55 protein-coding genes and 1 riboswitch (2 of these 56 cut by a window edge) are annotated in these 56,340 nt (G+C 67.0%); of the genes, 30 read left to right on the top strand and 25 right to left on the bottom strand.

Going from position 1 to position 56,340, the window contains the following annotated elements; genetic code table 11:
- The 3 genes in view from modA to modC are tightly spaced (at most 9 nt apart) and all read left to right on the top strand, a layout consistent with a single transcriptional unit that may run on beyond the window.
- Positions 1-4 carry the 3' end of a molybdate ABC transporter substrate-binding protein gene (modA, locus tag KF871_RS15755; protein WP_291144587.1) on the top strand. 752 nt of this gene lie to the left of the window's left edge, so 4 of the gene's 756 nt are visible here — the last part of the coding sequence; its start codon lies beyond the left edge, outside the window; the stop codon is at positions 2-4.
- Positions 5-13: 9 nt separating this feature from the next.
- On the top strand, positions 14-691 hold the full coding sequence (modB, locus tag KF871_RS15750) for a molybdate ABC transporter permease subunit (RefSeq protein ID WP_291144585.1): 678 nt from the start codon (positions 14-16) through the stop codon (positions 689-691).
- A complete protein-coding gene (modC, locus tag KF871_RS15745; RefSeq protein ID WP_291144583.1) occupies positions 688-1,788 on the top strand; it encodes a molybdenum ABC transporter ATP-binding protein in 1,101 nt (366 codons plus the stop codon). The genes modB and modC overlap by 4 nt, the downstream gene beginning before the upstream one ends.
- Here the strand turns inward: modC and KF871_RS15740 are convergent.
- From KF871_RS15740 to KF871_RS15710, 7 genes are all read right to left on the bottom strand, one after another.
- The gene (locus KF871_RS15740) at positions 1,763-2,578 is read right to left on the bottom strand and encodes an ABC transporter ATP-binding protein (protein ID WP_291144580.1); all 816 of its coding nucleotides are present in this window, start codon (positions 2,576-2,578) and stop codon (positions 1,763-1,765) included. The two genes, modC and KF871_RS15740, sit on opposite strands and share 26 nt — an antisense overlap.
- The gene (locus KF871_RS15735; protein WP_291144577.1) at positions 2,575-3,549 is read right to left on the bottom strand and encodes an iron ABC transporter permease; all 975 of its coding nucleotides are present in this window, start codon (positions 3,547-3,549) and stop codon (positions 2,575-2,577) included. Before KF871_RS15735 ends, KF871_RS15740 begins: the two co-directional genes overlap by 4 nt.
- Position 3,550: 1 nt before the next feature.
- The gene (locus tag KF871_RS15730; protein ID WP_291144575.1) at positions 3,551-4,600 is read right to left on the bottom strand and encodes an iron ABC transporter substrate-binding protein; all 1,050 of its coding nucleotides are present in this window, start codon (positions 4,598-4,600) and stop codon (positions 3,551-3,553) included.
- A complete protein-coding gene (locus KF871_RS15725; protein ID WP_291144572.1) occupies positions 4,581-5,330 on the bottom strand; it encodes a substrate-binding domain-containing protein in 750 nt (249 codons plus the stop codon). Before KF871_RS15725 ends, KF871_RS15730 begins: the two co-directional genes overlap by 20 nt.
- 389 nt (positions 5,331-5,719) lie before the next feature.
- A complete protein-coding gene (locus KF871_RS15720; protein WP_291144570.1) occupies positions 5,720-6,520 on the bottom strand; it encodes a substrate-binding domain-containing protein in 801 nt (266 codons plus the stop codon).
- Positions 6,517-7,236, bottom strand: a complete 720-nt coding sequence (locus KF871_RS15715; protein ID WP_291144616.1) for a phosphate ABC transporter ATP-binding protein — start codon at positions 7,234-7,236, stop codon at positions 6,517-6,519. The genes KF871_RS15720 and KF871_RS15715 overlap by 4 nt, the downstream gene beginning before the upstream one ends.
- Before the next feature lie 38 nt (positions 7,237-7,274).
- The gene (locus KF871_RS15710; protein WP_291144568.1) at positions 7,275-8,003 is read right to left on the bottom strand and encodes an ABC transporter permease; all 729 of its coding nucleotides are present in this window, start codon (positions 8,001-8,003) and stop codon (positions 7,275-7,277) included.
- Positions 8,004-8,100: 97 nt separating this feature from the next.
- On the opposite strand from KF871_RS15710, the gene KF871_RS15705 reads away from it, so the two are divergent.
- Positions 8,101-9,216 (top strand): substrate-binding domain-containing protein, encoded by a 1,116-nt coding sequence (locus KF871_RS15705; protein WP_291144565.1) that lies wholly within the window; start codon positions 8,101-8,103, stop codon positions 9,214-9,216.
- A gap of 12 nt (positions 9,217-9,228) precedes the next feature.
- Here KF871_RS15705 and KF871_RS15700 read toward each other — a convergent pair whose 3' ends face one another.
- From KF871_RS15700 to coaBC, 4 genes are all read right to left on the bottom strand, one after another.
- Positions 9,229-9,801: a nitroreductase gene (locus KF871_RS15700; protein ID WP_291144562.1), complete on the bottom strand. Its 573-nt coding sequence runs from the start codon at positions 9,799-9,801 to the stop codon at positions 9,229-9,231.
- Between the two features lie 38 nt (positions 9,802-9,839).
- Entirely contained in the window at positions 9,840-10,940 is a 1,101-nt protein-coding gene (locus KF871_RS15695; protein WP_291144559.1) for a transglutaminase family protein, read from the bottom strand.
- Between the two features lie 25 nt (positions 10,941-10,965).
- On the bottom strand, positions 10,966-11,478 hold the full coding sequence (locus KF871_RS15690) for a TlpA disulfide reductase family protein (RefSeq protein WP_291144556.1): 513 nt from the start codon (positions 11,476-11,478) through the stop codon (positions 10,966-10,968).
- A 113-nt stretch (positions 11,479-11,591) separates the two neighbouring features.
- Positions 11,592-12,806 (bottom strand): bifunctional phosphopantothenoylcysteine decarboxylase/phosphopantothenate--cysteine ligase CoaBC, encoded by a 1,215-nt coding sequence (coaBC, locus tag KF871_RS15685; RefSeq protein WP_291144554.1) that lies wholly within the window; start codon positions 12,804-12,806, stop codon positions 11,592-11,594.
- Between the two features lie 178 nt (positions 12,807-12,984).
- On the opposite strand from coaBC, the gene KF871_RS15680 reads away from it, so the two are divergent.
- The 6 genes from KF871_RS15680 (at position 12,985) to KF871_RS15655 (ending at position 18,484) form a co-directional block, all read left to right on the top strand.
- On the top strand, positions 12,985-14,655 hold the full coding sequence (locus KF871_RS15680) for a CTP synthase (RefSeq protein WP_291144551.1): 1,671 nt from the start codon (positions 12,985-12,987) through the stop codon (positions 14,653-14,655).
- 21 nt (positions 14,656-14,676) lie between these two features.
- Complete coding sequence (gene kdsA, locus KF871_RS15675; protein ID WP_291144548.1) at positions 14,677-15,534, top strand: 3-deoxy-8-phosphooctulonate synthase; 858 nt, start codon at positions 14,677-14,679, stop codon at positions 15,532-15,534.
- Between the two features lie 54 nt (positions 15,535-15,588).
- Entirely contained in the window at positions 15,589-16,872 is a 1,284-nt protein-coding gene (eno, locus tag KF871_RS15670) for a phosphopyruvate hydratase (protein WP_291144546.1), read from the top strand.
- Positions 16,873-16,993: 121 nt separating this feature from the next.
- A complete protein-coding gene (locus KF871_RS15665) occupies positions 16,994-17,269 on the top strand; it encodes a septum formation initiator family protein (RefSeq protein ID WP_291144543.1) in 276 nt (91 codons plus the stop codon).
- 33 nt (positions 17,270-17,302) lie between these two features.
- Positions 17,303-17,965, top strand: a complete 663-nt coding sequence (locus KF871_RS15660; protein ID WP_291144540.1) for an ATP-binding protein — start codon at positions 17,303-17,305, stop codon at positions 17,963-17,965.
- 168 nt (positions 17,966-18,133) lie between these two features.
- Positions 18,134-18,484 (top strand): hypothetical protein, encoded by a 351-nt coding sequence (locus KF871_RS15655; protein ID WP_291144537.1) that lies wholly within the window; start codon positions 18,134-18,136, stop codon positions 18,482-18,484.
- On the opposite strand, the gene KF871_RS15650 is transcribed toward KF871_RS15655, so the two are convergent.
- From KF871_RS15650 to KF871_RS15640, 3 genes are all read right to left on the bottom strand, one after another.
- Positions 18,478-19,416, bottom strand: coding sequence for a LysR family transcriptional regulator (locus KF871_RS15650; RefSeq protein WP_291144534.1), 939 nt, complete (start codon positions 19,414-19,416; stop codon positions 18,478-18,480). The genes KF871_RS15655 and KF871_RS15650 overlap by 7 nt on opposite strands.
- 124 nt (positions 19,417-19,540) lie before the next feature.
- Entirely contained in the window at positions 19,541-20,518 is a 978-nt protein-coding gene (locus tag KF871_RS15645; protein WP_291144532.1) for an Hsp33 family molecular chaperone HslO, read from the bottom strand.
- A 34-nt stretch (positions 20,519-20,552) separates the two neighbouring features.
- The gene (locus tag KF871_RS15640) at positions 20,553-21,077 is read right to left on the bottom strand and encodes a gamma carbonic anhydrase family protein (protein WP_291144529.1); all 525 of its coding nucleotides are present in this window, start codon (positions 21,075-21,077) and stop codon (positions 20,553-20,555) included.
- 41 nt (positions 21,078-21,118) lie between these two features.
- On the opposite strand from KF871_RS15640, the gene KF871_RS15635 reads away from it, so the two are divergent.
- From KF871_RS15635 to KF871_RS15625, 3 genes are all read left to right on the top strand, one after another.
- Positions 21,119-21,982 (top strand): ferritin-like domain-containing protein, encoded by an 864-nt coding sequence (locus KF871_RS15635; RefSeq protein WP_291144526.1) that lies wholly within the window; start codon positions 21,119-21,121, stop codon positions 21,980-21,982.
- 113 nt (positions 21,983-22,095) lie between these two features.
- On the top strand, positions 22,096-23,124 hold the full coding sequence (locus KF871_RS15630; protein WP_291144523.1) for a histidine kinase dimerization/phosphoacceptor domain -containing protein: 1,029 nt from the start codon (positions 22,096-22,098) through the stop codon (positions 23,122-23,124).
- A complete protein-coding gene (locus KF871_RS15625; RefSeq protein ID WP_291144520.1) occupies positions 23,121-24,596 on the top strand; it encodes a response regulator in 1,476 nt (491 codons plus the stop codon). The genes KF871_RS15630 and KF871_RS15625 overlap by 4 nt, the downstream gene beginning before the upstream one ends.
- 12 nt (positions 24,597-24,608) lie before the next feature.
- Here KF871_RS15625 and xerD read toward each other — a convergent pair whose 3' ends face one another.
- Positions 24,609-25,526, bottom strand: a complete 918-nt coding sequence (gene xerD / locus KF871_RS15620) for a site-specific tyrosine recombinase XerD (RefSeq protein ID WP_291144517.1) — start codon at positions 25,524-25,526, stop codon at positions 24,609-24,611.
- Positions 25,526-26,500 (bottom strand): tripartite tricarboxylate transporter substrate binding protein BugE, encoded by a 975-nt coding sequence (locus KF871_RS15615; RefSeq protein WP_291144613.1) that lies wholly within the window; start codon positions 26,498-26,500, stop codon positions 25,526-25,528. Before KF871_RS15615 ends, xerD begins: the two co-directional genes overlap by 1 nt.
- 217 nt (positions 26,501-26,717) lie before the next feature.
- Between KF871_RS15615 and KF871_RS15610 the strand changes: the two genes are divergently transcribed.
- From KF871_RS15610 to uca, 10 genes are all read left to right on the top strand, one after another.
- Positions 26,718-27,677, top strand: a complete 960-nt coding sequence (locus tag KF871_RS15610; protein ID WP_291144514.1) for a TAXI family TRAP transporter solute-binding subunit — start codon at positions 26,718-26,720, stop codon at positions 27,675-27,677.
- 75 nt (positions 27,678-27,752) lie between these two features.
- A complete protein-coding gene (locus KF871_RS15605; protein WP_291144511.1) occupies positions 27,753-29,822 on the top strand; it encodes a TRAP transporter permease in 2,070 nt (689 codons plus the stop codon).
- Positions 29,819-30,223 carry a DUF1850 domain-containing protein gene (locus KF871_RS15600; RefSeq protein ID WP_291144508.1) on the top strand — a complete coding sequence of 135 codons (405 nt, stop codon included), beginning with the start codon at positions 29,819-29,821 and terminating at the stop codon, positions 30,221-30,223. The genes KF871_RS15605 and KF871_RS15600 overlap by 4 nt, the downstream gene beginning before the upstream one ends.
- Positions 30,224-30,266: 43 nt before the next feature.
- Positions 30,267-31,181, top strand: a complete 915-nt coding sequence (locus tag KF871_RS15595) for an AEC family transporter (RefSeq protein WP_291144506.1) — start codon at positions 30,267-30,269, stop codon at positions 31,179-31,181.
- A 174-nt stretch (positions 31,182-31,355) separates the two neighbouring features.
- Positions 31,356-31,456, top strand: a riboswitch (guanidine-I (ykkC/yxkD leader).
- 65 nt (positions 31,457-31,521) lie between these two features.
- On the top strand, positions 31,522-32,580 hold the full coding sequence (locus tag KF871_RS15590; RefSeq protein WP_291144504.1) for a putative urea ABC transporter substrate-binding protein: 1,059 nt from the start codon (positions 31,522-31,524) through the stop codon (positions 32,578-32,580).
- Positions 32,581-32,596: 16 nt separating this feature from the next.
- Positions 32,597-33,400, top strand: coding sequence for an ABC transporter permease (locus tag KF871_RS15585; RefSeq protein ID WP_291144501.1), 804 nt, complete (start codon positions 32,597-32,599; stop codon positions 33,398-33,400).
- A 1-nt stretch (position 33,401) separates the two neighbouring features.
- Positions 33,402-34,127 (top strand): ABC transporter ATP-binding protein, encoded by a 726-nt coding sequence (locus tag KF871_RS15580; RefSeq protein ID WP_291144498.1) that lies wholly within the window; start codon positions 33,402-33,404, stop codon positions 34,125-34,127.
- Positions 34,117-34,851: an urea amidolyase associated protein UAAP1 gene (locus KF871_RS15575; RefSeq protein WP_291144495.1), complete on the top strand. Its 735-nt coding sequence runs from the start codon at positions 34,117-34,119 to the stop codon at positions 34,849-34,851. Before KF871_RS15580 ends, KF871_RS15575 begins: the two co-directional genes overlap by 11 nt.
- Before the next feature lie 20 nt (positions 34,852-34,871).
- Positions 34,872-35,507 carry an urea amidolyase associated protein UAAP2 gene (locus KF871_RS15570; RefSeq protein ID WP_291144492.1) on the top strand — a complete coding sequence of 212 codons (636 nt, stop codon included), beginning with the start codon at positions 34,872-34,874 and terminating at the stop codon, positions 35,505-35,507.
- Positions 35,508-35,605: 98 nt separating this feature from the next.
- A complete protein-coding gene (gene uca / locus KF871_RS15565; RefSeq protein ID WP_291144490.1) occupies positions 35,606-39,223 on the top strand; it encodes an urea carboxylase in 3,618 nt (1,205 codons plus the stop codon).
- A 37-nt stretch (positions 39,224-39,260) separates the two neighbouring features.
- Here uca and KF871_RS15560 read toward each other — a convergent pair whose 3' ends face one another.
- Positions 39,261-39,932 carry a FadR/GntR family transcriptional regulator gene (locus KF871_RS15560; RefSeq protein ID WP_291144486.1) on the bottom strand — a complete coding sequence of 224 codons (672 nt, stop codon included), beginning with the start codon at positions 39,930-39,932 and terminating at the stop codon, positions 39,261-39,263.
- Between the two features lie 144 nt (positions 39,933-40,076).
- Here KF871_RS15560 and KF871_RS15555 point away from each other — a divergent pair, with 144 nt between their 5' ends.
- Together KF871_RS15555 and KF871_RS15550 are read left to right on the top strand one after the other, a co-directional pair.
- The gene (locus tag KF871_RS15555; protein WP_291144482.1) at positions 40,077-40,949 is read left to right on the top strand and encodes a fumarylacetoacetate hydrolase family protein; all 873 of its coding nucleotides are present in this window, start codon (positions 40,077-40,079) and stop codon (positions 40,947-40,949) included.
- 158 nt (positions 40,950-41,107) lie between these two features.
- A complete protein-coding gene (locus KF871_RS15550) occupies positions 41,108-42,088 on the top strand; it encodes a tripartite tricarboxylate transporter substrate binding protein (protein WP_291144479.1) in 981 nt (326 codons plus the stop codon).
- An 85-nt stretch (positions 42,089-42,173) separates the two neighbouring features.
- On the opposite strand, the gene KF871_RS15545 is transcribed toward KF871_RS15550, so the two are convergent.
- The 4 genes from KF871_RS15545 to KF871_RS15530 form a co-directional block, all read right to left on the bottom strand.
- A complete protein-coding gene (locus tag KF871_RS15545) occupies positions 42,174-43,763 on the bottom strand; it encodes an RNA-directed DNA polymerase (RefSeq protein ID WP_291144476.1) in 1,590 nt (529 codons plus the stop codon).
- A 173-nt stretch (positions 43,764-43,936) separates the two neighbouring features.
- Positions 43,937-44,584, bottom strand: a complete 648-nt coding sequence (locus KF871_RS15540; protein WP_291144473.1) for a hypothetical protein — start codon at positions 44,582-44,584, stop codon at positions 43,937-43,939.
- On the bottom strand, positions 44,581-45,594 hold the full coding sequence (locus KF871_RS15535; RefSeq protein WP_291144470.1) for an MlaD family protein: 1,014 nt from the start codon (positions 45,592-45,594) through the stop codon (positions 44,581-44,583). The genes KF871_RS15540 and KF871_RS15535 overlap by 4 nt, the downstream gene beginning before the upstream one ends.
- 8 nt (positions 45,595-45,602) lie before the next feature.
- Positions 45,603-46,406, bottom strand: coding sequence for an ABC transporter permease (locus KF871_RS15530; protein ID WP_291144467.1), 804 nt, complete (start codon positions 46,404-46,406; stop codon positions 45,603-45,605).
- 173 nt (positions 46,407-46,579) lie between these two features.
- Between KF871_RS15530 and KF871_RS15525 the strand changes: the two genes are divergently transcribed.
- Positions 46,580-48,145, top strand: coding sequence for an acyl-CoA synthetase (locus KF871_RS15525; protein WP_291144464.1), 1,566 nt, complete (start codon positions 46,580-46,582; stop codon positions 48,143-48,145).
- 28 nt (positions 48,146-48,173) lie between these two features.
- On the opposite strand, the gene KF871_RS15520 is transcribed toward KF871_RS15525, so the two are convergent.
- On the bottom strand, positions 48,174-48,995 hold the full coding sequence (locus KF871_RS15520) for a siderophore-interacting protein (protein ID WP_291144461.1): 822 nt from the start codon (positions 48,993-48,995) through the stop codon (positions 48,174-48,176).
- Positions 48,996-49,067: 72 nt separating this feature from the next.
- On the opposite strand from KF871_RS15520, the gene KF871_RS15515 reads away from it, so the two are divergent.
- Positions 49,068-49,508, top strand: coding sequence for a MarR family winged helix-turn-helix transcriptional regulator (locus KF871_RS15515; RefSeq protein WP_291144459.1), 441 nt, complete (start codon positions 49,068-49,070; stop codon positions 49,506-49,508).
- 2 nt (positions 49,509-49,510) lie between these two features.
- On the opposite strand, the gene queG is transcribed toward KF871_RS15515, so the two are convergent.
- Entirely contained in the window at positions 49,511-50,584 is a 1,074-nt protein-coding gene (queG, locus tag KF871_RS15510; protein WP_367172063.1) for a tRNA epoxyqueuosine(34) reductase QueG, read from the bottom strand.
- 18 nt (positions 50,585-50,602) lie between these two features.
- On the opposite strand from queG, the gene tsaE reads away from it, so the two are divergent.
- Genes tsaE through KF871_RS15495 form a run of 3 tightly spaced genes read left to right on the top strand, consistent with a single transcriptional unit; the run spans position 50,603 to position 52,871 of the window.
- Positions 50,603-51,130, top strand: a complete 528-nt coding sequence (gene tsaE / locus KF871_RS15505; protein ID WP_291144454.1) for a tRNA (adenosine(37)-N6)-threonylcarbamoyltransferase complex ATPase subunit type 1 TsaE — start codon at positions 50,603-50,605, stop codon at positions 51,128-51,130.
- Positions 51,127-52,626, top strand: a complete 1,500-nt coding sequence (locus tag KF871_RS15500; protein ID WP_291144451.1) for an N-acetylmuramoyl-L-alanine amidase — start codon at positions 51,127-51,129, stop codon at positions 52,624-52,626. Before tsaE ends, KF871_RS15500 begins: the two co-directional genes overlap by 4 nt.
- An 8-nt stretch (positions 52,627-52,634) precedes the next feature.
- A complete protein-coding gene (locus tag KF871_RS15495) occupies positions 52,635-52,871 on the top strand; it encodes a DUF167 domain-containing protein (protein ID WP_291144448.1) in 237 nt (78 codons plus the stop codon).
- A 171-nt stretch (positions 52,872-53,042) separates the two neighbouring features.
- On the opposite strand, the gene KF871_RS15490 is transcribed toward KF871_RS15495, so the two are convergent.
- Both KF871_RS15490 and KF871_RS15485 read right to left on the bottom strand, forming a co-directional pair.
- On the bottom strand, positions 53,043-56,069 hold the full coding sequence (locus KF871_RS15490) for a reverse transcriptase domain-containing protein (protein ID WP_291144445.1): 3,027 nt from the start codon (positions 56,067-56,069) through the stop codon (positions 53,043-53,045).
- A 57-nt stretch (positions 56,070-56,126) separates the two neighbouring features.
- On the bottom strand, positions 56,127-56,340 hold the 3' portion of the coding sequence (locus KF871_RS15485; protein ID WP_291144442.1) for a hypothetical protein. 5 nt of this gene lie beyond the right edge of the window; only the last 214 of its 219 coding nucleotides appear in the window; the start codon falls outside the window, past its right edge — the gene reads right to left on this strand; it ends in the stop codon at positions 56,127-56,129.

The raw sequence follows: 56,340 nt of genomic DNA, 5'->3' as shown, positions 1-56,340 counted from the left end.
CTGACCCCACCCCATGCTGCTGACCCCGTCCGACCTGCAGGCCCTGGCCCTCACGCTGCGCGTGGCGGGCCTCACCACGCTGCTGCTGCTGGTGATCGGCGTGCCGCTGGCCTGGTGGCTCGCCCGCACGCGCTCCGCGTGGCGCCACCCGGTGGGCGCACTGGTCACCATCCCGTTCGTGCTGCCACCGTCGGTGCTGGGCTTTTACCTGCTGGTGGCCATGGGGCCGAACGGCCCGGTGGGTCAGTGGACGCAGGCCATGGGGCTGGGTCTGCTGACCTTCAGCTTCGGCGGGCTGGTGGCGGCATCGCTGCTGTATTCCCTGCCCTTCATGGTGCAGCCGGTGCTCGCGGCCATGCAGCAGCTGGGCGATCGGCCGCTCGAAGCAGCCGCCAGTCTACGGGCGTCGCAGGTCGACCGCTTCTTCACCGTGGTGCTGCCCCTGTGCCGGCCTGCGCTCATCACCGGCACGGTCATGAGCTTCGCGCACACCGTGGGCGAGTTCGGCGTGGTGCTGATGGTGGGTGGCAACATCCCCGGCGTGACGCGCGTGGTGTCGCTGCAGATCTACGACCATGTGGAAGCGCTGGAATACGGCGACGCGCACCGGCTGGCTGCGGTGATGCTGGTGTTTGCGTTTGCGGCGTTGCTGTCGCTGCAGTGGGTAAACCGACGAAACCACCGCGCATGAATCCAGCGACCGAAGCGAGCATCGAGTTGCGTACAACCGTTCGCCGCGCCGGTTTCACGCTGGACGTGGACCTGCGGTTGCCCGGTCAGGGCATCACCGCCCTGTTCGGCCCGTCGGGGTCGGGCAAGACCACCTGCCTGCGCGTGCTGGCGGGCCTGGAGCCCGCGGCCACTGGGCGGGTGGTGGTGGGTGGCGAGGTGTGGCTCGACAGCGCGCTGCGCACCTGCCTGCCGGCCCACCGCCGCGCATTGGGCTACGTGTTCCAGGAGGCCAGCCTGTTCGACCATCTGAGCGTGCGCGACAACCTGCGTTACGGCTGGCGGCGTGTGCCGCCTGCGCAGCGCCACCATGGCTGGGACCACGGGCTGGCGTTGCTGGGCATCGCGCACCTGCTCGATCGCCGGCCGGCCGAGCTCTCGGGCGGCGAGCGCCAGCGCGTGGCCATCGCCCGTGCCCTGGCCACCAGCCCGCGCGTGCTGCTGATGGACGAACCCCTGGCCTCGCTGGACGCCACACGCAAGGCCGAGCTGTTGCCCTGGCTGGAGCAACTGCACGAACAGCTGGACCTGCCCATCGTCTATGTCACGCACGCCATGGACGAGGCGCTGCGCCTGGCCGATCACCTGGTGCTGCTGGAAGGTGGCACGGTGCGCGCGCAAGGCCCGATCGCCGAGCTGATCACCCGCAGCGACCTGCCCCTGGCCCACGGCGACGCGGCCAGCGCGCTGATCGATGGTGTGGTCGAAGGCACCAGCGCCGATGGCCTGACCTGCCTCGCCTTCGACGGTGGCCCGCTGCGCCTGACCGACACCCGCCGCGCACCCCTGCCCGCCGGCAGCCGCCTGCGGGTGCGCGTGCAGGCCCGCGACGTGAGCCTGTCGCTGGTCGAGCCGCAGCAGATCAGCGTCAACAACGTGTTGCCGGCCGAGGTGAGCGACCTGAGCGACGACGGCCCGGGCCAGGTGCTGGTGGGCCTGCGTCTGGGCAGCGGCACGCGTTTGCTCTCGCGCCTGACACAAGGCTCGGTGCAGCGCCTGGGCATCGCGCCGGGCGTGCGGCTGTTCGCGCTCATCAAGGGCGTGGCGGTGCTGCGCTGACCGCAGGCGCCGCAGCGCCCAATGGCGGCAGGAACACCGCACGGCCATTCGCTTCGACCACGCTGGGCACCGGCACGCCGTAAAGCGCCGCCAACCCCGCCGAGGTGACCACCTCGCTCACCGGGCCTTGCGCCAGCAAGCGCCCGTCGCCCAGCAGCAGCGCACGGTCGGCGTGGCGCAGGGCCTGGTTGGGGTCGTGGGTGGTGAACAGCACGCCCAGGCCCTGATCGGCCAGCGCCCGCACGGCGTGCAGCACCCGCCCCTGGTTGCCGAAGTCCAGGCTGGCGGTGGGCTCGTCGAGCAGCACCGCGCGCGGCTGCTGCGCCAGGGCGCGCGCGATCAGCACCAGTTGGCGCTCGCCGCCGCTCATGCGGTGCACCGAGCGATCGGCCAGGTGCGCGACGCCCAGTCGCTCCAGGGCTTCATGGGCAATGGCTTCGTCCCGCGCGCCCGGCCGCGCCAGCAGGCCGAGGTGGGCCGTGCGCCCCATCAGCACCATCTGCAGTGCGCTGTAGCCAAAGGTGCTGGCCTGCCCCTGCGGCACATAGCCCAGCCACTGCGCACGCGCCGGCAGCGACCAGTCGCGCAGCGCGCGGTCATCGAGACGCACTTCGCCCGCCAGTGGCGGCAGCAGCCCGAGCAGCGTCTTGAGCAGCGTGGTCTTGCCGCCGCCGTTGGGGCCGAGCAGCGCCACCACCTCGCCAGCATGCAGTTGCACTGACGGCACCGCGGCCACCACGCGGCTGCCGTACCCCACCTGCAGATCGGTGGCCTCGAGCAAGGCGCTCATTGCCACCCCCGCTGCGCCCGGCCCAGCAGCACGATGAAGAACGGTGAGCCGATCAGCGCAGTGAGGATGCCCAGCGGAATCTCCACCGGCGCGACCGAGCGCGCCACCGTGTCGATGATCAGCAGCAGGCCGGCACCGAGCACGGCCGCCACCGGCACCAGGCGCACAAACGAAGGACCGACCAGAAAGCGCGCCAGGTGCGGCACCACCAGGCCGACCCAGCCCACGATGCCCGCTGCTGCCACGCTGGCTGCGGTCACCAGCGTGGCGGCGGCCACGATGGCCAGGCGCAACCCGGTGGTGCGCGCACCGAGCGCGCGGGCTTCTTCCTCGGGCAGCGACATCACGTCCAGGCGCCAGCGCAGCAGCAGCAACACCACCAGGCCCAGCGCCACCGGCACCAGCAAGGCGGGCAGATCGTCTGCATGCGCGGCCGACAGGCTGCCCAGCAACCAGAAGGTCATGGCCGGCAGCTGGTTGTAGGGGTCGGCCAGCGTCTTGACGAGCCCGATGCCCGCCCCGAGCAGCGAACCGATGACGATGCCCGCCAGCAGCAGCACCAGGATGGGGTCGCCCTGGCGCACCAGCGAGCCGGTGCCGTACACCAGCGCCACCGCCAGCAGGCCGCCAGCAAAGGCCATCAGCTGGATGCCCGCCAGCCCGAAGGAAAAGAAGATGCCCAGCAAGGCGCCCAGCGCCGCACCGGCAGACGCCCCCAGGATGTCGGGCGAAACCAGCGGGTTGCGGAACAAACCCTGAAACGCCGCGCCCGCCGCCGAGAGCGCCGCACCCACGGCCAGCGCGGCGGCGATGCGCGGCGCGCGGATCTGCCACACCACGGTCTGCAAGGACTCGCTGGCCTGGCCGGTGACCACGGCCCACAGGTCGGTGAGCGAGACCGGCGTGCGCCCCGCCAGCAAGGCCAGCAGCAGGCCGAACAGCAACACCGCCCACGCGGCCAGCGTGCGCATCTCAGTCGCGGCCCGCCAGCACGCGCCGCACCTGCCCGGCCGACAGATCGACCTGGTAGAAGCGGCGGTAGAAGTCGCGCGCGATGGCGCCGAGGTCGTCGCGAAACTGCTCTGGCAACACCTTGGCGCCGATCCACCACAGGCCGGGCAGGCGGTTCACGCTGGGCGGGAAGTCCACCCAGCCAAAGGGCAGCTTGGGGCTGAGGTGCACGCGGCCATGGCGCACCGCACTCACGCCGCGCCACAGCGGGCTGCTGCCCACGGTCTGCGCAAAGGTCTGGTCGATGGTGATGATCACCTCCGGGTCCCAGTTCAGCACCTGCTCGACCGACACCCGCGCCAGCCCGCCCGGCATGCGCGTGGACACGAGCTCGATGCCCATGGCCTCGAACATCTCCACGTTGATGGAGCCGTCGAGACCGGTCTCCATGCCGTGCGGGCCCCGCGCGTAGTAGACGCGGGGCCGGCGCTCGCGCGGCACGCGCGCCACGCGCTCGCGCACCTGCGCCAGCGTGTCGCTGGCATAACGCGCCAGCTCGGCCGCGCGCGCCTGCCGGCCCAGCAACTCACCGAGCAGCCGGTAGCCCTCGGGCACCGCCTCCAGCGCGCCGTCGATCAAGGCATAGGGAATGCCGGTCTGCGATTGCACGCGATCGGCCAGCTCGACGAAAGTCTGGCGCACCGAACCGGTGTCGACGATCAGGTCGGGCTTGAGCGCGAGCACCGTCTCGAGGTTGGCGGTGTTGCCGCGGCCGGTGAGACGGCCCACCTCGGGCCGCGCCGCCACGTCGGGCAGCAGGAACTCGCGTTCATCAGGCCGGTTGGCGCGCGGCCAGCCCAGCAGCGTCTCGGGCGCCAGCGTGTAGAGCCAGATGGCCGCGGGCGGCCCGGCCGGAAAGACCCGGGCCACCTGCGACGGCACTTGCACTGCCCTGCCCGCGCTGTCGGTCAGCGTGCGGGGCGTCTGCGCCGCCACCGGCCAGGCCACGCCGGCGGCCAGTGCCTGCAGCGCGGCACGGCGCGACCAGCGATCAGGGCAGTTCGAATCCATGGCTGGCGAGTGTGTCGCGCGCCTGCGCGCCGAGCAACCATTGCGCCAGTTGCTCGGCCCCTTGTCCGGCAGCCAGGCGCCAGCACAGGCCGTAGTCGGCGCGCACCGACAGGGCCTCGGGCAGCGCCACCACGCGCAGTTCGGCCCATTCGCGTTGCGCGCGCTGGGCATTGGTGCGGTAGGTCAGGAACACATCGAGCCGGTGTTCGGCCATCACCCAGGCGTAGGTGTTGCGCCCCTCGGGCGCGCGTGGCGACTGGGGGCCGCCGGTGAGCGCCATCGCCCTGGCACGCAAGGCATCGCGTGCGCCAGCCTTCAGGGCCTCGGCGCGATCGAACACCGCCAGCGCGTAGTCGCCCGACGGATCGGCGAGCGGCGTCGAGGTGCCCAGCCGAAGCGCCGGGTTGAGCAAGGCATCAAGCAGCGCGTGCGGGTCGCTGCGCAGCGAAGGCGCCACCAGCGCGCACATCGGGTTGTGCGCAAACACCTGGGGTTCGCTCCAGCCACCCTGCTGCGCCAAGGCGCGCGGGTGGTCCAGATTGGCCGAGGCAAACACATCGGCCGGCACGCCGGCCTCGATGCGCTGTCGCAGCAGGCCAGCGGCCGCAAAGCGGCTGCACCACGCGGGTCCACCCGCCGCGCGATGCAGCGGCGCCAGCGCCTCGAAGGCCTCGCGCAGACTGCCCGCCGCCATCACGCGCACAGGGCCCGAAGCAAGCGGCGTCGACATCGCGCAAGGTGAAAGCTATGCCACAACGGCCCGCCACGTCGCGGGGCACCGCGGATCCGGCTCCGCCGGTCCGCTGGTGCCGTCCCCCCTCAGGGCCTGCCCATGCCATTTCTTCAAGTGCGAAGGGGGCGCCATCAGTGCCAATCAAGGCGCGCGACGACGGTCAGGCTGGGCGCCTGACCTAGGCGTGCAACGCTGAGTGGTGCTGATGGCGCCCCCTTCCCTCCGGGTTGCAGCCATGAGAACCGTGCGCCGCGTTGCGAAACCTCGTCGGGCCACCGGCCCGTCTGCGTTTCGCGCCTTGCGCACAGTCCTCATGGCTACAACGCATCTTGAAGAAATGGCATGGGCAGGCCCTGGGGAAGCCGCGCAGCGGCGCAGGGGGGAGCCTATTTCTCCGCGTTGGGGAAGAACAGCTGTTCGCCGTTGATCTTGTAGCCGGCGATGGCGGCCTGGCCCTTGTCGCTGGTGACCCAGTCGACAAACTTCTGGCCTTCGGCGGTCTTGACCTGCGGGTGCTTGGCGGCGCTGACCAGCATCACGCCGTACTGGTTGAACAAGCGCTTGTCGCCCTCGACCAGCACGGTGAGGTCACCGCGGTTCTTGAAGTTGAGCCAAGTGCCGCGATCGGACATCACGTAGGCGTTGCTGCCCGAGGCGATGTTGAGCGCCGGGCCCATGCCGCAGCCGCATTCCTTGTAGCCACTGCCCTTGGCGTCGAGCTCGGCTGCCTTCCAGAAGCGCAGTTCGGCGGCGTTGGTGCCGCTGCGGTCGCCGCGTGAGATGAAGGGCGCATTGGCGGTAGCCACTTTCTTGAGGGCGGCCACGATGTCGTTGCCTTTGGTGCCGGCCGGGTCGGCCTTGGGGCCGATCAGCACGAAGTCGTTGTACATGACGTCCTGGCGCTTGGCGCTGTAGCCCTCGGCCACGAACTTCTCTTCGGCGACCTTGTCGTGCACGAACAGCACGTCGGCGTCGCCGCGGCGCGCCATGTCGATGGCCTGGCCGGTGCCCAGCGCGACGACCTTCACGTCGATGCCGGTGGCCTGCTTGAACATGGGCAGCAGGTAGCCGAACAGGCCGGACTGCTCGGTCGACGTGGTCGAGGCCACGACGATGCTTTGCGCGAACGCGCTGGCACCGATCAACAGACCGGCGGTGAGGGTGGCGAGGGTGCGAATGGGTTTCACCAGCTTTCTCCTTGGACAAACAAATGGGCGTGCGGGCACAGGGCCTGCAACAGGTCGGCGTTGAAAAAATCGTTGACGGGCAGGTCGGCCAGCACGTGGCCCTGCTCGAGGTAAATCACCCGGCTGGCCAGGCGCTTGACCTGACCCAGGTTGTGGCTGGCAAACACCAGGGTGGTGGCGCGCGCGCCGGCGCGCGGCGCGGTGAATTCGGCAATCAGCTCTTCGACCTCGCGCTTGGCGTGCGGATCCAGGCTGGCGGTCGGCTCGTCGAGCAACCAGATGTCGGGCTTGAGCGCCCAGGCACGCGCGAGGGCCAGGCGCTGCTGCTGCCCGCCCGACAGTGCACGACCGTTGCGCGCGGCCAGCTCCGTCAGGCCGACGCGCGCCAGCGCCAGGTGCGCCCGCTCGCGGGCCTCGCGCCAGGGCGTGCCGCGCAACCACAGGCCCAGCGCCACGTTGTGCCAGGCGCGCAGACGCAGCATGTGCGGACGTTGAAACAGCATGGCCATGCGCGCGGTCTCGGGGCGCTGGCAAAGGCCGGCCGTCAGCGGCAGCAGGCCGTGCATGGCGCGCAGAAGGGTGCTCTTGCCGCTGCCGTTGGCGCCGATGAAGGCCACGCGCTCGCCTTCGGTGATGCGCAGGTTCACGCCCTCGAGCGCCGGCGGGCGGGGCGACGGCCCCAGCCGCACCTGCACGCCGCGCAGTTCGAAGCACATGGCAGGCACCACGCTGGGGGCCACGGGCGGTGCACCGCTCACGCCATCGCCCCCTCGGGCATCAAACCGTCTTCGCGCTCGCGCCAGCGCCGCACCACCGACACCATGGCATTGAGCACCAGCACCACGGCCAGCAGCACCAGGCCCAGGCCCAGCGCCAGCGGCAGATCGCCCTTGCTGGTCTCCAGCGCAATGGCGGTGGTCATCACGCGGGTGAAGCCGTCGATGTTGCCGCCCACGATCATCACCGTGCCGACTTCGGAGATCGCCCGCCCGAAGGCGGTGATGAAGATGGTGAGCAAGGCGTAGCGCTCGTCCCAGGCCAGCAGCAGGCTGCGTGTCAGGGTGCCTGCACCCATGGAGCGCAGTTGCTCGCCGTGGTCGCGGTCCGCGTCTTCGACGATCTGGCGCACCAGCGCCGTGACCAGCGGCAGCACCAGCACGGCCTGCGCCATCACCATGGCCGGCACGCTGAACAACCAGCCGAGAAAGCCCAGCGGGCCCGAGCGCGACAGCAGCAGGTACACCACCAGCCCGACCACCACCGCTGGCACGGCGAGCGCAGTGTTGAGCAGCGTGAGCACGGCCGCACGGCCCTTGAAGCGCGCACCCGCCAGCCAGGCTCCGAACCACAGCCCCAGGCCATAGGCGATGGCCGTGGCCAGCACGCTCACCACCAGCGAACGCAGCACGATGGACCACAGCCCCGGATCGCCCGAGACGATGAGCCCGATCGCGGTGACCACGCTGTCGGAAAAGGTGTTCATAAGGCGACGAGCTTATCGAAGCATCACGAACGCCGCGCTACGTGTTCACGCGGTATGCACCTGAATGCATAAGGCCGTTGCGGCACACTTGCGCCCCATGCGACGCATCGAGCTGGCCTACCAATTCACCGCCCGCGAAGCTGTGGCCCCGCAAGGTGCGTCATTGCTGCGCAACCCCATGATGGACGTGCTGCACGCGGTCAAGAGCAGCGGCTCGATATCGGGCGCCGCGCGTGAGCTGGGCCTGTCCTACCGCCACGTCTGGGGCCAGCTCAAGGACTGGGAGGCCGATCTCGGGCAGGGCTTGATCCTCTGGGAGCGCGGCCAGGCGGCCCGCCTCACGCCTTTTGGCGAGAAGCTGCTGGGTGCCGAGCGCCTCGCCCAGGCACGCCTGGGCCCGCAACTGGAGAGTCTGCGGGTCGAACTCGAGCGCGCCTTCACCCAGGTGCTGAGCAGCGACGAGGACGCACCGGGCGTGCCCACACTGCGCCTGTACGCCAGCCACGACCACGCGCTGACCGAACTGGTGGACTTTGCTGCTCAGCGCGATGGCCGCGAATCGCTGCACCTGGACGTGCATTTCTGCGGCAGTGTGGACGCCATTCGCGCGCTCAACGAAGGGCGTTGCAACATCGCGGGCTTTCATGCGCAGCCGTTCTCGGGTGCCCAGACCGTGACGGCCCGCACTTACCGCCCCATGCTCAAGCCCGGGCTGCACAAGATCATCGGTTTTGCCCGTCGCACGCAAGGGCTGATCGTGGCGCCCGGCAACCCTCTGCGCCTGCACGACATCCAGGACGTGGCGCGGCTGCAGGCGCGCTTTGTCAACCGCGCGCTGGGCACCGGCACCCGGCTGCTGCTGGACGAACTGCTGGGCCAGGCCGGCCTGATGCCGCTGGATATCGACGGCTACGACCACATCGAGCGTTCGCACGCTGCCGTGGCGCTGGCGGTGGCCGGTGGTACCGCCGACGTGGGGTTGGGCACCGAATACGCGGCGCGCAGCGCCCGGCTCGACTTTGTGCCACTCACCGATGAGCGCTATCTGCTGGTGGGCCTGAAATCCTCGCTGGACGACCCACCCATGCAGCGCCTGCTGGCCTGCCTGCGCAGCCGCGACTGGCAACAACGCATGGCCACGCTGCCCGGTTACCAGCCCGACCACTGCGGCGAGGTGGCGGCCATGAAGCGGCTGCTGCCCTGGTGGGACTGAGCCAGGTGCGGGCTACCAGCGCTCGATGAGGGCACCGGGCGCAGGTTTGTCGAACTTCGGCTTGCCCTGCCCTTGCGGCGTGCCCAGCACCACCCAGCCCACCAGCGTCTCACCGGGGCGGCAGAACGCCGCCACCACCTCGGGCACGCGCACCTTGCCGCCCGAGAGCATCTTGCCCCCATAGCCGAGCGCATGGGCAGCGGTCAGGAAGTTGGCCAGCGCCCCGCCGATGGCGATCCATTGCTCGTGCACGGTGGCCAACGGGTGTCCGGCATCGATGTGCGCAATCACCGCCACCAGCATGGGCACGCCGGTGGCCCGCTCGCGATCGCGTTCGGCCTGTTCGGGTGACTTGCCGGCGGCCAGCGCGACACGTTGAAACAGCTCGCCCAGGCGCTCGCGCGCGTCGCCCTGCACCAGCGCGAAGCGGTAGGGCACCAGCCCGGCGTGGTCGGGGGCGCGCAGCGCCGCAGCCACCATGCGCGTCAGTTCGTCCTCCGAAGGCGCGGGCGCCCGCAGGTGCCGCGCCCCCACCGAGTAGCGCTCCAGCAGCACGGTCAGTGCCTTCGGGTCGTCGCTCTGCATGGCGTTGATCAGGCGGGCACCTGGGAGCGCGCGGCGACTCAGGTCGTGATCTCGCGCGCCGAGATCGCGTACTTGAAGGTGTCGGGTGACAGTTCGTCGAAGCGACCGCTCTGGTTCTCGCCGTTCGGGTACATCAGGAACGGCAGGGTCTGCGCCGACACCGAGCCGGGCAGCGTCACGTCGCTGGCGCTGTTCCAGCCCACCCAGTTGCCTTCCCAGCTGCCAAACAGGGCCGCGTCGACCGGCGCGGCCACCGCGTTCTTGCGGTCCTTGATCCAGTCGGGCGTTTCCTGGCGCATCACTTTGAGCACATCGGCCGGGTCCATCGCCACCCAGCCATAGCCGGCCAGGTAGGCCTCGGCGCGGCAGTGCTGCGCGCCCTTGAGGTTGGCCGGATTGCCACCCAGTTCCTTGTAGCCAAAGGCCGATGGCACCAGCCGCAGGCCGTACACATCGCGCGCGGGCACACCGGCCGCACGGCACAGGCCCACGAACAGGGCGTTGAGGTCGGCGCACTTGCCACCCAAGTTGCCGGTTTCGAGCATGGTCTTGATGTCGCCGGTGCCACAACCGCGGGTTTTGGGTTCGCGGTAAGCGTTGGTGACCACCCAGTCGTAGAGCGCGCGCGCCTTCTGCACGTCGGTCTTGGCGCCCTTGGTGGCCGCCAGCGCGGTCTGGCGCACGATGCCGTCGAGCGGCTTGAACTCGCTGGGCTGCAGGTTGGCGCGCAGAACGGCCGGGTCTTCGGCGGCCAGGTTGCGCTGCGACCAGTCGACAGCGCGGTTGCGGGTCTGCAGCTTCGTGGTGAATTGCAGCGTCGGCGCCTTCACGCTAGGCGCGAATTCGGCCATGAGCATGCGCACGCCCGCCTTGGGATCGGCCACCAGGCCGGCCTGGCTGGCGTTGCCGCTCCAGCTGTTGTCGATCGAGCGCTGCCAGTTGTTGTCGAGGTCTGGCACCGGCAGCCACAGGCGCGTGGTGCCTTGAGGGTCGGCCACGTTGACGGTCACTGTGACCTCAAAGGTGCGCCATGGGCCGACCTGCGGGGCAAAGCGGCGCTCTTGCGCCAGAGCGGGCAATGGCAATGAGGCCGCAATGCCGGCTTGCAGCAGTTGGCGGCGCGAAAAGGTGGTGGTCATGGTGAGTCCCTTCAAGAAAAAGTTGTCATCGGGTGGCCAGCAAGGGGTCGAGCCAGCGGCGCGCCTCGGCGCCCAGCCAGTCGACCTCGCCGGTCACGGTGAATTGCGCCCGGCCATCGCGGCCAATGGCGATGGTGCTGGGAAAGATGCGCACCCCGAAGGCCTTGGCGGTGGCGCCGTCGCGGTCGCGCAGCACCGGCAGCGTGAGGCCGGTCTGCGCGATGAAGCGGCGCACGGTGGCGTCGGTCTCGCGGAAGTTGACGGCCAGCACCTCCAGGCCGTCGGCCTGGTGGCGGGTGGCCAGCAGTTCGAGGGTGGGCATTTCTTCAACGCAAGGTGGGCACCAGCTGGCCCAGAAGTTGAGCAGCACCGGTCGCCCGCGAAGACTGGCCACATCCTGCACCGAGCCGCCCCAGACCGGCAACTTGAGTGCGGGCGTCGCCCGCCCCGCCGGCCAGGGCGTGGGCACGACCGCGTCCGCAGCGCACACACCCATGGGCAGCAACAGGGCAGCCGCGAGGGCTTCACGTCGGCGCAAGCCGGCTGATGCGGGATGGATGGGAGTTGGCTCAACGGCCATGGCTCGAAGGCAAGGGTTCAGAAGGCAAAAGGGGCGACGCGTCGAGCGGGCGGGCGTCGCTTGTTGAGCGATCAGCGGGGCAATCGACGGGCGATTTCGGTCACCAGCGCGCGCGCCAGGCTGAGCTTGTCGGCACGTGGCAGCTCGGTACTGCCGCTGGCATCCACCAGCAGCAGCGCGTTGTGATCCTGCCCGAAGGTGTCGGGGCCGATGTTACCCACCAGCAGCGGCACACCCTTGCGCTCGCGCTTGGCCTGGGCGTGGGCCAGCAGGTCGTGGCTCTCGGCGGCAAAGCCGACGCAGAACAGCGCACCCTGTTGCGCCCGGGGGCTGGCCGCCACGCCCGCCAGGATGTCCGGGTTCTCGACAAAAGCCAGTGCCGGCACGTCGCCGCTGCCGTCCTTCTTGATCTTGCGCTCGGCAGCGCTGGCCGGGCGCCAGTCAGCCACCGCCGCGGCGGCGATGAACACATCGACCGCGTCGGCACTGGCCTGCACCGCGCGCTGCATGTCCAGCGCCGAGGCCACGTCCACACGCTGCACGCCGCGCGGCGTGGGCAAGGCCACCGGGCCGGCCACCAGGGTGACCTGCGCACCGGCCTCGCGCGCGGCGCGGGCCAGTGCAAAGCCCATCTTGCCGCTGCTGCGGTTGGTGATGCCGCGCACCGGGTCGATCGCCTCGTAAGTGGGGCCGGCGGTGATCAGCACGTGCCGACCGGCCAGCCGCTTGGGCTGGAAGTGGGCGATCAACTCCTGCAGGAGTTCGTCGGGCTCGAGCATGCGGCCGTCGCCGGTCTCGCCACAGGCTTGCTCACCCGCGCCCACGCCCAGCACCACGGCGCCGTCGGCACGCAGCTGCGCCAGGTTGCGCTGCGTGGCCGGGTGGGCGTACATCTCGCGGTTCATGGCCGGCGACAGGATCAGCGGCACGCGCTCGATGGGGCGCGCCAGGCACAGCAGCGACAACAGGTCGTCGGCACGGCCATGCAGCAGCTTGGCCATGAAGTCGGCGCTGGCCGGGGCAATGACGATGGCGTCGGCCTCGCGGCTGAGGTTGATGTGGGGCATGTTGTTGCCCTCGCGCGCATCCCACTGCGAGCTGTAGACCGGCCGGCCCGACAAGGCCTGCATGGTCACGGGGGTGATGAAGTGCTCGGCCGCCTCGGTCATCACCACCTGCACCGTGGCGCCGGCCTTGATCAGGCCGCGGCAGAACTCGGCCGCCTTGTAGCAGGCCACGCCGCCGCTGAGGCCGAGGACGATGTGTTTTCCGGCGAGATCGCTCATGGGGGCGCAATGTAGCAGCGCGTGCGCGCGGCGCGGGGGCGATGACGGATGACCCACGACGGATGACGCGGGTATCCCTGGCCGCCAACGGGCGTTGGTGTTGGCGGGTCGGCGTCGGGAGGGGGCCACCTATAATCGGCCTTTCCCACCTGAGCGTGCCCCCGGGCACGCCCGAGTCATGACCAAATACGTGTTCGTCACCGGCGGTGTGGTGTCCTCCCTGGGCAAGGGCATTGCTTCTGCGTCGCTTGCCGCGCTCCTCGAATCGCGCGGCCTCAAAGTCACCCTCATCAAGCTCGATCCGTACATCAACGTCGATCCGGGCACCATGTCGCCGTTCCAGCACGGCGAGGTGTTCGTCACCGACGACGGCGCCGAGACCGATCTCGACCTGGGCCACTACGAGCGTTTCATCGAAACGCGCATGAAGAAGGCCAACAACTTCACCACCGGCAAGATCTACCAGTCGGTGCTCGAGAAGGAACGCCGCGGCGACTACCTCGGCAAGACGGTGCAGGTCATTCCGCACATCACCAACGAGATCCAGGAGTTCATCCGCAAGGGCTCGGGCGAAGGCACGGCCGATGCGGTCGACGTGGCCATCGTCGAGATCGGCGGCACGGTGGGCGACATCGAGTCCCTGCCCTTCCTGGAGGCGGTGCGCCAGATGAGCCTGCGCATGGGGCCCAACCATTCGGCTTTTGTGCACCTGAGCTACGTGCCCTGGATCGCCGCCGCCGGCGAACTCAAGACCAAGCCCACCCAGCACACCGCGCAAAAGCTGCGCGAAATCGGCATTCAGGCCGACGTGCTGCTGTGCCGCGCCGACCGCCGCATCCCCGACGAAGAGCGCGCCAAGATCAGCCTGTTCAGCAACGTGCCCGAATGGGGCGTGATCAGCATGTGGGACGTCGACACCATCTACAAGGTGCCGCGCATCCTGCACGAGCAGGGCCTGGACGGCCTGATTTGCGACAAGCTGCGCCTGAACACGCCGCCGGCCAACCTCAAGCGCTGGGACGACCTGGTGTATGGGGTCGAACACCCCCAGGCCACGGTGCACATCGCCATGGTCGGCAAGTACGTCGACCTGTCCGACAGCTACAAGTCGCTGAACGAAGCCCTGCGCCACGCCGGCCTGAAGAACCAGGCCAAGGTGGCCATCGAGTACGTCGACTCCGAGAGCATCACCGCGGCCAATGTGGGCCAGGTGCTGGGCCGGTTCGACGCCGTGCTGGTGCCCGGCGGCTTTGGCAAGCGCGGCATCGAAGGCAAGGTGTGCGCTGCCCGCTACGCACGCGAGCACAAGGTGCCCTACCTCGGCATCTGCCTGGGCATGCAGGTGGCCACCATCGAGTACGCGCGCCACGTGGCCGGCCTCAAGGACGCCAACAGCACCGAGTTCGAACCCGACACCCCGAATCCGGTGATTGCCCTCATCACCGAGTGGAAGGACAAGGACGGCAGCATCCAGCAGCGCGACGCCAACTCCGACCTCGGCGGCACCATGCGCCTGGGCGCGCAGAGTTCCGACGTGAGCAAGGGCACGCTGGCGCACAGCATCTATGGCGACGTGGTGACCGAGCGTCACCGCCATCGCTACGAGGCCAACGTGAACTACCTCGACAAGCTGCGCGAGGCCGGGCTGGTGATCTCCGCGCTGACACAACGCGAACAGCTCACCGAGATCGTCGAACTGCCGCAGACCGTGCATCCCTGGTACATGGGCGTGCAGTTCCACCCCGAGTTCAAGTCCACCCCCTGGGCCGGCCACCCGCTGTTCAACGCCTACGTGAAGGCCGCGCTGACACACCAGGTGCAGCGCGTGCCCGCCAAGGCCGTCGCCTGAACACACACCGTCGCACACACCATGAAACTCTGCGGATTCGACGTCGGTCTCGACAAGCCCTTCTTCCTCATCGCCGGCCCCTGCGTCATTGAATCCGAACAGTTGCAGATGGATGTGGCCGGGCGGCTGAAGGAGATCACCGCCTCGCTGGGCATCCCCTTCATCTTCAAGAGCAGCTTCGACAAGGCCAACCGCAGCAGCGGCAAGAGCTTTCGCGGGCCGGGCCGTGAGGCCGGTCTGGCGGTGCTGGCCAAGGTGCGGGCCCAGCTGGGCGTTCCCGTCATCACCGACGTGCACACCGAAGACGACATCGCCCCCGCCGCCGCCGTGTGCGACGTGCTGCAGACGCCGGCCTTCCTGTGCCGCCAGACCGATTTCATCCGCGCCGTGGCGCAAAGCGGCAAGCCGGTGAACATCAAGAAGGGCCAGTTCCTCGCGCCGCACGACATGAAGAACGTCATCGACAAGGCACGCGACGCCGCCCGCGACGCCGGCCTGCCCGAAGACAGCTTCATGGCCTGTGAGCGCGGCGTGAGCTTTGGCTACAACAACCTCGTCTCCGACATGCGCTCGCTGGCGATCATGCGTGAGACCGGTGCCCCGGTGGTGTTCGACGCCACCCACAGCGTGCAGTTGCCCGGCGGACAGGGCACCAGCAGCGGTGGCCAGCGCGAGTTTGTGCCGGTGCTGGCGCGCGCCGCGGTCGCGGTGGGCGTCTCGGGCCTGTTCATGGAAACCCACCCGGACCCCGCCAAGGCGCTCAGCGACGGCCCCAACGCCGTGCCGCTCAAGCACATGCCGGCGCTGCTCGAAACCCTGCTCGCGCTCGACACGGTCACCAAGAAGAACGGCTATCTCGAAGACCGCTTCGACGCCTGAGCGCGTGCCTTGCCTCCCCATTCACATTGACCTTGACCTGAGGACCCTTGATTCATGAGTGCCATCGTTGACATCGTCGGCCGCGAAGTGCTGGACAGCCGCGGCAACCCCACCGTCGAGTGCGACGTGCTGCTGGAGAGCGGCGTGATGGGCCGCGCCGCCGTGCCATCGGGCGCCTCCACCGGCTCGCGCGAAGCGATCGAGCTGCGCGATGGCGACAAGACCCGCTACCTCGGCAAGGGCGTGCTCAAGGCCGTGGAGCACATCAACACCGAAATCAGCGAGGCTGTGCTGGGGCTGGACGCGTCCGAGCAGGCCTTCCTGGACAAGACCCTGATCGACCTGGACGGCACCGAGAACAAGAGCCGCCTGGGCGCCAACGCCATGCTGGCCGTCTCCATGGCCGTGGCCCGCGCGGCCGCCGAGGAAGCCGGCCTGCCGCTGTACCGCTACTTCGGTGGCATGAGCGCGGTGCAGATGCCGGTGCCGATGATGAACGTCATCAACGGTGGCGCCCACGCCAACAACAACCTCGACCTGCAGGAGCTGATGATCATCCCCGTGGGCGCGCCGAACTTTCGCGAAGCGCTGCGCTGGGGTGCCGAGGTGTTCCACGCCCTCAAGAAGATCATTCACGACAAGGGCATGAGCGTGGCCGTGGGTGACGAAGGTGGCTTCGCACCCAACGTCGCCAGCCACGAAGCCGCCCTGCAGATGCTGCTCGACGCCATCAGTGCCGCCGGCTACACCGCGGGCGAACAGATCGCGCTGGGCCTGGACTGTGCCTCCAGCGAGTTCTACAAGGACGGCAAGTACCACCTCGAAGGCGAAGGCCTCGTGCTCAGCGCGGAGGAATGGACCAACGTGCTGGCCACCTGGTGCGACAAGTACCCCATCGTCAGCGTCGAAGATGGCATGGCCGAGGGCGACTGGGACGGCTGGAAGCTGCTCACCGACCGCCTGGGCAAGCAGGTGCAGCTGGTGGGCGACGACCTCTTCGTCACCAACACCAAGATCCTCAAGGAAGGCATCGACAAGGGCGTTGGCAACTCGATCCTCATCAAGATCAACCAGATCGGCACCCTGACCGAAACCTTCGCCGCCATCGAAATGGCCAAGCGTGCCGGCTACACCGCCGTCATCAGCCACCGCAGCGGTGAGACCGAAGACAACACCATTTCGGACATCGCCGTGGGCACCAACGCCGGCCAGATCAAGACCGGCTCGCTCTCGCGCTCGGACCGCATGGCCAAATACAACCAGTTGCTGCGCATCGAGGAAGACCTCGGCGACGTGGCCGTGTACCCCGGCCGCGACGCGTTCTACAACTTGAGATGAAACACCCCCGCCGCGCTACGCGCGACCCCCTCAAGGGGGCGACACCGACGGCCTGGCAAAGCCAGTTCCGTGGTGTCTCTCGGTTGGATGGCCTCGCGCTTGGCATGAAGGTGGAATCGAAATGGCGAATCGCCTGATCCCCGGCTTCCTGGTGGCACTGCTGCTGGTGCTGCACGCGCAACTGTGGTTCGGGCGGGGCAGCGTGCCGCAGGTGGCCGAGCTCAAACGCGAACTGGACGCACAACTCAAGGCCAACACCGAGGCGCAGCGGCGCAATGACCAGGTCGCCAGCGAACTGCGCGATCTGCAAGAGGGGCTTGAGATGGTCGAGGAACTGGCGCGCCAGGAGCTCGGCATGGTCAAGCCCAACGAAATCTTCGTGCAGATCGCGCGCTGATCGCTCGACGATCACGCGCCGATCACGCGCCGCTTGCTCCCTGTTCTCCCCATGTTGCGTGTGGCGCTGCTCGGCGGCGAATCCAGTGGAAAGACCACCCTGGCGCGACAACTGAGTGCCTCGCTGAACTCAGCCGGGGTGCGCTGTGAGGTGGTTGCCGAACACCTGCGCCTTTGGAGTGAGCTTGCCGGCCGGGCACCTCAGGCTGACGAACAAGCGGCGATCGCAGCCGAGCAGACCCGCCAGATCGAACAGTCCAGCGCCGAGGTGGTGATTGCCGACACCAGCGCCATGGTGGTGGCCGCCTACAGCGAGCACTACTTTGCTGATCGAAGCCTGTGGCCACAGGCGGTGGCGGCCCAGCGTCGGATCGATCTCACGCTGCTCATGGGCCTGGACATTCCCTGGCATCACGATGGCTTCTTTCGCGACAGCCCGGCCGTGCGTGAAGCCGTCGACAGCCTGCTGCGGCGCGAACTGGGGCAGGCTGGCATCGCCTTTCAAACCGTCTACGGCGATCAGGGGGTGCGCTTGAAGGCGGCACTGGCGGCCATCGGTGGCGCGCTGGGTCGTCCACTCGTCAGCGACGACCCGCGCCTTCGCGCTGGCCAAGGGCGGTGGCAATGCGAGGCCTGCAGCGACCCGGATTGTGAGCACCGGCTGTTTCGCGATCTGCTTGCCCGGCGCTCGAATTGAGCGAAACCGGACACCCTGGACGGCATCACACAGGCCAGCCACCCGTTGCGCGCACTCGATAGGTTTTGTGTATTGAGTCTGGCGCAATCGCTATCGCGAACTGTGCGTTCGACAGCGCCCGATCCGGCTTCTAGAGTGACCCCATCGTCAATCAACAGGGAGCCGTCGATGAACAACTTCTATGAAGAACCCGCAGCGATCACGCCGTCAGCGACACGCATCCTGGAGCGGCTGTGGCGGCGCGTCCGGGGAACAAAAACACCCATGAAGAATGCGCACGCAGAACCGGCGCGCCTGGCGCAGCTGCAGCGATTCCTCACCACCGAGTTTCAGGACCATTGCGCGGTGATGTCAGGGCGCGATCACCTGCTCTACCTGAGGCTGACCCAGAGCGCCTCCCTCGAGACCATCCGGCGCTTGCGCTTTGAATGCTTCGACCTGATGTGCCGCCTGCTGGGCGAGGGCGCCGCCCGCGCCCGCCAGCCGCGCATTGACGCCTGGCTGCACTCGGGTCATTGAGCCGGGCGGGCATTGAAATGTTCGCGCAAGCGCTGACGCAGCCAGCGGTGTGGTCGGCTCTGGTGGGTGCGCTGGTGCCACAGCAGGTGCGCTGGCGCCTGCAGCGGGGCCAGCTCGCTCGGCAAGGGCAACAAGCGCACAAGAGGCGAATGGCGCATCAGCCAGACGGCCTGATCGGCGCTGATGGTCAGCAACCGATCGGAGTGGGCCACCCACTCGGCACACAGCAGCCACGACTTCACCGCGCTGACCCGGCGGGTGGGTAGCCCCCGTGCCGCAAGGGCGTCATCGATGGGGTTGCTTGACCCACCAGGGTGCAGCGCGCCGCACACCGACACATGGTCCTCTGCGAGGTACTGCGCGAGCGACAGCGCGTCACCGATGCGTGGGTGATTCGAGCGCAGGCACACCGTATCGATTACCGGGCCCACGATGGCGTCGCGGTACAGGTCACGCGCATCGGTAGGTGCCGCATGGTGGCCGCACAAGATGTCCCAGGTGCCGTTGCGCAAGGCCTCGATGTCGCGCGGGTCATGCGATGGCACATCGATGTCCAACTGGAGCCGGGGTGCTTGCTGAACGGTGCGGCGATGAAACGCCGCCAACGCGTCCACACCCAGGCCCTCGCAACACGCCAGCGTGACGCGGGCCTCGCACGAAGCGGGATCGAACAGCACATCGACCTGACTCGACTCGCGCCACAGGTCCAGCATCTGACGAAACGACGCCTGCGCGGACGCTCCACGCGGCGTGAGCTGGTAGCCCTGGCGGTCACGCACACAAAGCTCGTCGCCCAGCTCCTGCCGCAAACGCGTCAGCGCATGGCTGGCCGCCGAGGGCGACATGTGCAGCCGGCTGGCCGCCTCGTTGAGGCTCTGGGTGTCGATCAGCTCACACAGCAAAGCCAGCTGGCGCAGGTCGGCGTTCTTCATGGGGGCGGGCCTCGGGGAGTTTCAGGGGTCAAAAATCATACTTTTGACCTCACCCGGACCACCCTCCCCCGTGTCCGACCCTGCGGGTGGACGGCGCCGATAAACCGGCGCCACTCACCGCGCGTCAGTGCTGGCGATCGCTGCCCGGTGGCTGGTTCTGCACCTGCAAAAAGACCTGGGCGGCGTCCACCGGGTCGAAGGCATAACGCGCACCGCAGAAGTCGCAGTTCACATCCACCTCGCCTTGCTCCTCCAGGATCGACTCGATCTCTTCACGGCCCAGGGAGCGCAACATGCCGCTGACGCGCTCGCGCGAGCAGGTGCACGCAAAGCGCGGCCCGGCACCACCGAGCAGTGGGTCGAAGCGACGCACATCCTCCTCCCAGAACAGGCGGTGCAGGATGGTGTCGGCATCGAGCCCGAGCAGCTCTTCGCGCTTGAGGCTGCCTGCGAGGATGGCGATGCGGTTGTAGTCCTCGTTGCGGCCGATCTGGTCTTCGTCGCGCTGCTGCGATTGCCCCGCCAGATTGCCCTCGCCCTGCAAGGGCAGGCGCTGGATGAGCAGCCCGGCCGCCATGTGTTCGTTGGCCGCCAGCACCAGCCGGGTGTCGAGCTGCTCGCTTTGCAGCATGTAGTGTTCGATCACCTCGCTGATCTTCTCCAGCTTTTCGTGCCGATCGCCAAACAGGGGCACCACGCCCTGATACGGCTGCTGGCCCGGCTGGCGGTCCTTGGGGTCGAGCGTGATCGCACAGCGCCCCTGGTTGTTGACGTTGACCATGTGCGACAGCGGCGCGTCGTCCGCCACCTCGCCGGTCACGCTGGCTGTTGCGCGCAACCGCAAATCGGGCTGTACCTCGGCCACGGCCAGTTTCACCGGCCCGTCGCCATGGATCTGCATGACCAGAGCGCCATTGAACTTGATGTTGGCCTGCATCAAGGTCGCAGCCGCCGTCATCTCGCCCAGCAGCTCGGTCACCGCCGCCGGATAACCGCCGGCCTGCTGGCGCCGCTGCAGGATCTCCTGCCAGGCGTCGGTGATGCGCACCAGCATGCCGCGAACCGGCAGGCCCTCGAAAACGAATTTGTGAAGCTCGGACACGGTTGACCTTGAACGAAAGAGCGGCAGGTGGTGCTCAGCCGACCTTTTTCAAGCCCTGGCGGTAGCGCCGGGCATTGGACATGTAGTGGGCGGCGCTGCGGCGCAGGCCATCGATCTGCTCAGGCGTGAGCTGGCGCACCACCTTGGCCGGGCTGCCCATGATGAGCGAGCCGTCCGGAAATTCCTTGCCCTCGGTGACCAGCGACCCTGCGCCCACCAGGCAGTGCTTGCCAATGCGGGCACCGTTGAGCACCGTAGCGCCAATACCGATCAGCGACTCATCGCCAATGGTGCAACCATGCAGCATGACCTTGTGCCCTACGGTCACGCGCTCGCCGATGGTCAAGGGGAAACCGACATCGGCGTGCAACACGCTCAGGTCCTGCACGTTGCTGCCGGCGCCCACCACGATGGTCTCGGTGTCACCGCGCAAGACCGCGCCAAACCACACGCTGCTGCCCTCACCCAGGGTCACGGTACCCATCACCTGCGCGTCTTCGGCCACCCAGGCCGAAGCGGCCACCTGGGGGGCCACGCCATCGAGTTCGTACAGGGCCATGCGGCGGTCTCCTCGCAGTGTCGAAACCTAGAATTGTAGGGATGCCACCCCACCATGACCTGTCGCCCAACCGTTCACTGCGCGCAGCGGCGCTGGATGCTCTGTGCGTGCAGGACCCCTCGGAGAAGGTGGCGAGCACCCACCAACTGTGGTCAACCTGGCGCGACATGGGTGCTGACGATGCCCACCGTTGGGACGCCGACGCCCAACTGACGCCCAGCGCGCATCACACAGTGCCCGGCCGGCCGGCCCAGCCCATGCTGGTGCCCCCGGCGCAGGTGGCACAACGAACGCCCCACACGCCCGAGGGATTTGCTGCCCTCATGCACGCCATCGCTCACATCGAGTTCAACGCCATCAACCTGGCGCTGGACGCCATCTGGCGCTTTGGCGGCATGCCGCTGGACTACTACCGCCAATGGCTGCAGGTGGCCCACGAAGAAGCCACGCACTTCGGCTTGCTGCGCGATCTGCTGGCCGATCTGGGCCACCGCTATGGGGACTTCCCCGCCCACGACGGCCTGTGGGAGATGTGCGTCAAGACGCAGCACGACCCCACCGCGCGCATGGCCCTCGTGCCTCGCACGCTGGAGGCGCGTGGGCTGGACGCCACCCCCTTGATCCAGCAACGCCTGCGCCAGGTGCAGGCACCCGCCCTGCGCGAGCGCGTGGCGCGCGCCAGCGCCATCCTGGACATCATCCTGCGCGACGAAATCGGGCATGTGGCCGTGGGCAACCGCTGGTACGCATGGTTGTGTGCGCAACAAGGCCTGTCGCCGGTGCCGCACTACCGGCACCTGGCCCGGCTGCATGCCGCGCCCAGGCTGCGGGGCCCGTTCAACCTCGACGCCCGGCGTTCGGCGGGCTTCAGCGAAATCGAACTGGCCGAACTGGGCAAGCCCTGAGCACCCCGCGGGGGCCGGATGTCACGCCTGCGTGACGGACCGCACAGCCTGCGAAATACCCTTGTGGGCATGACCGGACTCACCTACGATGCACGGCGAACCAGGAGGTATCCATGGTCCCCCAGCACATTCAGCTGGATGAGTATTTAGGGCAGGCTTTCAATCGCATGCCGGTCGCCATGATCGTGGTGAACCAGCAAGGAGCGATCACCCGCGTCAATCACCTGGCCGAAACCACATTCGGCTACGGTGCGGACGAACTCATCGGGCAACCCGTCGAATGCCTCATCCCCGAGCGCTTTCGCGGTCGCCACCCCGGTTACCGAAGCGGCTTCATGGCCGAAGCCACCGCGCGCCCCATGGGGCTGGGCCGCGACCTCAGCGGGCGCCGCAAGGACGGCAGCGAGTTTCCGGTTGAGATCGGCATCAACCCCGTCGAGACCGGCGAAGGCATCATGGTGCTGTCGGTCATCCTCGACCTGTCCGAGCGCAAGCAGGCCGAAAAACGCATTCAGGATGCCCTCACGCAAAAGGACCTGCTGCTGCGCGAGGTGCACCACCGCGTCAAGAACAACCTGCAGGTGATCCACAGCCTGCTCGATCTGCAGGCCCTGCAACTGACCGACCACGACATCATCGGCGTGCTGCGCGACAGCCAGAACCGCATCCGGTCGATGTCGCTGATTCACCAGACGCTGTACCAGTCGAGCAACTTTGCCCGGGTGGACTTTCAGCGTTTTCTGGACGAGCTGGTGCCCTCGCTGATCGAGTCGTACCGCTCTGTCGCCGGCCTGGTCAACATCCACATCGACGCGCACGAGGTCAAGCTGCCCATCAACGAGGCCATCCCCTGTGGCCTGGTGATCAACGAACTGGTGAGCAACGCGCTCAAACACGGTTTCGCACGCGGCCTCCAGGGAACGATCAACGTGTCTGTGTCGGCCTTGGCCGATGACGAGGTGGAAATCTCCGTCAGCAACGACGGCCACCCCATCCCCGACAGCCTGGACATGGCGCAAACGGGCACGCTGGGGTTTCAGCTGGTGCGGCTGCTCACCCGCCAGCTCGACGGCACGCTGGACATACAAAGGGCGCAACCCACGCGGTTTGCGCTGCGCTTTCGCGTGAAGGGAGACGAATGAAAAACCCACCCAAAATCCTCATCGTCGAGGATGAAGGGATCGTGGCGTTCAACCTGCAGCAACGCCTGCAGCAGTTGGGCTATGCGGTCATCGGTCCGGCCGAGTCGGACGCCGACAGCCTGGCGCTGGTGGCGCGAGAGCGCCCTGACCTCGTGCTCATGGACATTCACATCAAGGGAGAGCTCGATGGCATCGAGCTCGCGTCGATGCTCGGGCGCGACTACCAGTTGCCCATCATCTACCTCACCGCCTATTCCGAAGATGCCACGCTCGAGCGCGCGCGGCGCACACGGCCCTATGGCTACCTCATCAAGCCGTTCTCGGAGCGCGAGCTGCATGCCACTGTGCAGATGGCGCTGGAACGTCACGAGGTGCAGTCGGCGCTCGCGGTGAGTCAGACCCTGCTCGAGCAGGCGCTGCAGGCCGCGGAGATGGGTGTCATCCATATCCGGCCAGACATTGGAAAAATCCGCATGAACGGGTCACCGGCGCCCCTGGCGGGTCTGCGGGCAGATGAAGAGCGGACGCTGGACGAATTTGTCTCGCGCATCGACCCGGACGATCGGGCGCAGTTCATCGCCGACTGCCAGCGTGGCAGCCTGCGCCGACGCACCGTGCGCCTGGACAATGAGGCGGGTTCGGTGCATTGGTTGCAGATCGACGCCGCCTCCAATGACGACGGCCTGCTGCAGGGCATGGCACAGAACGTCACCGACCGCGAAGAGGCCCGCACGGCGCTGCAACGCGCCAACGACGACCTGGAAGACCGCGTGCGCGAGCGCACGGCCGAGCTGCGCCAGCACATGCGCGAGATCGAATCGTTCAGCCACGCGGCCGCGCACGACCTGCGTTCGCCCATCCGCGCCATATCGGGCCTGAGCCAGCTGCTGCACGAAACGCACGGCGCCACACTGGGCGAGGAAGGCCGGGACCTGCTCGGACGCATCTCACGTTCCGCCAAACGGATGGCCGAGCTCATTGACGCGTTGCTGGGGCTGTCCACACTGTCGCGCACGCCGATGACGCCCGCCGACGTCGATCTCGCCGAGGTGGCGCGCGAGGTCGCGCAATCGCTGCGCGAGACCGAGCCCGACAGGCAGGTCTCCTTCGTCATTGCCGACCACGCGTACGCGCATGCCGACCTGCCCCTGATCCGCAGCGTGATCGAAAACCTCATGCGCAACGCCTGGAAGTTCACACGGGATCGGCAACCCGCGGTGATCGAATTCGGCCTCGATTCGCGCAACGGCAGACCCGACTACTTCGTGCGGGACAACGGTGTCGGCTTCGACAACAACCAGGCCGAAAAACTGTTCGGCGCGTTTTTTCGCCTGCACGACGAGCAGCACTACGGCGGCTTCGGCCTCGGCCTGAGCATTGCCGAACGCATCGTGCGCCGCCATGGCGGCACCATCCGGGCCGAAGGTGAAGTTGGTCAAGGCGCGACGATTCACTTCACGCTGGGTGGCTGAGACTGCGCGAGCTCACCCCCTGGGATGGTGCTGCGCCACCACGCTCTTGAGCCGCTCGCGCGCCACGTGTGTGTAGATGGTGGTGGTGGAGATGTCGGCATGCCCCAGCAGCATCTGCACCGCGCGCAGATCCGCACCATGGTTGAGCAAGTGCGTTGCAAAGGCGTGGCGCAAGGTGTGCGGTGACATGGGCGCGGTGATGCCAGCCTGCGCTGCGTAACGCTTGACCAGTTGCCAGAACATCACGCGGGTCATGGCCTCGCCGGCGCGCGAGCCCCGCGAGGTCACGAACAGGTCTTCGCTGGCCTGGCCATTCAGGATCTGTGGGCGCGCATCAGCCAGGTAGCGCTGAAGCCATTGGCCAGCGACCTGCCCGAACGGCACCAGCCGTTCCTTGTTGCCCTTGCCAGTGATGCGCAGCACGTGCTCGGCCAGACCCACATGCCAGCTCTTGAGGGTGACCAGCTCGCTCACGCGCAGCCCGCTGGCGTACATGAGTTCCAGCATGGTGCGGTCGCGCAGGCCCAGGGGGGTGTCCACATCGGGCGCGTTGAGCAATGCCTCCACCTGCGCCTCGCTCAGGGTTTTGGGCACGCGCAGAGGCTGACGCGCGGGCAGCAGGCGCAGCGTCGGGTCCTGCGCAACGAGGTGCTCGCGCAGCGCCCAGCGGAAGTAGCGCTTGAACACCGTGAGGCGGCGGTTGGCGGTGGTCGCGCGGGTGCTGCCGTGGCGCTCGGCGAAGTAGGCATGGATGTCGGCCTCGCTCGCCTGTGGCAAGGCGATGCCGCGGGGCAGCAGCCAGTCGGCAAACAACCGCAGGTCGCGGCGGTAGGCGTCGAGCGTGTTGCGCGACAGGCCCTCTTCGAGCCACAGGCTGTCGATGAAGGCCGACAGCGAGGCGTGCTCGCCACCGGCCTGGGGTGCGGTCATCAATCCAGCTTGAGCTTCTGTTTGGCCACGACCTGCTTGTACACCTCGAGCTCGGCCTTCATCTGCGCGGCAAACTCGGCGGGCGAGTTGCCACCCACGATGGAGCCGGTGTCTTCGATGCGCTTGCGCACCGCCGGGTCCTTGAGCGCCTCGACGGCCGCGGCGTTGATCTTGTTGACCAGATCGGCCGGCATGCCCTTGGGGCCGAGCAGGCCGTAGTACGCCATGCGGTTGACCGGCTCCAGCCCGACTTCCTTGAAGGTCGGCACGTCGGGCAAGGCAGCCACGCGCTGCGGCGCGGCCACGGCCATGGCAACCAGGCGGCCCGCCTGAATGTGCGGCAGGGCCGAGGGCAGGTTGTCGAAGATGATCGGAATCTGCCCGCCGATCACGTCGTTGAGGGCCGGGCCCGCGCCCCGATACGGAATGTGCGTGACGAAGGTGCCGGTCAGGCTTTTGAACAGCTCGGTCTGCAGGTGACCGATGCCGCCGGTGCCCGAGCTGCCGTAGCTGTACTTGCCCGGGTTCTTCTTGAGCTCGGCCACAAAGGCCTTGAAGTCCTTGGCCGGGAAGCCCGGGTGCACCGCAATCACATTGGGCGTGGCCGCCAGGTTCACGATGGGCGTGAAGTCGGTGCCGGGGTCGTAGGGGATCTTCGGGTTGATGGCCGGGTTGGCCGCGGTGGTCGACACCGTGGCCATGCCGAGGTAGTAACCATCGGGCGCGGAGCGCGCCAGCTCCTGCGCCCCGACCACGCCGCCACCACCGGCGCGGTTGAGCACCACCACCGACTGCCCGAGCACTTTGCCCAGCGGGTCGGCGATCACGCGGGCCACGATGTCGGTGGTCCCGCCGGGTGCAAAGGGCACCTGCAGCGTGATGGGTTTGCTCGGATAGCCCTGCGCATGGGCCAGGCCCGCAGACAGGCCCAGCGTGAGAGAGGCGCCCCACAGGGCGAGGTGTCGACGCGACATCATGGGTGACTCCAGTGGCATTGAGGTGGTGCGGCGGCACGCAATCGGCGTGCCCGACAGCCCTCGCATTGTGGCCGCTGATCCCGCGGACTTTGTCCCTCGCCACCAACCCCGGGAAAACCCGATCCCCCGGGTACGCGTTTACCGCGAGGGCAAGCCGGAGTCCCTGCGGTAAGGTCGGCGCCTCGTTCGTCAACACCACATCAGGAGACTCCACATGCGTCTGATCCACAAGATCGGTCTGGGCATCACCCTGGCTGCCTCGCTCGTCAGTGGCGCGGCCATTGCCCAGCAACAGCAGTTCATCAACGTGCTCACGGGCGGCCAGGCCGGCGTTTACTACCCGCTGGGTGTCGCGCTGTCGCAGATCTATGGCCAGGCCATCCCCAATGCCCGTGCCACGGCGCAGGTCACCAAGGCTTCGGCCGAGAACCTCAACCTGCTGCAGGCCGGTCGCGGCGAGCTGGCCTTTGCGCTGGCCGATGCCACCTCCGACGCCTGGAACGGCAACGCCGACGCCGGCTTCACCAAGAAGCTCGACAAGCTGCGCGGCCTCTCCGCCACCTACAACAACTACGTGCAGATCGTTGCCAGCGAAGACTCGGGCATCAAGACGCTGGCCGACCTCAAGGGCAAGCGCGTGTCGGTGGGTGCAGCGCGTTCGGGCACCGAGCTCAACGCCCGCGCCATCTTCAAGGCCGCCGGCCTGAGCTACCAGGACCTGGCCAAGGTCGAGTACCTGCCCTTTGGCGAATCGGTCGAACTCATCAAGAACCGCCAGCTCGACGCCACGCTGCAGTCGGCCGGTCTGGGCGTGGCCTCCATCCGCGACCTGTCCACGGCGGTGAAGATCGTGGTGGTGCCGATCCCGGCCGACGTGGTGGCCAAAGTGGGTGACGCGGCCTACCAGACCGCCATCATCCCGGCCAACACCTACACCGGCCAGACCGCCGATGTGCCCACGGCCGCGATCCCGAACTTCCTGGTCACGCACGCCGGCGTGTCGGACGATCTGGCCTACCAGATGGCCAAGCAGCTCTACGAGAACCTCGACAAGCTGCAAGCCGCGCACAAGGCCGCCATGGCCATCAACCGCGCCAACGCCGTCAAGGGCATGCCCGTGCCGCTGCACCCGGGTGCCGAGCGCTACTACAAGGAAGTGGGCGTCATCAAGTAAGCCCGCGTCGAGTTGAAAGCGGCCCCGCTCGGGGCCGTTTGCGTTTTCAGTCAGGCACGCCCTGCCGAGGTTTCCATGTCTTCATCCACCGACGCCCACGACACCGCACACGACGCCCCACACGCCGCACCCTTGCGCGGCGCCCTTTTCTGGATCGCCATCGCGTTCTCGGCCTACCAGATCTGGATGGCCGCCTTCGCGCCGTTGTCGAGCCAGGTGATCCGCGCCATCCACGTCGGCTTCGTGCTGCTGATGATCTTCACGCTGTACCCACCCTTCAGCGGTCGCGAGGACGCGCTGGGCAAGCTTGGCCGGGTGGTGGGCTGGGCGCTCGGCCTCACCGGCTTCGCATTCGGCTTCTACCACTGGGTCTATGAAGCCGACCTCACCGCGCGCGCCGGCGAGCTCATCAACGCCGACTGGGTGATCGGCGTGGTGACGGTGGTGCTGGTGTTCGAGGCCGCGCGCCGTGTCATGGGCTGGGGCCTGCCGCTGATCTGCGGCCTGTTCCTGCTCTACGCCATCTTCGGCCAGCACCTGCCGGGCGCGCTGGCGCACCGCGGCTACGGGCTGGACCAGATCGTGAGCCAGCTCGGCTTCGGCACCGAGGGCATCTACGGCACACCCACCTATGTGTCCTCGACCTACATCTTCCTGTTCATCCTGTTCGGCGCCTTCCTGGAGCAGGCCGGCATGATCCGGCTGTTCAACGACTTCGCCATGGGCACGGTGGGCCACACGCACGGCGGGCCAGCCAAGGTGTCGGTGATCTCGTCGGGCCTGATGGGCACCATCAACGGCTCGGGTGTGGCCAACGTGGTCACCACCGGCCAGTTCACCATCCCGCTGATGAAGCGCTTCGGCTACAGCCCGGGCTTTGCCGGCGGTGTCGAGGCTACGGCCAGCATGGGCGGGCAGATCATGCCGCCGGTGATGGGCGCGGTGGCCTTCATCATGGCCGAGACCATCGACGTGCCCTACGTCGACGTCGTCAAGGCCGCGCTGATTCCCGCCATCCTGTACTTCGCCACCGCGTTCTGGATGGTGCACCTCGAAGCCGGCCGCAAAGGCCTGAAGGGCCTGCCCAAAGAGGAATGCCCCAACCCCTGGACGGCGGTGAAGGAGCGCTGGTACCTGCTGCTGCCACTGGCCGGCCTGGTTGCCCTGCTCTTCTCGGGCTACACACCCTTGTTCTCGGGCACTGTGGGCCTGGGTCTCACGGTGATCCTGATCTTCGGCGCCGCCGTCATCAACGGCGTCAAGGGCACGCCGCTGCGCGTGCTGGCCTGGGTGCTGCTGGGCTTTGCCTGTGCCGGCTTCTACGAGTTCGGTGTCGGCACCTTCTTCGTGCTCACGCTGCTGCTGGTGGCGCTGACATACATCCGCCGCACCGGCGCCGATGCGCGATCGCTGGCGGTTCGCAGCCTGGTCGAGGGTGCGCGCCACGCGTTGCCGGTGGCCATCGCCTGCGCGCTGGTGGGCGTGATCATTGGCGTCATCAACCTCACGGGTGTCGCCGCCGAGATCGGTGGCCAGGTCATCGCCATCGGCAAGGACAACCTGTTCGTGGCGCTGGTGCTGACCATGCTCACCTGCCTGGTGCTGGGCATGGGCATCCCGACGATTCCCAACTACATCATCACCAGCTCGCTGGCCGCGCCGGTGCTGCTCGAACTGGGCGTGCCACTGATCGTGTCGCACATGTTCGTCTTCTACTTCGGCATCATGGCCGACCTCACACCACCGGTGGCGCTGGCGTGCTTCGCGGCCGCGCCGATCGCGCGCGAGACCGGCCTGAAGATCAGCCTCAACGCCATCCGCGTGGCCATTGCCGGGTTCATCATGCCGTTTATGGCCGTGTACTCGCCGGCGCTGATGCTGCAGTCGGACAGCTGGGGTGCAGTGGCCTGGGTGGTGTTCAAGGCGGTGCTGGCCATCGGCATGTGGGGCGCCGGTGCCATCGGCTATCTGTTTGCGCCGCTCAACTGGATCGAGCGCCTGTTCGCGATTGCGGCGGCCTGTTTCCTCGTGGTGGCGCTGCCGCTCACCGACGAGATCGGCCTGGCCCTGATCGCGGTGTTCGTGGCCTGGCACTGGTGGCGTGCACGCGCGCAGCGCACGGCGGTGCAGCCGGGCGGCGGATGAGTGTGTTGGGACTGTGCCTGGCACTGGCGGCCACGCCGTCGGTGCAGGCCTTCGTGCCGGGTGAACACTTCACGCTGGCCTGGATGCACAGCATCGAGCACGTGCGCTGGGAAGAGGACTACGACGTGATCGGCCCGCCCGCACGGCTCGTGGCGCCCGCCGCGCGCATCAAGGGCTCGGCGGCCGGCATGGAGCCGCCGCCCGACGCCGTGTTGCGCGACGGCTGGTTTCACTACACACCCACGGTGCGCTCGCCCACGGTGCTGCCACTCACCCGGTCCGAGTTCACCGCCGACTACGAACTCTGCACCCCCGCGGGCTGCCAGCCCATGTCGCACTGGCTGGCCTCCGACCACGGCGTGACGCTGATGCGGGCCTGCGAAGGCCCCACCACCCGCTGACCGGCCCGGACGCCGGAACGCCTGGCCCACTTACCATTGCGCGGTGAACTTCGCCCAACTGCTCTTCCCCGACTTCTCGCTCATCCTCATCGGCTACCTGGTCTGCCGCTTCACGCGGCTCAACCGCACGGTGTGGGAGCAGGTCGAGAGCTTGGTCTATTACTTCCTGTTCCCGGTGCTGCTGTTCCACAGCATCGTCAAGAACCCGCTTGATCTGTCGGCGGCGTCCAGCCTGGTGGGCGCAGCGGTGTCGCTGGCCGCGCTCGGCATTGCGCTGTCGTATTCGCTGCCGCACTGGCCCTGGCTGGGCAAGCGCATCGACGTGCGCCTGCACGCCGCCAGTGCACAGGTGGCGTTTCGCTTCAACTCCTTCATCCTGCTGGCGCTGGCCGATCGCGTGGCGGGGCCGCAAGCCCTGCTGCTGGTGGCCGTGATCATCGGTTTCTGCGTGCCCATCTTCAACGTCGGCGCCGTCTGGCCCATGGCCCGCCACGCCAACAAAGGTTTTGCGGGTGAGCTGCTGCGCAACCCGCTGATCATCGGCACGGCCACTGGCCTGGTGGCCAACCTGGCGGGTTTTTCCATGCCGCCCTGGCTGGAACCGACGGTGACCCGGCTGGGCCAGGCTTCGCTGGCGCTGGGCCTGATGGCCGCTGGCGCCGGCATGCAGTTCGCCTCGCTCGCACACGGCAAGCAACTCGGTGTGAGCGTGCTGGCCATCAAGCACCTGGCCATGCCGCTGATGGCCTTTGGCCTGGCCCGGCTGTTCCACCTGGACGCCACCCAGACCGCGGTGTTGCTGACCTTCTCGGCCGTGCCCACCGCGTCGAGCTGCTACGTGCTGGCCGCGCGCATGGGCTACAACGGCCCCTACGTGGCCGGGCTGGTGACGCTGTCAACCCTGCTCGGCATGCTCAGCCTGCCGTTTGCCCTGGGCGTGCTGGGCGGCCTGGGTTGACGGCCCCGGCGCACGCAGGCCACACACGCCAGATACCCCAGCGCCTTGTGCTGGTGCATGCCGGCTCCGCCAACGCCCCGGGATCGCGCACAAACCGGCCTGGCCGCGCGGATTTGCGCTGGCACACGGCTTGCGTGTGTTGCGGTGGGGGGCAGCACCTTGCGGTCTGATTCCTGAATAGCTGGCTAGGGTTCCGGTCTGCGCAAGCCGATGTCTGGTCCGAGAGCTGGCGACCTCCAGTCGAGGTTACACGGCGGGACAAAAGCCCGGGAGACATGCGACGCCACACCGTGGTGGTCGCTGCTCCCAAGCTGTCCGTCAACCAACTGGAGTGCCCATCATGCAACTGCGCCGTTCGCTGGCCGCCCTCGCCCTGGGTCTTGTCGGCCTCATCGCCGCCCCCGCCCACGCCGCCCCCAAAACGCAATTCGACGTCTGCTGGACGATCTACGCCGGCTGGATGCCCTGGGACTATGCCCAGACGCAAGGCATCGTCGACAAGTGGGCCAAGAAGTACGGCGTGCAGATCAAGGTCACGCAGCTCAACGATTACGTCGAGTCGATCAACCAGTACACCGCCGGCAAATTCGACGGCTGCACCATGACCAACATGGACGCGCTGACCATTCCCGCCGCCGGCGGCGTGGACAGCACGGCCCTCATCGCCAGCAGCTTCTCCAATGGCAACGACGGCATCGTGCTCAAGGGCAAGGGCAAGTCGGTGAAGGACCTCAAGGGCCTGAACATCAACCTGGTCGAGCTCTCGGTGTCGCACTACCTGCTGGCGCGCGGCCTGGAAAAGGCCGGTCTTCGCGAGCGCGACGTGAAGGTGGTCAACACCTCTGACGCCGACATCGTGGCCGCCTTCGCCACGCCCGCGGTGAAGGCCGCCGTGGCCTGGAACCCGCAGCTCGCGGCCATCGCCGCCACGCCCGACACCAGCGCCGTGTTCGATTCGAGCCAGGTGCCTGGCGAGATCATCGACATGATGGTGGTCAACACCGCCACGCTCAAAGACAACCCCGCGCTGGGCAAGGCCCTCACCGGCGCCTGGTTCGAGGTGATGGCGCTGATGAAGGCCGGCAACGAGGCCGCACTCACCCACATGGCCAAGGCCTCGGGCACCGACCTCGCCGGCTACAAGGCCCAGCTCAAGACCACCGCGCTGTTCCACACCCCGGCCGAGGCACTGGCCTTCGTCACCAGCCCCAAACTGCCCGAGACCATGGGCCGCGTGTCGCGGTTCTCGTTCGACAAAGGCCTGCTCGGCCAGGGCGCGCGCAACGCCGACGCCATTGGCGTGGCCTTCCCCGGCGGCGTGGTGAACGGCAGCAAGACCAACACCAAGCTGCGCTTCGACGCCACCTACCTGCGCATGGCCGTCGACGGCAAACTCTGATCGGTTCATCGATTCCATGCGCTTCATCAACCGCCACCCAGGCCGCGGCGGCCGGCTGCTGCTTGCGCTGCTGCCGCTGATCCTGCTGGCCATCGCCTACGCCGTGGGCTCGGCCTCGCGCCTGGCCGAGAACCCGGACGACAAGCTGCTGCCCAGCGTGTCGCAGATGGCCGAGGCGGTGCAGCGCATGGCGTTCGAGGAAGATCCGCGCACGGGTGAGGTGCTGCTGTGGAGCGACACGCTGGCGAGCCTGCAGCGTCTGGGCCTGGGCCTGGGTGTGGCCGCGCTCGCCGGCCTGGGTCTGGGCACGGCGGCCGGCGCGTTCCCTCTGCTGCGCGCCAGCCTGTCGCCCTTGATGGCGCTCGCGTCCATGGTGCCGCCGCTGGCCATCCTGCCGATCCTGTTCATCGTGTTCGGGCTCGACGAGCTGTCCAAGGTCATGCTCATCGTCATCGGCATCACGCCCATCCTGGCGCGCGACCTGGAGCAGCGCGCGCGCGAGCTGCCGCCCGAGCTGCTCATCAAGGCCCAGACCCTGGGTGCCAACAGCTGGACCACGGTGCTGCGCGTCATCCTGCCGCCATTGATCGCTCGCCTGCTGGTGTCGCTGCGGCTGATGCTGGGCTCGGCCTGGTTGTTCCTCATCTCCGCCGAGGCGATTTCGTCCACCGCGGGGCTGGGCTACCGCATCTTCCTGGTGCGGCGCTACCTGTCGATGGACGTGATCCTGCCCTACGTGGTGTGGATCACCCTGCTCGCGTGGCTGATGGACTGGGGCCTGCGCTGGCTGCACCGCCGCGCCTTTCCGTGGGCCGACTGACATGCCGTACATCGACATCCGCAACGTGTGGCAGCGCTACGGCGACCACGTGGTGCTCGAAAACCTGAACCTGCAGGTGGAAGAAGGCGAGTTCTGCTCGCTGGTGGGCGCCTCGGGCTGCGGCAAGTCCACCTTTCTGCGACTGCTGCTGGGGCAGGAGCAACCCAGCAAGGGTGAGCTGCTGCTGCAGGGCCAGCCGTTGCGCGCCGAACCCGACGCCAGCCGCGGCGTGGTGTTCCAGCGCTACTCGGTCTTCCCGCACCTGAACGTGCTCGACAACGTGGCCATCGGCCTGGAGCTGCCGCGCGCGCCGCTGTGGGGCCGCCTGTTCGGCGCCGCCAAGAGCGAAGCGCGGGCGCAGGCCGAGGCCATGCTGCAGCGCGTGGGCCTGGGCCATGCGCTGAACAAGTACCCGAGCCAGCTCTCGGGTGGCATGCAGCAACGCCTGGCCATTGCACAGGCGCTGATCACCCGCCCGCGCCTGCTGCTGCTCGACGAGCCCTTCGGTGCGCTGGACCCCGGCATCCGCAAGGACATGCATGCGCTGCTGCGCCAGCTCTGGCAGGAGACCCGGCTGACCGTCTTCATGGTCACGCACGACCTCAGTGAAGGCTTCACCCTGGGCTCGCGCCTGCTCGTGTTCGACAAGGTGCGCATCGACCCGCACGCGCCGCAGGCATACGGCGCACGCATCACCTACGACATCCCGCTCCACCATGAAGACTGACGAAGACCTCGAACTGCGAACCACCCTGTACGAAGAAACCGTGCCCGGCGGCGGACACACCTCCTTCGTGCTCAAGCGCGGACAGACGCTGCGCCTGACCGACCTGGAAGGTGGCGCCAACGTGAGCCTGATGCTGCTCAATGCCCACCACCCCAGCGAGCGGCTGAACCTGCCCGACACGCTCAAGGGCCAGCACACCGCACGCCTCACCGCAGGCCATGGGCTCTACTCCGACATGGGCCGCGTGCTGGCCATCATCGGCGCCGACACCTGTGGCTGGCACGACAGCCTGGGCGGTGTGCTCGACGCGGCCGAAGCCGAAGAGAAATACGGCGTGGGACGCTACCAGGAGCTGCGCAACGCCTTTCACCGCAACGGCAGCGACAACCTGCTGGTGGAGATGGGCAAGTGGAACCTCGACCTGCCCGACCTGCTGATGGTGGTCAACCTGTTCAGCAAGGTGGTGGTGGACGCCGAAGGCGGCTTTCAATTTGTGCCCGGCAACTCGTCGGCCGGCCAGTACGTCGAGCTCTACGCGCCCATGGACACGCTGGTGGTGCTCACCGCCCTGCAACACCCCATGGACCCGGCGCCGCGCTACGCGCCCAAGCCGGTGCAACTGAGCTGGCTGCAGGCGCCCGACGACGCCATCACCACCGCGTTCCGCGCCTCGCGCGGCGAGAACGCCCGCGCCCTGCACAACACCGAACGCTTCCTTCGCTGAAGGCGCCGGAGACACGCACCATGACCCTGACCCACAGCACCCTGCAGGCCGAGGACGCCGTGTTCCGGCACGTGATCCCGGCGGGCGAACCCTACCTGTTCGAGGTGAAGGCCGGCCAGACGCTGCGCCTGCTCGACCTCGAAGGCAACCAGGCCATCGACACGCTGTTCTACAACGCGCAGGCGCCGCGCGAGCGCTACGACGCGCAACGCACGCTGCGCCGACAGAACAAGGTCTACCTCACCACCGGCAGCGTGCTCTATTCCAACCTGGGCCGCCCGTTGCTCACCATCGTGGCCGACACCTGCGGCCGCCACGACACGCTGGGCGGTGCCTGCGCGCAGGAGAGCAACACCGTGCGCTATGCGCTCGGCAAGCGCTACATGCACAGCTGCCGCGACAACTTCCTGCGTGCCTGCCTGCACGACGGCCGGCTCGACAAGCGCGACATCGGCGCCAACATCAACTTTTTCATGAACGTGCCGGTCACGCCCGAAGGTGGCCTCACCTTCGAAGACGGCCTGTCCGCACCAGGCAAGTACGTCGAGCTCAAGGCCGAGATGGACGTGATCGTGCTGATCTCCAACTGCCCGCAGCTCAACAACCCCTGCAACGGCTGGAACCCCACCCCGGCGGAGGTGCTGGTGTGGAACTGATACCCGCGCGCTGCACGACCTGACAGCGCGCTGCCGCCATGGACGGCCATGGCGTGCCCCGACCCCGCGGGACGGCCCGCCCTTGCGAGACCCATCGCATGTTCAAGAAGTTGTTGATCGCCAACCGCGGCGCCATCGCCTGCCGCATCCAGCGCACCCTGCGCACGCTCGGTGTCGGTGCCGTGGCCGTGTACGCCGAGGCCGACGTCGCCAGCCAGCACGTGCAGCAGGCCGACGAAGCCCATTCACTGGGCGATGGACCCGCCGGGCAAACCTACCTGGTGGTCGACAAGATCCTGGCCGCCGCGCGCGCCAGCGGCGCCACCGCCATCCACCCCGGCTACGGCTTCCTGTCCGAGAACGCCGCGTTTGCCGAAGCCTGCGAGGCCGCCGGCATCGCCTTCGTGGGGCCCACGCCCGGGCAGTTGCGCGTGTTCGGCCTCAAGCACACGGCGCGCGCACTGGCCCGGGAACAAGGCGTGCCCATGCTCGAAGGCACCGGCCTGCTGGACGACGTGACACACGCGCTGCGCGCCGCCGATGAGGTGGGCTACCCGGTGATGCTCAAGAGCACTGCGGGCGGCGGCGGCATCGGCATGCGCGTGTGCCGCTCGGCCGCGGAACTGGGCGAGGCCTTCGAGGCTGTGAAGCGCCTGGGCCAGAACAACTTCAGCGACGCGGGTGTGTTCATCGAGAAGTACATTGAGCGCGCTCGCCACCTGGAGGTGCAGGTGTTCGGCGACGGCCGCGGCGAGGTGATTGCGCTCGGCGTGCGCGATTGCTCGGTGCAGCGGCGCAACCAGAAGGTGATCGAGGAAACCCCGGCGCCCAACCTGCCCGACGGCATGGCCGACGCCCTGTGCGCGGCCGCGGTGCAACTTGCCAAGGCGGTGAACTACCGCAGCGCGGGCACGGTCGAGTTCGTCTACGACGATGTCGCCAAGCGCTTCTACTTTCTGGAGGTGAACACCCGCCTGCAGGTGGAACACGGTGTGACCGAGCAGGTGTGGGGAGTGGACCTGGTGCGCTGGATGATCGAACTCGCTGCGGGCGAGTTGGCACCGCTGGCCGATCTCGCCGCCACCCTTACGCCCAGGGGCCATGCGATCCAGGCGCGCCTCTACGCCGAAGACCCGGGCCGCGACTTCCAGCCCAGCCCGGGCCTGCTCACACACGTGGCCTTCCCGGTCGCCGATGGTCATCGCCTGCGCATCGACACCTGGGTCGAAGCCGGCGGCGAAATTCCGCCGTACTTCGATCCGATGATCGCCAAGCTGATCGCCTGGGGGCCAGACCGGGAGGCGGCTCGCGCGGGACTCGACCAGGCCCTGGCCGACACCGTGCTCTATGGCGTGGAATGCAATCGCAGCTACCTGCGCCAGATCCTGGCTGATGCGCCGTTTGCCAGCGGATCGCCCTGGACGCGTTGCCTCGAGGGGCTGCGCTACGTGGCCCACACGCTGGAGGTGCTGGGCGCCGGCACGCAGACCACCGTGCAGGACGTGCCCGGCCGGCTGGGCTATTGGGCCGTGGGTGTGCCCCCCTCCGGCCCCATGGACGACCGCGCGCTGCGCCTGGGCAACCGCCTGCTGGGCAATGCCGAGGATGCGGCCGGCCTGGAGATCACCATGACCGGCCCCACGCTGCGCCTGCACACCGACGCGGTAGTGGCCGTCACCGGTGCGCCCATTCCTGTGCGCCTGAATGGCGAAGCCCAGCCCATGAACACCGCGCTGCGGGTGCCGGCGGGCAGCACGCTCGCCTTCGGCACCATCGCAGGCGCGGGCGCGCGCAGCTACCTCACGCTGCGCGGCGGCGTGCAGGTACCCGACTACCTGGGCAGCAAGAGCACCTTCACGCTGGGCCAGTTCGGCGGCCACGCCGGGCGGGCGCTGCGCGCGGGCGACGTGTTGCACCTGCAGGCCCTGACCGACAGCTCGGCGGGCGCCACCCTGCCTACGGCGCTGTGTGCAGAGTTGCCCGCCGTGCGCACGCTGCGTGTGATCTATGGGCCGCATGGCGCGCCCGAGTACTTCACCCCCGGCTACATCGACACCTTCTTCAACACCGAGTGGTCGGTGCACTTCAACTCCAGCCGCACCGGCGTGCGCCTGATCGGCCCCAAACCCGCGTGGGCGCGTGAGAGCGGCGGCGAGGCAGGCCTGCACCCGTCCAACATTCACGACAACCCCTACGCCATTGGCGCGGTCGATTTCACCGGCGACATGCCGGTCATCCTCGGCCCCGACGGCCCCAGCCTGGGCGGCTTCGTTTGCCCGGTCACGGTGATCGAAGCCGACCTGTGGCAGCTCGGCCAGCTCAAGGCCGGCGACAAGCTGCGCTTTGTGCCGGTGGACCTGGCCACGGCGCGTCGCCTGGCGATCGCACGCCGTGACGAATGCGCCACGCTGACCGCCGACGCCACGGCCTGGCAAACCAGCCCGCTGGCCTCGCCCATCGTGCTGGACATCGGCCAGGGCGATCACCGACTGGTCGCGCGCCTGAGCGGCGACACGCACGTGCTGCTGGAGGTGGGCGCGCCCGAGCTCGATCTGGCGCTGCGCTTTCGGGTCCACGCGCTGATGCAGGCGCTGCAGACCCGCGCCCTGCCCGGCGTGATCGACCTGACCCCGGGCATTCGATCGCTGCAGGTGCACCATCAGCCCGAGACGCTGCCGCTGGCCACCTTGCTCGACGCCGTGGCCGGTGAGTGGGACGCCGTGTGCGCCATGCGGGACCTGAGCGTGCCCTCGCGCATCGTGCACCTGCCGCTGTCCTGGGACGACCCCGCCTGCCAGCTCGCGATCCAGAAATACATGACGACGGTGCGCAAGGACGCACCCTGGTGCCCCAGCAACCTCGAGTTCATCCGCCGCATCAACGACCTGCCCGACCTCGACGCGGTTCACCGCACCGTGTTCGATGCCAGCTACCTGGTGATGGGCCTGGGCGACGTGTACCTGGGTGCGCCAGTGGCCACGCCACTGGACCCGCGCCACCGCCTGGTGACCACCAAGTACAACCCCGCGCGCACCTGGACGGCCGAGAACTCGGTGGGCATCGGTGGCGCCTACCTCTGCGTCTACGGCATGGAAGGCCCGGGCGGCTACCAGTTCGTGGGCCGCACGCTGCAGATGTGGAACCGTTACCGCGAGGTCGAAGCCTTCGGTGGCAAACCCTGGCTGCTGCGCTTCTTCGACCAGATCCGCTTCCACCCGGTGAGCGCGGACGAACTGCAACGCATCCGCCGCGACTTTCCCCTCGGGCGCCACGCCGTGCACATCGAAGACAGCACGCTCTCGCTCAACGACTACCAGGCCTTTCTCGAGCGCGAAGCGGCGGGCATCGACGCCTTTCGGACCCAGCAGCGCGCGGCCTTCGACGCCGAGCGCCAACGCTGGATCGACACCGGCCAGGCGCACTTCGAGGCCGAAGAAGCCGTGGCCGACACGGGCGACGACACGCCGCTGCCAGCCGGTCAGCGCGCCATCGAAGCCTTGATCGCGGGCAACCTGTGGCAGGTGCAGGTCCAGCCGGGGCAAGCCGTGGCCGCCGGCGATGTGCTGGTGATCCTGGAGTCGATGAAGATGGAGATCACGCTCGAGTCACCATGCGACGGCGTCGTGCGCGAGGTGCGTGCGGCCCCGGGCTCGCCGGTGCGCGCGGGTCAATGCGTGGTGGTGATTGAAGAGGCCGCAGCGGCTGCTTCAGACTAGGGCCTGTTCACACCATTTTTCCAAGTGCGAACGGGCCCTAGTACCCGAGCAGGCTCTGCCGCACATGCAGCAGATGCTCCAGGGTCAATGACCGGGCGCGGGCCGCGTCCCGGTCGCGCAGGGCTGCGACCACGGCGCGGTGCTCGCGCTGGTAGGCCAGGCGCCGCTCGGGGGTCACGCTCTTTTTCTTGAGCTGGCCCCAGTCGCCCTGGGCGCGCACCGTCTTCATGAGGGTGAACACGTCGGCAACGAAGCTGTTGTGCGCGGCGTCGGCAATGGCCTGGTGCAGCTCGGCGTCCCAGTGCTCGAAGGCCTCGAGCGTTTGCGCGGCCTCGGCTTCGTCGCAGCACTGATCCATGCGTTTGAGATCGGCCACCGTGGCGTTGCGAATCGCCATGTCGATGATGGCCGGCTCCAGCGCCAGGCGCGCCTCCATGAGGTCGGCGGGGCTGGTGTGCTGGGCCGCGTCCTGCGACACGCGACGCGTGAGCCGGGCGGCGGTCTGATCGGCGACGAAGGTGCCGCTGCCCACGGTCTGCTCGATCAGTCCCTGCTCCTTGAGCTCCAGCAAGGCCTTGCGAACGGTGGTGCGGCTGACGTCGAAATCCACCGACAGCTCGCGTTCGGTGGGCAGGCGATCACCGGCGCGCCAGCGGCCGGAGCGCAACTGGTCGAGCAGCGATTCGCGCAAGGCATTGGACAGACTCATGGGCGATGACTGTACCAAATCAGACCAATCGGCCTTCGGCTCACCGGCTAGGTAGTTCCCCCATGCCTCACGCATTGGAAGTTTGCCTACGATGCCGTTCTGGTACCAATTGGTACGTTTTGGTATTTCATCTCAGGAGCCATCTTGCGCATCGCCACCTTCGTCCACCAGGGCCAACGCCGCGTGGGCATCGTCTCGTCCGACGCGCGCAGCGTCACACCCCTCGACCTGCCGGCCGACCAGGCCGCGCGCGGCGCACTGCCGCTGATCGACGCCGCCGCCCAGGGCCAGGCCCTGCCCGCGCCGGCGGGCGCCGCCATCGCGCTGGGCGACGTGCAACTCATCGCACCGATCCCGCGCCCGCTGCGCAACATCTGGTGCGTGGGCCGCAACTACCACGAGCACGCCAAGGAGCTGCAGGGCTCGGTCTTCAAGAACAACAACGCCAACCCTGCACAGTGGCCCATCGTGTTCACCAAGGTGCCCGAGTGCGTGGTCGGCCCGAGCGACACGGTGCAACTGCCCGGCGAGGCCGTGTCGGCCCAGATCGACTACGAGGCCGAACTGGCGGTGGTCATCGGCACCGGCGGCAAGAACATCGCCAAGGCCGACGCCATGCGCCACATCTACGGCTACACCATCGTCAACGACGTGACCGCACGCGACGTGCAGATGCGCCACCAGCAGTGGGACATGGGCAAGAGCTTCGACACCTTCTGCCCCATGGGCCCGTGGATCGTCACCGCCGACGAACTCGATGGCCAGCACACGCGCGTGCGCTGCTGGGTCAACGGCGAGCCGCGCCAGGACGGTCGCACCGAGGACCTGATCTTCGACATCCCCACGCTGATCGAGACCGTCTCGCGCGGCATCACGCTCTACCCCGGCGACGTGATCGCCACCGGCACACCCGCCGGTGTCGGCATGGGCCTGAGCCCGCCGCAATTCCTCAAGGCCGGCGACGTGGTCCGCATCGAGATCGACGGCATCGGCCTGATCGAGAACCGCTTTGCCTGACGTCAATGGCGCATGACGAATGACAAATGACGAATGACTTCGCGCTGCGCGCTCGATGACCCGTCTCGCGCCCCTGTCATTTGTCATCCCGCCTCGCAGAGGCAAGTCATTCGTCATCCACCACCGCAACCCGACACACACCAACAAAGGAGACACACATGCAACGACGTGACTTTCACCGCCTGCTGGGTGCATCGGCCCTGGGCCTGAGTAGCGTAGGCACCGCCTTCGCGCAGGACGCCTACCCGAGCAAACCCATCACCCTGGTGGTGCCCTTTCCGCCCGGTGGCGTGGCCGACACCGTCGGCCGCCCGGTGGCCGAGGCCATGGCGCGGCACCTCAACCAGTCGGTGGTGGTGGCCAACCGCGCGGGTGCTGGGGGCGGCATCGGCATGGCGGCGGTGGCCAAGTCGCCAGCCGATGGTTACACCGTGCTGATGGCGCTGTCGTCGCTGGTGGTGCTGCCGGAGGCCGACCGCATCCTCAACCGTCCGCCCCAGTTCGAAGTCAACCAGCTCGCGCCGATCGCGCGCATGACGGCGGACCCGAACGTGCTGGTGGTGCGCGCCGACAGCCCGTGGAAGACCTACGCCGAGTTCATTGCCTATGCCAAGGCCAACCCGGGGCGCATCACCTTCGGGTCGTCGGGCAACTACGGCACCATGCACGTGCCGATGGAGCAGCTCAAAGGCGCCACCGGCACTTTCATGCTGCACGTGCCCTACACCGGCGCCGGCCCGGCCATCGTGGGCTTGCTGGGCGGGCAGGTTGATGCCCTGGCCAGCGGGCCGGCCAGCATCGTGGGTCACATCAAGAGCGGGCGCATGCGCGCGCTGGCGCACTGGGGCGAAGGCCGCCTGGCCTTGTTGCCGGACGTGCCCAGCTTCAAAGTGCTGGGCGTGAACATCAGCTACTCACAGTGGGCGGGTCTGTTTGCGCCCGCGGGCACGCCGCAGCCGGTGATCGACAAACTGCGCGAAGCTGCGCGCGCCGCTGCGCGCGACGAGCGCACCATCCAGATCATGACCACCGCCGGCACGCAGTTCCAGTACCAGGACGCGGCCGAATTCGATGCCTTCGTCAAGGCCGACGCCGCAGCCATGAAGGCAGTGGTGCAGCGCATCGGCCGCGTGAACTAGGCATTGCCGTCGCAGGTGCAACAGATAATGCGAATGTTCAACGAAGCGTTTGAAGCAGTAGTTATTACCTAGCAAACAAGATCACTCAATACTCATCTGCCTCTTCTGAAATAAGCTTCAAGCGCATACGAAGCAACTCCATCGACTTTGGTCGGTAAGTTGATGCACACGTAGAATCATAGAAAGATACGTTTCCATTGGCAAGAACTCCGAATCCGGGTGCGGTCCTAACGTATTCCTTTGTTGAAAGCGGAGGAACCCACTTCTTCACCCTTCCTTCGTATGCAAGAAGCCACTGCTCCCCAACCAATGAGTCGGGACTCATGTGCTTCTTCCAAACATCAATTGACGCGGTTTTTGCGACTAGCTTTCTTGCCCGAGCATCTAATGCGAGCAATGCAACTATAGAGTTATCAATACGGCGAACTGTGGTCGATGCGGAAGTTTGCAGGGGTAGATCGAATAAGAGATGCCCCCAAAGCGCCCACGCCACTTCACTTGTGTGCCCTCTCAACGCGTGAAGTTGTATTGTCATATGCAGTAACTCTGACAAACCATCCAGATCAATCAGATACCCTGCATCGCGATACGTAGACAGAATATCCAGGACAACCGGGAGTACTGCGGGTTCCGCTTGTGCCCACTGAAAAAGCAGCTGCTGATACAATCGCCAATTATTCTGCGCCACGATAAATCCGGCAGTCTTGCGAACTGCATAGACAATAATCCCCTGATCTGGACATTCAAGCCTAAGCTCGACCGATCTATTAAAAAGATCGACCAACAAAGTTTTCTGAAGAGCCATCTTGGTGCTCCCCGTTAGAGCCATGTTCCGAATTTCCCTAGGCCAACTACCATCAAGTGGCGCAGGAAGTTCAAATATGCATGTCTTCGCTTCGTTAGCTATCAACTCGAATTGACCTAGTATTTCCTGAAACCTTGACAACCCTTTCTCTGCCTCATTAAAGGTGGCAAATGCAAACTCGAAGTCGTCTAGATATCGGAAGTATCGGCTGCCGACTTCGCCGACTATCTGCCTATCCAGTTTTGTCAGCAACATTTCAGCAACCAAGAACGAAGTATCCGGGCCAATCGGAATTCCTTTAGTTTGCTTTAGCTGACCGATTTGCAGAAGCCTATCAATCTTATTACCCCGGAGTTTTGCCCAGCCGATTTTCTCTTGCGATTTTTCCTTGCCATGAAGAGCCCAAGGAATCGAGTGCGTGTAGATGGAGGGATAAAAGCCCTTGATATCTGTCTGCAAGCCATATCGCATGCCGGCGCGAATACGCGCCCTATGCTCTGGAATATCGGAAAACGAACCAGCCCATTCGTACGCTCTTTTAGCCTGCCCACTCGTGGTCTTTTTAGGCTTGCTCAACGCCTGCCCGGGCTTGGAATACCACTTTGCAGTCAATGCAGGCCACATCGCTTCGATAACCGAGGCCAACATAAAGAAATTAATTGGATTCGGAATATCCAACTGCCTTCGTAGCGTCCCAGCTCTAGCCAAATTGTAAGAGACCGGTCTACTAATGTAATTAGGCTCTCGGTCATTGCTAAGTGCAAACGGAGCAGCAGGGGTATTTGCCGTGAGGAAATGAGCATATGTTTTGGTGTGAAACGGGGGCGGTAATTCAGCAGGGAAGTAGCCGTTAGAAAGTAATCTCTTCATAATATCCCCCTATCTAGCTGTAGCTATTCACACACAAGCTCACTTCATCCTTGAGTGTTGGCGGTGCAAATCGTGCAATACACCCCGCAGGCTGATGGCAAATCCAATATAGCCCTTACGGCCCATTAACCAAGCATTTTTCAGGCACTCCAACAAGCCGCATACATCTGGACTCAGCGCGGCGCGACGGTATCGATGCGGCGCTGCAGCCGCTGCACCGCCGCCGCATCGCCTGCAGCGCGCGCGGCCTGTTGCTGAACCCCGAGCCAGGCCAGCAGCGGCCGCGGCCAACCCTGGGCCGAGGCCGTGTCCACCGCGAGTTGCACCACACCTGGCGAGGCCTGCGCCCGCCCGAAGGCCACGCCGGCGGCCACCAGGCGGGTGATCGGGTCGTCGATGCCACGCAGCGCAGCGGCGGGATCGGCAGCGCCCAGCGCGGCACGGTGCGCCGGCGGCAGCAAGGCCGCATCGGTGGGCAAGGTCTGGTTGCGCAGGTAGCGCGCGTAGGCGGCATCTTCGGGCGCCGCGTCCGGCGACAGCGCCTCAAAGCCGCTGCACGCTTCGAACTGCAGGGTGGCCGCGCGCAGGGCGCAGCGGTGCAGCTCGGCGCGCGCCAGCAGGTCAGGCCTTGCGGTGCGGGCGATGGCCGCGCGGGCACGTGCGAACTCAGCGCGCTCAACCGCGTCGCGCCCCTCCAGCCAGGCGACGGCGGCGTTATCGAGGCTGCTGCGCGCGCTCAGTTGCCAGTCGGGCGGGGGCGGTGTGCTGGAACAGGCCGCCAGCGACAGCCCGAGCGCAAGGGGAATCCACAGTCGCTTCATGGCAGCTTGATCTCCGTGTCGCGCGCAAACGGCCACTTGCGGTTGATCTCGTTGATCAGGCTGTCGACCTGACGCAGGCTGCGTTCGACTTCCGCACGCAGCGCCACCAGATCGGTGGTGGCCTCGCGCGTATTGGCCGCAATGCCCTGGGCCTCCACCAGCACGGCGTCCACCTTCTGCAGGCTGCCGCGGGCATCGGCCAGCAGGCCGGTGAGCTGCGTCACGGTGCCGCGCACATCACCCATCAGACTGCCCTCGCCCGGCGCTGCGCCCTGGCCGAACACCTGGCGGTCGGCGTTGGCCACCAGCGAATCAAGCCGCTTGGTGAGTGCGTCGGCGCGGGCGATGAGCGCGTTGGCGCCCTCGATGGTGGCCGCGAGCCGCTTGGCGTCGGCCTCGTTGCCGGTGAGCACACCGAGCGCGCCGTGCGGCCCGTTGAGTTTTTCGGTGGTGGCCTGCAGGTTGGCCAGCGTCTGGTTGAGCGCCGCGTCGCGCTGCGTCATGGCGTTGAGGTTCTCCAGCAACTCGCGCACCGCGGCGGTGATCTGCGGGATCTCGGCCGCCGCATCGCCGCGCAGCACCGTGCGCTCGGCGCCGTTCTCCAGTGGCGGGTCGTCGAGCACACCGCTGAAGGCGCGGATGCGCGTGCCGCCCACCAGGCTGCGCTCCATGGTGAACACACTGGAGGTGCGCAGCCACTTGGCGTCGCGCGTGGGCACGTCCACCAGGATGCGCGCGTTGCCGTCCTCGCCCAGTTCCACCCGTGCCACGCGCCCGATCGGGAAGCCGGCAAAGGTCATGTTCATGCCCACCGTCACGCCCTCGGCGTCGTCGGCGATCAGCACCACACGCTGGGTGGGATCGAACACGCCACGCGCAAACATCACGTACAGCGCCGAGCCCACCACCAGCAACAAGGTGAGCGCCATCAGCAACGCGGCCTTGAACGCCAGGCCGTTGACCGGTGGCGGGTCGGGCACCAGGGGTTCGTGTTGGGGCGTTTCTGACATGTCGGTATTCAGTAGTAGTTGCCCACCAGCGAGACGATCTCGACCAGCAGCAGCACCGAGAACAGACGGGCAAATTCGGTCATGTCGCTGCGGGGAATGAAGCGGCCGTGGGCATCGGGCTCGGCCGCGCCGGCCAGCGGCACCACCGCCACCGCGAGGCTGAAGAACAGCGTCTTCAGGCCGAAGATGAGCGCCACCACCGGGGTGAACACACCGCCCACGTCGTGCGAGTAGAACCCCAGCGCCCAGGGCGATGTGCCGTAGACCATGAAGTAGGTCAGCACCAGGGCCACCACGCCCGACAGCGCGGCCAGCAGCACCACCGAGTGCACGCCCGCGATGGCCCGCGGCAGCAAGACGCCGGCCAGCCCCTCGATGCCCGGGATGTGGCCGCCCGCACGCTGGCGCGCATCGAGTTGCGCGCGCAATTGCTCGGCGCCCGGCATGGCGTGGCGCAGGGCCACGAACAGCGCAGCGGTGAGCGGTATGAGTTCGAGCACCAGGGTGCGCACCAGCACCTCCAGCGCGTACTGCGACAGGCCGTAGCTCTCTGCCGTGGCGGTCACGATGCGGATGATGACCAGGCTGATGAGCACCGACAGCACCAGAAACCACGGCAACAGTGGCAGCACCGCATGCACCAGGTGCGCCATGATGCGCCGACTGCGCCCGCCGCTGTAGCTGGCCGGCGTGAGCACCAGCACCAGGATCTGCGCGGCCAGCTGCAGCGCGTGCCACCAGCCCACGGCGTGGCCACGCAAGCGGCGGGATTCGCGTTGCAGGGCGTGGGCTGAGCGTGCCGGTACCGACATTCGGCGCATCATAGCCAGCGAGGGCATCCGCCGCCGCCCATGAGCGGTGAGATTTGGTGACACCCCAGTGACGCCGATCGGTGTTTGTGCCGATGAACAATGGCGCCGGTGCCGATCCAATGCGAGCGGCCAACCGATGCCAATCACACGCCAAGGGCCACACAGGAGACCGCATGAAACCCGCCTACTCGCCGCAGGTGCGACGCCAGACCATCGCCGACGCCTTGCACCGCACCGCCCTGCGCCTGCCGGACAAGCTCGCCATCGCCTGTGGTGACACCCGCTGGAGCTACGCCGACTTCGACGCGCTGGTGACGCGCCTGGCCGCGGGCCTGGCCCACCTGGGCGTGGCCGAAGGCGACAAGGTGGCGGTGCTGGCGCGCAACTCGCACGGCTTTGCGGCGCTGCGCTTTGCCGTGGCACGCCGTGGCGCCGTGCTGGTGCCGATCAACTTCATGCTCAAGGCCGACGAAGTGGCCTACATCCTGCGCCACGCGGGCGCCAAGACCCTGGCCACCGACAGCGGGCTGAGCGAGCTGGCGCGCGCCGCCGCCGCGCAGGACACATCGGTCGAGCGCTTCATATGGCTGCCCGGCGAAGACCCGAGCGAGCCGGACCCCACCATGCACCGCTTCGATCACCTGGCCGCCAGCGCCGAGCCCCTGCCGGACGTGCAGCTGCAGAGCACCGACGTGGCCCAGATCGTCTACACCAGCGGCACCGAATCCATGCCCAAAGGCGCGATGCTCACGCACGACGCGGTGCTGTGGCAGTACGTGAGCTGCGTCATCAACGCCGAGATCGCCGAGGCCGACGTGGCCCTGCACGCGCTGCCGCTGTACCACTGCGCGCAGCTCGACGTCTTCTTCGGCCCGGCCATCTACATGGGCAGCACCAATGTGATCACCGGCAAGCCGGTGCCCGATCACCTGCTCAACCTGCTCGAGCAGCACCGCATCACCAGCTTCTTCGCGCCGCCCACGGTGTGGATTGCCCTGCTGCGCTCGCCGGCCTTCGACCCGGCACGCCTGCGCACGCTGGCCAAGGGCTACTACGGCGCGTCCATCATGCCGGTGGAGGTGCTCAAGGAGCTGGCCACGCGATTGCCGTCGGTGCGGCTGTGGAACCTGTACGGCCAGACCGAAATCGCGCCGCTGGCCACCATGCTGCCGCCCGAAGACCAGCTGCGCAAACCGGGGTCGTGCGGCAAGGCGGTGCTCAACGTCGAAACGCGCGTGGTCAACGACCTGATGGAAGACGTGGCGCCCGGTGAGGTGGGCGAGGTGGTGCACCGCTCGCCGCACCTGATGCTGGGCTACTTCAACGACCCCGAGAAAACCGCCAGCGCCTTCTCGGGCGACTGGTTCCACAGCGGCGACCTGGCCACCATCGACGACGAGGGCTACATCACCATCGTCGACCGCAAGAAGGACATGATCAAGACCGGCGGCGAGAACGTGGCCAGTCGCGAGGTCGAAGAAATGATCTACCGCCTGGGCGCGGTGAGCGAGGTGGCGGTGATCGGCCTGCCCGACCCCAAGTGGGTGGAAGCGGTGACCGCCATCGTGGTGGTCAAGACCGGTCACACGCTCAGCGAGGACGAGGTCATTGCCCACTGCAACACGCACATGGCGGGCTTCAAAAGCCCGAAGCGCGTGGTCTTCACCGAGGCCCTGCCCAAGAACCCCAGCGGCAAGCTGCTCAAGCGCGAGCTGCGCCTGCGCTACGCGACGGGTTGAAGACACGACCGGCTGAAGCACCCAGCCGTCACAGGTTCTCGTGGTGCGCACTGGCACCACGCTTCCAGTAGGCGGAGGCCCGCACGCGGTGCTTGGGCAAAGCGTGCGTGCCCACCAGCACCTGGCGCACGGCCGCCATGCTGGCGGACTCGCCCGCGGCCCAGGCAAAGCCTTGCCCATCGGGCAACGTGAGGGCGGCCACCGCCGTGGCCAGCGCGTCGGCGGCGTTGCCACCCACCCAGGCCACCTGCGCATTGGGGTGCGTCACTGCGTCCATTGCCGCATCGAGCACTGCGCGATCACTCTCGGTGGCACTCTGCGCCACCACCTGCGTGCGCAGGGAGGCGGGCGATTCGGCCAGTCGGCGCGCGATGGCGGGCAAGGCGGTCTCGTCGCCGACCAGCAGTTGCCAATCGAAGCCTGAGGGCCAGACAAAAGAGCCGCGCGGCCCGCCCACACCCACCTCGTCGCCCACCCTGGCCTGTGCGGCCCAGCCACTGGCTGCGCCGTCGCCATGCAGAAAGAACACCACCTCCAGCTCACCGGCCGCGGGGTCGAACCGGTACGGCGTGTAGTCGCGCATCTGCGGGCGCTCGGCGCCGGGTGGCAGTGCCAGGCCATCGGGCCCGGGTTGGGGCAGCACCAGATCGGCGCCCGCGCGGGCCGGCAACATGAGCTTGAAGTGGTCGTCGAAAGAGGCGCTGGTGAAGCCTCGCAGGGCCTCGCCCTGCAGCCGCACGTTGACGAAGTTGGCGCTCAGGCGCTGCACCTGCGTCACCGCTGCGCGGCGCACCTGCAGGTCGTGGCGCACGCGCTGCGGCGCCAGGGGGTCGGTTTGGGAGTCGTTCATGGAGGGTATTTGGTTGATAATGACAACCATCTTCGCCGCATTTGGTTGACCCTATCAACCAAAAGGGATTTGATGACCCGACCTGCCGACACCGACATCCTGGACCTGCTCAGTGCGCTGATGCACGGCATGCGCCGCCATACGCACACCGCCGTGCAGACCGAGGGCGAGGGCCTGGGCCCGATGGAGGCGCGTTGCCTGAACTACTTTGCCCACCACGACGGCCACACCCAGCGCGATCTGGTGCGGCACTCGGGCCGCGACAAGGCCCAGATCGCACGGTTGGTAAGGGCCTTGATGGAGCGCGGGCTGCTGGTGACCACACCCGACCCGGACGACGCGCGAAGCCAGCAGGTGCACGTCACCGCCGAAGGTCGCGCCCTGCAGCGACGCCTGCAGCAACACCGCCTCAAGCTCGAGCGCACGCTGACCCAGCGCCTTCAAGGCAACGAGAAAGCGCAGTTGCTGGCCCTGTTGGGCCGCCTGCGAGATGCCATGCCGGGGGCCGAGTGAGTTCAGCGCCGGCCCTGCGCCAAGGCCCAGGCCACGTGCTCGCGCACCAGCGGGCTGGGGTCGTCGGCGCGCGTGGCCAGGGCTTGCGCGAACGCGGCGTCGCCGCTGGCACGCAAGGCATTGCCCAGCGCCACCGCGATGTTGCGCAGCCAGCGCTCATGGCCGATGCGCCGGATAGCGCTGCCTTCGGTGCGCCGCAAGAACTCGGCCTCGCTCCAGGCGAACAGGTCGATCAGCGTCCCGTCGGCCATGCCCTCTCGCAGGTCGAAATCGGGCAGCGGGCTGCGCTGCGCGAACTTGTTCCAGGGGCAGGCCAGCTGGCAGTCGTCGCAGCCGTAGATGCGGTTGCCCATGGGCGCGCGCAACGCCTCGGGGATGGGGCCGCTGTGTTCGATGGTGAGGTAACTGATGCAACGGCGTGCGTCCACGCGCTGCGCGCCGGTGATGGCTTGCGTGGGGCACAGGTCCATGCAGGCGCTGCAACTGCCGCAGTGGTCGCTGGTGGGTTCGGTGGCGGGCAGCGCCAGGTCCACATAGATCTCGCCCAGAAAGAACATCGACCCCGCGTCGCGGTGCAGCGTGAGCGTGTGTTTGCCGCGCCAGCCAATGCCACTGCGCGCGGCCAGCTCCACCTCCAGCACCGGCGCCGAGTCGGTGAACACGCGGTGACCGAAGGGGCCGACCTCGTCCGCGATGCGATCGGCCAGCTTCTGCAGGCGAGAGCGCAACACCTTGTGATAGTCGCGACCCCGTGCATACACCGACACCACCGCCTCGCCGGGTCGCTGCTGGCGCTGCCATTCGCGCTCGATCCAGTCGCCCGGTGTGTCACTCGGCAGGTAGTCCATGCGCGCGGTGATCACGCTCACCGTGCCCGGCACCAGCTCGGCTGGGCGCGCGCGTTTGAGGCCGTGCGACGCCATGTAGGCCATCTCACCGTGGCATCCAGCCGACAACCAGGCCATCAAACCGGCTTCTGCGGCACTCAGATCCACATCAGACACACCGATTTGGGAGAATCCGAGCTGTCTCCCCCACGCCTGAGCACGCAAGATCAGTTGAGCAGCATTCACCACAGCCTTCATGGGGCGCCGATGGTAGCAACCGGCCCCCAGACCTGGCAGGGCCGCTGGGCCCAGGAGGCCGACACGCTGGCCTTCGCTCAGCGCCTGGCGATGTGTCCTTCGCTCGCTCACGCCACCCTGGCCCTCCATGGCGACCTGGGTGCCGGCAAAACCACCTTCGTTCGCCACCTGCTGCGCAGCCTTGGCGTGCGCGGGCGCATCAAGAGCCCCACCTATGCGGTGGTCGAACCCCACAGCGCCATCGACTGCCCGCTGATGCCGCCCGGTGAGCCGCTGTCCATCTGGCACTTCGACTTCTACCGCTTCAACGACCCACGCGAGTGGGAAGACGCCGGCTTTCGGGAACTGTTCGCGCAAGCCGGCCTCAAGCTCGTCGAGTGGCCGGAACGCGCCGCCGCTGTGTTGCCACCGATCGATCTCGATCTGCACATCGACCCCGACCCGATGAACACCGACCCCGAACACGACGACGCACGCCAGGTGCGCGCCGTGGCCCATACACCCGCTGGCCGCTTGCTGCTGGCCGCCATTGCATGACCGAGGCACTGCGGCCCATCGCCCTGCCCCGCCGTGTGCTGCTGCGCGCCGGCTCCATCGTCCTGTTGCTCGGCACCGCGCAGATCGCGCGCGGCGCGTCGGTGGTGGCGGTGCGCATCTGGCCGGCCGAGGACTACACCCGCGTCACCATCGAAAGCGATCTGCCGCTCAACGCGCGCTCGTTCATGGTCAACGAGCCACCGCGCCTGGCGGTGGACATCGACGGCATGGACCTGGTGCCCGAGTTGCGTGAGCTGGTGGCCAAGCTGCAGGCGGACGACCCCAACATCGCCGGCATCCGGGTGGGCCAGAACTCGCCCACCGTGGTGCGGCTGGTGATCGACCTCAAACACGCCATCAAGCCGCAGGTTTTCACGCTCGAGCCCGTGGCCGCCTACCAGCACCGGCTGGTGTTCGACCTCTACCCCGCCACGCCCCCCGACCCGCTGCAGCAGCTGGTGGCCCAGCGCGGCCAGGCGCGCGACGAGGCCAGCGAACGCGCCGCGCGCCTGCTGGGCCTGGAGACCGAACGCCTGGCCAAGACCTCCCCGGCGCACCCCCCGGCGTCACCGCCAGCCTCGCCCGCACACGACCCGCTGGGCGACTGGATCCACAAAGGCGGCCGCCCCGGCGAGCAGGCCACCGCCAAGGCCACGCCGCCGGCCAGCAACAAGGCCGACAACCCACCCGCAGCCACGCCCGACGCACCGACCGCGGTGGCCAAGGGCCCACCGGCCTCCAAGCAGCGCCCCGGCGCCAACAAGGGCAAGACCGAGCGGCTCATCGTGGTCGCGCTCGACCCCGGGCACGGCGGTGAAGACCCCGGTGCCTCCGGCCCCAAGGGCACGCGCGAGAAGAACGTGGTGCTGCAGATCGCGCACAAGCTGCGCGAACGCATCAACGCCACCACCGTCAACGGCAACCCCATGCGCGCCTTCATGACGCGCGACGCCGACTTCTTCGTGCCGCTGCAAACGCGCGTGGCCAAGGCGCAGAAAGTGCGCGCCGACCTGTTCATCAGCATTCACGCCGATGCCTTCTACAGCCCCGACCCCGCAGGTGCCAGCGTCTACGCGCTCAGCACCCGCGGCGCCAGCTCGGCCGCCGCGCGCTGGATGGCCAACAAGGAAAACGCGTCCGACCTCGTGGGCGGCGTCAACGTCAAGTCCAAGGACGCCACTGTGCAGCGCGCCCTGCTCGACATGAGCACCACCGCGCAGATCAACGACAGCCTCAAAATCGGCAGCCAGTTGCTGGGCGAGGTGCGCCGCGTCGGCAAGCTGCACAAGCCGCGCGTGGAGCAGGCCAACTTCGCGGTGCTGCGCGCACCCGACATCCCCAGCGTGCTGGTCGAGACCGCGTTCATCAGCAACCCCGAGGAAGAACGCCGCCTCAACGACCCCAAGTACCAGAACGACCTGGCCGACGCCTTGCTGCGCGGCATCGTCAAGTACTTCGAAGCCAACCCGCCGCTGGCGCGCAACCGCCAGATCTGAGCGCACCCGTGCCCGCACGCACCATCGACGTGCTGGTCAAGCCCAACGCAAAGACCAGCGAACTCAGCGACAACGGCGACGGCACCTGGACCGCCCGCATTGCCGCCCCGCCGGTGGACGGCAAGGCCAACGAGGCCCTGATCGCGCTGGTGGCCAAGCACTTCGGGTGTGCGAAGTCGCGCGTGACGATCAAGAGCGGCGCGTCGGGACGACGCAAGCGGTTGGTGGTGGAGGATGGTGGGTGACGGGTTCAGACTGGATGCAGACGTACGATGAATGGCTCACAAAGGACCGCTTTCGACACAAAGCGTCAGCCTATTTGTCTCGATGCATCGGCCTAGCGAGAACGTCTTCTACAGCCAGTGCCCGCTAGAACTGCTGCGGGCCGACGCTCGAACTATGAGAAGGCTCCTGCTCTAAGGCCAATCGGGCGGAAGTGGTCGCCACTCTTGTGCGGCGCCCTTTCCGCTCGGTGCCGTCGCCGGGGAGGCAGCGGGCGGGGCACCGGTGTGAAAGGCCACGAGGCTAGAAAGCGGAATGTCGACATGCACCACATCATCGACGTCCCGCTCGATCAAACGGCAAAGATCTCTCTGCCATCGTACGGCTCGCGGCGCCCACGCCCGGCAATCAGAATAGTGCCCGTTGTTCGCGATGGCGATGATCGAGTGGAGCTGAAATCCTGCCGACTGGATCAGATGGTCGTATGAGGACGTGTCCTGATTCCAAGCGGGACAGAGAACCACGTCTACGCGGCCGAGAAGGTCGGCGACACGCCTTGCCTCTATCAGCTCGCTGCATATCAGAACCGACAGCGCGCCCCAAGGGGACTTCACCACCGTACGTGGCCGGCTGCTCTTCGCTGCAGGTGGAAACGTGACCGGTGTCGGCAAGTGGGCCAGTCGGATCCCCTCTTCATTAGCCGGCAGCCCCTTTGTCCACGGCCAAGTGGCGACTGATGAAAACGGGCCGGGCAAGACTGCAAACACTTGGTTTCTGACGAACGGCTGCACAGGATCATGCGAGTATTCAAGCCCAACCACCATTCCAAACCGACCGAAACGCACGACATGATTCGACAGCGTGCGAAACCAAGCACGAGGAACCGATAGCTCCGGCAAGACAAGCACCGCGGAAGTGTGCCCATGCGCGACGCGACTCGCCTTTTCCAACACCTTGGCCAGCCCCTTCAAGCGCGCAAGCGTAAGAATCGGTTTGCCAACAGCAGACGATGCAACGCGAGTGGCAGCGGCTTGCCACGCCGTGTCTTCGACGACAAGATTGCCCAGGATTATTCGAGGCTCAGCAGTGGACTTGCCGAAGGACTCGTCCGACCAAAAGGACTCGATGGAAACCGTGCTGGAATCAACCACTGAACCTACTGGATCGACATACTTCGTTCCACGCACCGCATTCACAACGCATAGCAGCTTCTCGAAAATGTCTTCCGCGAAGCCTTCTCTTTCCACGCGGTACAGCCACCTTCGCGCGATGTCGAAATACGATGGAGGGCGTATGGATAGAAAGAGGCGCGCTGGCGGGATAGCCCACGGGCTGTCCTTGAGAGCCTCACAGCGCTTCACGAACTCGTCGATCACATCCAACCGAATGCGAACCTCTTCATCCACGTCCAATTCCGGACGAAGCCATTCGTGATTAATCCCGGGCGTGGGACCGTTGCTCTGGGCATCGTCCTCTCTATCGCGAGCCCGCAGATCGGCAGACGCCAGCAGGGCAGCCCGCCTTCGTAACGATGTTGCACCGACGCGACCAGTTCTCAGCAGAAGACCGCCGGGTAGACGGCTCTCTACTTGTCCCACGTCAAGCCCGAATGGAAGCGCAGAGCTGACCGCCTCCACCCGGCGCTCATGCAGGTAGTTGCGCAACCATGTCCAGGGCCGCGGCTTGCGAGGGTCAATCTCCCGACCTCGATAGTAGAGCGATCCTGTTTTCGCCCTGAGTGACTCGATGCTTCCCCAAATGCCATCCATGCGTGCATTCAGTTCTTTGGCGGAATCCCAGTCGCCTGCGACAACCGCTAACTTCAGGAGTCGAAGCGACACATCAAGGTCATCCAGCCAATTGTCTTCTGCGTCTAGTACACGTCCGACGTGCTCGAGGCTATGGCGAACGAGCTCCCGTGCTTCTTGACGGTTGATAAGGCTCGACACTCGCTCAAGTGATCTTAGGCTTGTGGACAGCGCGTATCGCTCAAGTCTGGCGCGGTCTGCGTCGCGAAGGACGCGAAGAGGCGATCCCGCAGGCTCTCCCGCTCGAACAAGGTGGCTGGCGCCATCTCCCGCGACAGTAGCGGAGTCAACGAAGGCCCGGCGCTCACTCACCGCCTTAGAGAAGTCAGACGCGACTGCTTCCACGAAGTCCATCCCTGGGACATCGGCCAAATGGTGAACTCTGATCTTCTTCTGCTGCAGCTGGAAGTCGCTTCCTGCTCGGCCCAACAGGTCCACATCGACACGCAACACGTTGTCGGTTGAATCCCGCAGGGGAAGGAACTCCTTCAAGACCTCACTGGTTCCTTGCAGGGGGCCTCGGGCCTGAGCAACGATGACAACGTCGTCGACATAGCGGCGATAGCAAAGCACGCCTGGAATAGCCTCAACATGGCGGTCCAAAGGTGCAAGAGCAAGGTTTGCGACAAGCCGACTGGTTAGAGCGCCAATCGGAACCCCAGTGTCGATCGCAGTTCCTGCCCGGCGGGCCCCCTCAGCACGAAAGCGTCCGTATGCGCGCAGCAGAGACGAAGTCGCTTGCTTGTATCCATCCACATCGAACTGTTCCGCACTGACGGCCTCCAGTTCCGCAATGATTGCGTCCGACATCATGAAATCAGGCTCCACGGTGTCATAGAAACTTGCGAAGTCTCCACTGATCACGAGCACCTGTTCACCGCGTCCAAGAGCTTCTTTTGCCGCGTCTAGTGGCGCAGTCCGAAACTGTTGATACCGGCGAGGCCAATATTCGAAGAGCCATCGCCGATGTGGGACAACCCTTTGTTCACGCACATCAAGGCGGTAACCCAGGACCTGCTTTGAAAGTAGCGCATCAAGGGCTCCGCCGAAGCGCCAGAGGTATAGCACCTCCATGATCGCGAACGCTGGACTCGGGCTTACCCGAATCTGGATGTCTATCGGGCGCTCCAAGTCAGAGTCGTGTTGCGTTCCAATGCGAACAATATCGTCCCCTTCACCCAGGCTTTGACGAAACCGCTTTGGGACTACCCATGTCTCTCCAGTCGGCAAGTTGTCAAACCAAGGCTGCCGCTCGACCGTTTGCTTCAACTCGCGCAGCTTGTTGGGGAGGTTTTTTTCGTACTCGGCAAGTTCGTGGAGACCAACACCGCGACGCTCAAAGTAGAGCGCGGTCTTTGCCTGACGAAACGCGAGAAAAAGGTCTGCAATGGTTGGAGTTGCAGCGGGCCGCATCAATGGGCCACCTGTTCGCAATGCCCTAGCTGGCGCGCGGCCCAGTGCAGGCTTCTTTCAGATTTGAGCATCACGTTCCTCCCTACTGCCCGGGAAAGAGACTCCCCTGTGAGTCAACACCGACAGCATCGACTCATCCCGCCGGTTGGGCAGGTACTTGTAGCGCTTGTGCAGCGTCTTGACCACCACCGAAGCCGCCATCCGGCCGCCTTTTCCCAAGCTGGGTTGCGCGCTAAGTGTAGTGCCGGCGATGACCGTGCCCGAGGTCTGG

This window comes from Hydrogenophaga sp., assembly GCF_019635465.1.
GTDB lineage: Bacteria > Pseudomonadota > Gammaproteobacteria > Burkholderiales > Burkholderiaceae_C > Hydrogenophaga.
The sequence above is the reverse complement of the archived record's forward strand: the minus strand, read 5'-3'. Positions and strand labels throughout refer to the sequence as shown.

Bases quoted from the DNA above. Each gene is read 5' to 3' on its own strand.
- kdsA (WP_291144548.1), top strand. From the start codon at position 14,677: ATGAAACTCTGCGGATTCGACGTCGGTCTCGACAAGCCCTTCTTCCTC.
- KF871_RS15635 (WP_291144526.1), top strand. From the start codon at position 21,119: ATGCCACCCCACCATGACCTGTCGCCCAACCGTTCACTGCGCGCAGCG.
- KF871_RS15575 (WP_291144495.1), top strand. From the start codon at position 34,117: ATGAAGACTGACGAAGACCTCGAACTGCGAACCACCCTGTACGAAGAA.
- KF871_RS15630 (WP_291144523.1), top strand. From the start codon at position 22,096: ATGGTCCCCCAGCACATTCAGCTGGATGAGTATTTAGGGCAGGCTTTC.
- KF871_RS15550 (WP_291144479.1), top strand. From the start codon at position 41,108: ATGCAACGACGTGACTTTCACCGCCTGCTGGGTGCATCGGCCCTGGGC.
- KF871_RS15570 (WP_291144492.1), top strand. From the start codon at position 34,872: ATGACCCTGACCCACAGCACCCTGCAGGCCGAGGACGCCGTGTTCCGG.
- KF871_RS15490 (WP_291144445.1), bottom strand. From the start codon at position 56,069: ATGCGGCCCGCTGCAACTCCAACCATTGCAGACCTTTTTCTCGCGTTT.
- coaBC (WP_291144554.1), bottom strand. From the start codon at position 12,806: ATGAGCGATCTCGCCGGAAAACACATCGTCCTCGGCCTCAGCGGCGGC.
- KF871_RS15605 (WP_291144511.1), top strand. From the start codon at position 27,753: ATGTCTTCATCCACCGACGCCCACGACACCGCACACGACGCCCCACAC.
- KF871_RS15700 (WP_291144562.1), bottom strand. From the start codon at position 9,801: ATGCAGAGCGACGACCCGAAGGCACTGACCGTGCTGCTGGAGCGCTAC.
- KF871_RS15535 (WP_291144470.1), bottom strand. From the start codon at position 45,594: ATGTCAGAAACGCCCCAACACGAACCCCTGGTGCCCGACCCGCCACCG.
- KF871_RS15680 (WP_291144551.1), top strand. From the start codon at position 12,985: ATGACCAAATACGTGTTCGTCACCGGCGGTGTGGTGTCCTCCCTGGGC.
- KF871_RS15705 (WP_291144565.1), top strand. From the start codon at position 8,101: ATGCGACGCATCGAGCTGGCCTACCAATTCACCGCCCGCGAAGCTGTG.
- KF871_RS15665 (WP_291144543.1), top strand. From the start codon at position 16,994: ATGGCGAATCGCCTGATCCCCGGCTTCCTGGTGGCACTGCTGCTGGTG.
- tsaE (WP_291144454.1), top strand. From the start codon at position 50,603: ATGGTAGCAACCGGCCCCCAGACCTGGCAGGGCCGCTGGGCCCAGGAG.
- KF871_RS15585 (WP_291144501.1), top strand. From the start codon at position 32,597: ATGCGCTTCATCAACCGCCACCCAGGCCGCGGCGGCCGGCTGCTGCTT.
- uca (WP_291144490.1), top strand. From the start codon at position 35,606: ATGTTCAAGAAGTTGTTGATCGCCAACCGCGGCGCCATCGCCTGCCGC.
- KF871_RS15730 (WP_291144575.1), bottom strand. From the start codon at position 4,600: ATGGATTCGAACTGCCCTGATCGCTGGTCGCGCCGTGCCGCGCTGCAG.
- modB (WP_291144585.1), top strand. From the start codon at position 14: ATGCTGCTGACCCCGTCCGACCTGCAGGCCCTGGCCCTCACGCTGCGC.
- xerD (WP_291144517.1), bottom strand. From the start codon at position 25,526: ATGACCGCACCCCAGGCCGGTGGCGAGCACGCCTCGCTGTCGGCCTTC.
- KF871_RS15655 (WP_291144537.1), top strand. From the start codon at position 18,134: ATGAACAACTTCTATGAAGAACCCGCAGCGATCACGCCGTCAGCGACA.
- KF871_RS15740 (WP_291144580.1), bottom strand. From the start codon at position 2,578: ATGAGCGCCTTGCTCGAGGCCACCGATCTGCAGGTGGGGTACGGCAGC.
- KF871_RS15590 (WP_291144504.1), top strand. From the start codon at position 31,522: ATGCAACTGCGCCGTTCGCTGGCCGCCCTCGCCCTGGGTCTTGTCGGC.
- KF871_RS15600 (WP_291144508.1), top strand. From the start codon at position 29,819: ATGAGTGTGTTGGGACTGTGCCTGGCACTGGCGGCCACGCCGTCGGTG.
- KF871_RS15650 (WP_291144534.1), bottom strand. From the start codon at position 19,416: ATGAAGAACGCCGACCTGCGCCAGCTGGCTTTGCTGTGTGAGCTGATC.
- KF871_RS15530 (WP_291144467.1), bottom strand. From the start codon at position 46,406: ATGTCGGTACCGGCACGCTCAGCCCACGCCCTGCAACGCGAATCCCGC.
- KF871_RS15735 (WP_291144577.1), bottom strand. From the start codon at position 3,549: ATGCGCACGCTGGCCGCGTGGGCGGTGTTGCTGTTCGGCCTGCTGCTG.
- KF871_RS15500 (WP_291144451.1), top strand. From the start codon at position 51,127: ATGACCGAGGCACTGCGGCCCATCGCCCTGCCCCGCCGTGTGCTGCTG.
- KF871_RS15560 (WP_291144486.1), bottom strand. From the start codon at position 39,932: ATGAGTCTGTCCAATGCCTTGCGCGAATCGCTGCTCGACCAGTTGCGC.
- KF871_RS15625 (WP_291144520.1), top strand. From the start codon at position 23,121: ATGAAAAACCCACCCAAAATCCTCATCGTCGAGGATGAAGGGATCGTG.
- KF871_RS15715 (WP_291144616.1), bottom strand. From the start codon at position 7,236: ATGTGCTTCGAACTGCGCGGCGTGCAGGTGCGGCTGGGGCCGTCGCCC.
- KF871_RS15695 (WP_291144559.1), bottom strand. From the start codon at position 10,940: ATGACCACCACCTTTTCGCGCCGCCAACTGCTGCAAGCCGGCATTGCG.
- KF871_RS15545 (WP_291144476.1), bottom strand. From the start codon at position 43,763: ATGAAGAGATTACTTTCTAACGGCTACTTCCCTGCTGAATTACCGCCC.
- KF871_RS15610 (WP_291144514.1), top strand. From the start codon at position 26,718: ATGCGTCTGATCCACAAGATCGGTCTGGGCATCACCCTGGCTGCCTCG.
- KF871_RS15615 (WP_291144613.1), bottom strand. From the start codon at position 26,500: ATGTCGCGTCGACACCTCGCCCTGTGGGGCGCCTCTCTCACGCTGGGC.
- eno (WP_291144546.1), top strand. From the start codon at position 15,589: ATGAGTGCCATCGTTGACATCGTCGGCCGCGAAGTGCTGGACAGCCGC.
- KF871_RS15525 (WP_291144464.1), top strand. From the start codon at position 46,580: ATGAAACCCGCCTACTCGCCGCAGGTGCGACGCCAGACCATCGCCGAC.
- KF871_RS15640 (WP_291144529.1), bottom strand. From the start codon at position 21,077: ATGGCCCTGTACGAACTCGATGGCGTGGCCCCCCAGGTGGCCGCTTCG.
- KF871_RS15710 (WP_291144568.1), bottom strand. From the start codon at position 8,003: ATGAACACCTTTTCCGACAGCGTGGTCACCGCGATCGGGCTCATCGTC.
- KF871_RS15515 (WP_291144459.1), top strand. From the start codon at position 49,068: ATGACCCGACCTGCCGACACCGACATCCTGGACCTGCTCAGTGCGCTG.
- KF871_RS15540 (WP_291144473.1), bottom strand. From the start codon at position 44,584: ATGAAGCGACTGTGGATTCCCCTTGCGCTCGGGCTGTCGCTGGCGGCC.
- KF871_RS15580 (WP_291144498.1), top strand. From the start codon at position 33,402: ATGCCGTACATCGACATCCGCAACGTGTGGCAGCGCTACGGCGACCAC.
- modC (WP_291144583.1), top strand. From the start codon at position 688: ATGAATCCAGCGACCGAAGCGAGCATCGAGTTGCGTACAACCGTTCGC.
- KF871_RS15520 (WP_291144461.1), bottom strand. From the start codon at position 48,995: ATGAACGACTCCCAAACCGACCCCCTGGCGCCGCAGCGCGTGCGCCAC.
- KF871_RS15725 (WP_291144572.1), bottom strand. From the start codon at position 5,330: ATGTCGACGCCGCTTGCTTCGGGCCCTGTGCGCGTGATGGCGGCGGGC.